General features: G+C 61.4%; 47 protein-coding genes, 2 tRNA genes, 1 pseudogene and 1 riboswitch (2 of these 51 cut by a window edge). Of the genes and pseudogenes, 12 read left to right on the top strand and 38 right to left on the bottom strand.

Going from position 1 to position 57,671, the window contains the following annotated elements:
- From Q8O96_RS20800 to rnr, 9 genes are all read right to left on the bottom strand, one after another.
- Positions 1 to 2,453, bottom strand: the 5' portion of a protein-coding gene (locus Q8O96_RS20800; RefSeq protein WP_305949318.1) for a DUF2126 domain-containing protein. It extends 823 nt beyond the left edge of the window; 2,453 of the gene's 3,276 nt are visible here — the first part of the coding sequence; the start codon lies at positions 2,451 to 2,453; its stop codon lies off the left edge, out of view.
- A gap of 309 nt (positions 2,454 to 2,762) precedes the next feature.
- The gene (locus Q8O96_RS20795) at positions 2,763 to 5,060 is read right to left on the bottom strand and encodes a YgiQ family radical SAM protein (RefSeq protein WP_102862919.1); all 2,298 of its coding nucleotides are present in this window, start codon (positions 5,058 to 5,060) and stop codon (positions 2,763 to 2,765) included.
- Between the two features lie 185 nt (positions 5,061 to 5,245).
- The gene (dnaB, locus tag Q8O96_RS20790; protein WP_007921486.1) at positions 5,246 to 6,643 is read right to left on the bottom strand and encodes a replicative DNA helicase; all 1,398 of its coding nucleotides are present in this window, start codon (positions 6,641 to 6,643) and stop codon (positions 5,246 to 5,248) included.
- A gap of 123 nt (positions 6,644 to 6,766) precedes the next feature.
- Complete coding sequence (gene rplI, locus Q8O96_RS20785) at positions 6,767 to 7,213, bottom strand: 50S ribosomal protein L9 (RefSeq protein ID WP_020299422.1); 447 nt, start codon at positions 7,211 to 7,213, stop codon at positions 6,767 to 6,769.
- A gap of 19 nt (positions 7,214 to 7,232) precedes the next feature.
- Complete coding sequence (locus Q8O96_RS20780; protein WP_102862918.1) at positions 7,233 to 8,126, bottom strand: hypothetical protein; 894 nt, start codon at positions 8,124 to 8,126, stop codon at positions 7,233 to 7,235.
- A 36-nt stretch (positions 8,127 to 8,162) separates the two neighbouring features.
- The gene (gene rpsR, locus Q8O96_RS20775) at positions 8,163 to 8,393 is read right to left on the bottom strand and encodes a 30S ribosomal protein S18 (RefSeq protein ID WP_002551829.1); all 231 of its coding nucleotides are present in this window, start codon (positions 8,391 to 8,393) and stop codon (positions 8,163 to 8,165) included.
- Positions 8,394 to 8,421: 28 nt separating this feature from the next.
- Positions 8,422 to 8,847, bottom strand: coding sequence for a 30S ribosomal protein S6 (rpsF, locus tag Q8O96_RS20770; RefSeq protein ID WP_011058949.1), 426 nt, complete (start codon positions 8,845 to 8,847; stop codon positions 8,422 to 8,424).
- Between the two features lie 249 nt (positions 8,848 to 9,096).
- Entirely contained in the window at positions 9,097 to 9,864 is a 768-nt protein-coding gene (gene rlmB, locus Q8O96_RS20765) for a 23S rRNA (guanosine(2251)-2'-O)-methyltransferase RlmB (protein WP_016964328.1), read from the bottom strand.
- A complete protein-coding gene (gene rnr / locus Q8O96_RS20760) occupies positions 9,861 to 12,488 on the bottom strand; it encodes a ribonuclease R (protein WP_305949317.1) in 2,628 nt (875 codons plus the stop codon). The genes rlmB and rnr overlap by 4 nt, the downstream gene beginning before the upstream one ends.
- Before the next feature lie 225 nt (positions 12,489 to 12,713).
- Between rnr and Q8O96_RS20755 the strand changes: the two genes are divergently transcribed.
- From Q8O96_RS20755 to Q8O96_RS20740, 4 genes are all read left to right on the top strand, one after another.
- Positions 12,714 to 12,800 (top strand) — tRNA-Leu (locus Q8O96_RS20755).
- 165 nt (positions 12,801 to 12,965) lie between these two features.
- Positions 12,966 to 13,052 (top strand) — tRNA-Leu (locus Q8O96_RS20750).
- 185 nt (positions 13,053 to 13,237) lie between these two features.
- Complete coding sequence (locus Q8O96_RS20745; RefSeq protein WP_102862916.1) at positions 13,238 to 14,263, top strand: extracellular solute-binding protein; 1,026 nt, start codon at positions 13,238 to 13,240, stop codon at positions 14,261 to 14,263.
- On the top strand, positions 14,263 to 15,828 hold the full coding sequence (locus Q8O96_RS20740; protein WP_305949316.1) for an iron ABC transporter permease: 1,566 nt from the start codon (positions 14,263 to 14,265) through the stop codon (positions 15,826 to 15,828). The genes Q8O96_RS20745 and Q8O96_RS20740 overlap by 1 nt, the downstream gene beginning before the upstream one ends.
- A gap of 64 nt (positions 15,829 to 15,892) precedes the next feature.
- Here the strand turns inward: Q8O96_RS20740 and Q8O96_RS20735 are convergent, their stop codons facing one another.
- The 12 genes from Q8O96_RS20735 to Q8O96_RS20680 all read right to left on the bottom strand — a co-directional run bounded on the left by Q8O96_RS20735 (position 15,893) and on the right by Q8O96_RS20680 (position 30,232).
- Entirely contained in the window at positions 15,893 to 17,827 is a 1,935-nt protein-coding gene (locus tag Q8O96_RS20735; protein ID WP_102862914.1) for a methyl-accepting chemotaxis protein, read from the bottom strand.
- A gap of 139 nt (positions 17,828 to 17,966) precedes the next feature.
- On the bottom strand, positions 17,967 to 19,259 hold the full coding sequence (locus Q8O96_RS20730) for an adenylosuccinate synthase (RefSeq protein WP_047283686.1): 1,293 nt from the start codon (positions 19,257 to 19,259) through the stop codon (positions 17,967 to 17,969).
- A 54-nt stretch (positions 19,260 to 19,313) separates the two neighbouring features.
- Positions 19,314 to 20,501, bottom strand: coding sequence for an ATP phosphoribosyltransferase regulatory subunit (locus tag Q8O96_RS20725; RefSeq protein ID WP_102862913.1), 1,188 nt, complete (start codon positions 20,499 to 20,501; stop codon positions 19,314 to 19,316).
- Positions 20,502 to 20,793: 292 nt separating this feature from the next.
- A complete protein-coding gene (hflC, locus tag Q8O96_RS20720; RefSeq protein ID WP_102862912.1) occupies positions 20,794 to 21,663 on the bottom strand; it encodes a protease modulator HflC in 870 nt (289 codons plus the stop codon).
- Positions 21,663 to 22,841 (bottom strand): FtsH protease activity modulator HflK, encoded by a 1,179-nt coding sequence (gene hflK, locus Q8O96_RS20715; RefSeq protein ID WP_102862911.1) that lies wholly within the window; start codon positions 22,839 to 22,841, stop codon positions 21,663 to 21,665. The genes hflC and hflK overlap by 1 nt, the downstream gene beginning before the upstream one ends.
- Before the next feature lie 96 nt (positions 22,842 to 22,937).
- A complete protein-coding gene (gene hflX / locus Q8O96_RS20710; RefSeq protein ID WP_102862910.1) occupies positions 22,938 to 24,239 on the bottom strand; it encodes a ribosome rescue GTPase HflX in 1,302 nt (433 codons plus the stop codon).
- 12 nt (positions 24,240 to 24,251) lie between these two features.
- The gene (gene hfq, locus Q8O96_RS20705; protein ID WP_007921378.1) at positions 24,252 to 24,512 is read right to left on the bottom strand and encodes an RNA chaperone Hfq; all 261 of its coding nucleotides are present in this window, start codon (positions 24,510 to 24,512) and stop codon (positions 24,252 to 24,254) included.
- Positions 24,513 to 24,604: 92 nt separating this feature from the next.
- The gene (miaA, locus tag Q8O96_RS20700; protein ID WP_102862909.1) at positions 24,605 to 25,576 is read right to left on the bottom strand and encodes a tRNA (adenosine(37)-N6)-dimethylallyltransferase MiaA; all 972 of its coding nucleotides are present in this window, start codon (positions 25,574 to 25,576) and stop codon (positions 24,605 to 24,607) included.
- The gene (mutL, locus tag Q8O96_RS20695; protein WP_102862908.1) at positions 25,576 to 27,486 is read right to left on the bottom strand and encodes a DNA mismatch repair endonuclease MutL; all 1,911 of its coding nucleotides are present in this window, start codon (positions 27,484 to 27,486) and stop codon (positions 25,576 to 25,578) included. Before mutL ends, miaA begins: the two co-directional genes overlap by 1 nt.
- Positions 27,483 to 28,910, bottom strand: coding sequence for an N-acetylmuramoyl-L-alanine amidase (locus Q8O96_RS20690; protein WP_205413457.1), 1,428 nt, complete (start codon positions 28,908 to 28,910; stop codon positions 27,483 to 27,485). Before Q8O96_RS20690 ends, mutL begins: the two co-directional genes overlap by 4 nt.
- 3 nt (positions 28,911 to 28,913) lie before the next feature.
- On the bottom strand, positions 28,914 to 29,384 hold the full coding sequence (gene tsaE, locus Q8O96_RS20685; protein ID WP_207166986.1) for a tRNA (adenosine(37)-N6)-threonylcarbamoyltransferase complex ATPase subunit type 1 TsaE: 471 nt from the start codon (positions 29,382 to 29,384) through the stop codon (positions 28,914 to 28,916).
- Positions 29,372 to 30,232 carry an NAD(P)H-hydrate dehydratase gene (locus Q8O96_RS20680; protein ID WP_305949315.1) on the bottom strand — a complete coding sequence of 287 codons (861 nt, stop codon included), beginning with the start codon at positions 30,230 to 30,232 and terminating at the stop codon, positions 29,372 to 29,374. The genes tsaE and Q8O96_RS20680 overlap by 13 nt, the downstream gene beginning before the upstream one ends.
- Before the next feature lie 63 nt (positions 30,233 to 30,295).
- Between Q8O96_RS20680 and queG the strand changes: the two genes are divergently transcribed.
- Positions 30,296 to 31,375, top strand: coding sequence for a tRNA epoxyqueuosine(34) reductase QueG (gene queG, locus Q8O96_RS20675; RefSeq protein WP_115581478.1), 1,080 nt, complete (start codon positions 30,296 to 30,298; stop codon positions 31,373 to 31,375).
- Here queG and Q8O96_RS20670 read toward each other — a convergent pair.
- Positions 31,357 to 31,971, bottom strand: coding sequence for a trimeric intracellular cation channel family protein (locus tag Q8O96_RS20670; protein ID WP_169893104.1), 615 nt, complete (start codon positions 31,969 to 31,971; stop codon positions 31,357 to 31,359). The genes queG and Q8O96_RS20670 overlap by 19 nt on opposite strands.
- A gap of 116 nt (positions 31,972 to 32,087) precedes the next feature.
- The gene (orn, locus tag Q8O96_RS20665) at positions 32,088 to 32,630 is read right to left on the bottom strand and encodes an oligoribonuclease (RefSeq protein WP_011058931.1); all 543 of its coding nucleotides are present in this window, start codon (positions 32,628 to 32,630) and stop codon (positions 32,088 to 32,090) included.
- A gap of 107 nt (positions 32,631 to 32,737) precedes the next feature.
- Between orn and rsgA the strand changes: the two genes are divergently transcribed.
- Positions 32,738 to 33,769 (top strand): small ribosomal subunit biogenesis GTPase RsgA, encoded by a 1,032-nt coding sequence (gene rsgA / locus Q8O96_RS20660; RefSeq protein WP_110595440.1) that lies wholly within the window; start codon positions 32,738 to 32,740, stop codon positions 33,767 to 33,769.
- 52 nt (positions 33,770 to 33,821) lie between these two features.
- Here the strand turns inward: rsgA and motB are convergent, their stop codons facing one another.
- Both motB and motA read right to left on the bottom strand, forming a co-directional pair.
- Positions 33,822 to 34,886 carry a flagellar motor protein MotB gene (gene motB / locus Q8O96_RS20655; RefSeq protein ID WP_102862902.1) on the bottom strand — a complete coding sequence of 355 codons (1,065 nt, stop codon included), beginning with the start codon at positions 34,884 to 34,886 and terminating at the stop codon, positions 33,822 to 33,824.
- A gap of 3 nt (positions 34,887 to 34,889) precedes the next feature.
- On the bottom strand, positions 34,890 to 35,741 hold the full coding sequence (gene motA / locus Q8O96_RS20650) for a flagellar motor stator protein MotA (protein WP_102862901.1): 852 nt from the start codon (positions 35,739 to 35,741) through the stop codon (positions 34,890 to 34,892).
- A gap of 166 nt (positions 35,742 to 35,907) precedes the next feature.
- Here motA and Q8O96_RS20645 point away from each other — a divergent pair, with 166 nt between their 5' ends.
- Genes Q8O96_RS20645 through asd form a run of 3 tightly spaced genes read left to right on the top strand, consistent with a single transcriptional unit; the run spans position 35,908 to position 39,184 of the window.
- Positions 35,908 to 37,446 carry an HDOD domain-containing protein gene (locus Q8O96_RS20645; RefSeq protein ID WP_305949314.1) on the top strand — a complete coding sequence of 513 codons (1,539 nt, stop codon included), beginning with the start codon at positions 35,908 to 35,910 and terminating at the stop codon, positions 37,444 to 37,446.
- Positions 37,447 to 37,489: 43 nt separating this feature from the next.
- Entirely contained in the window at positions 37,490 to 38,305 is an 816-nt protein-coding gene (rhdA, locus tag Q8O96_RS20640; protein WP_115581476.1) for a thiosulfate sulfurtransferase, read from the top strand.
- Between the two features lie 18 nt (positions 38,306 to 38,323).
- Complete coding sequence (gene asd, locus Q8O96_RS20635; RefSeq protein ID WP_305949313.1) at positions 38,324 to 39,184, top strand: archaetidylserine decarboxylase; 861 nt, start codon at positions 38,324 to 38,326, stop codon at positions 39,182 to 39,184.
- A 72-nt stretch (positions 39,185 to 39,256) separates the two neighbouring features.
- Here the strand turns inward: asd and serB are convergent, their stop codons facing one another.
- Entirely contained in the window at positions 39,257 to 40,471 is a 1,215-nt protein-coding gene (gene serB / locus Q8O96_RS20630; RefSeq protein ID WP_102862897.1) for a phosphoserine phosphatase SerB, read from the bottom strand.
- A gap of 133 nt (positions 40,472 to 40,604) precedes the next feature.
- On the opposite strand from serB, the gene Q8O96_RS20625 reads away from it, so the two are divergent.
- On the top strand, positions 40,605 to 42,131 hold the full coding sequence (locus Q8O96_RS20625) for an AhpA/YtjB family protein (RefSeq protein ID WP_305949312.1): 1,527 nt from the start codon (positions 40,605 to 40,607) through the stop codon (positions 42,129 to 42,131).
- A gap of 224 nt (positions 42,132 to 42,355) precedes the next feature.
- On the opposite strand, the gene Q8O96_RS20620 is transcribed toward Q8O96_RS20625, so the two are convergent.
- From Q8O96_RS20620 to Q8O96_RS20580, 9 genes are all read right to left on the bottom strand, one after another.
- Entirely contained in the window at positions 42,356 to 43,066 is a 711-nt protein-coding gene (locus Q8O96_RS20620) for a membrane integrity-associated transporter subunit PqiC (RefSeq protein WP_102882020.1), read from the bottom strand.
- Between the two features lie 179 nt (positions 43,067 to 43,245).
- Positions 43,246 to 45,504 carry a DNA topoisomerase IV subunit A gene (parC, locus tag Q8O96_RS20615; RefSeq protein ID WP_102862894.1) on the bottom strand — a complete coding sequence of 753 codons (2,259 nt, stop codon included), beginning with the start codon at positions 45,502 to 45,504 and terminating at the stop codon, positions 43,246 to 43,248.
- Positions 45,505 to 45,511: 7 nt separating this feature from the next.
- Positions 45,512 to 46,033 carry a TIGR02281 family clan AA aspartic protease gene (locus tag Q8O96_RS20610; RefSeq protein ID WP_102862893.1) on the bottom strand — a complete coding sequence of 174 codons (522 nt, stop codon included), beginning with the start codon at positions 46,031 to 46,033 and terminating at the stop codon, positions 45,512 to 45,514.
- Positions 46,030 to 47,013, bottom strand: a complete 984-nt coding sequence (locus Q8O96_RS20605) for an esterase-like activity of phytase family protein (RefSeq protein ID WP_305949311.1) — start codon at positions 47,011 to 47,013, stop codon at positions 46,030 to 46,032. Before Q8O96_RS20605 ends, Q8O96_RS20610 begins: the two co-directional genes overlap by 4 nt.
- Positions 47,013 to 48,917, bottom strand: a complete 1,905-nt coding sequence (parE, locus tag Q8O96_RS20600) for a DNA topoisomerase IV subunit B (protein ID WP_102882023.1) — start codon at positions 48,915 to 48,917, stop codon at positions 47,013 to 47,015. The genes Q8O96_RS20605 and parE overlap by 1 nt, the downstream gene beginning before the upstream one ends.
- Before the next feature lie 43 nt (positions 48,918 to 48,960).
- Positions 48,961 to 49,569: a YqiA/YcfP family alpha/beta fold hydrolase gene (locus Q8O96_RS20595; RefSeq protein ID WP_102862890.1), complete on the bottom strand. Its 609-nt coding sequence runs from the start codon at positions 49,567 to 49,569 to the stop codon at positions 48,961 to 48,963.
- Positions 49,570 to 49,636: 67 nt separating this feature from the next.
- A complete protein-coding gene (gene cpdA / locus Q8O96_RS20590; protein ID WP_115581474.1) occupies positions 49,637 to 50,452 on the bottom strand; it encodes a 3',5'-cyclic-AMP phosphodiesterase in 816 nt (271 codons plus the stop codon).
- 99 nt (positions 50,453 to 50,551) lie between these two features.
- Entirely contained in the window at positions 50,552 to 51,004 is a 453-nt protein-coding gene (locus Q8O96_RS20585) for a DUF1249 domain-containing protein (RefSeq protein WP_011058915.1), read from the bottom strand.
- Positions 50,995 to 51,612, bottom strand: a complete 618-nt coding sequence (locus Q8O96_RS20580) for an NUDIX domain-containing protein (RefSeq protein WP_102862888.1) — start codon at positions 51,610 to 51,612, stop codon at positions 50,995 to 50,997. The genes Q8O96_RS20585 and Q8O96_RS20580 overlap by 10 nt, the downstream gene beginning before the upstream one ends.
- A gap of 225 nt (positions 51,613 to 51,837) precedes the next feature.
- Between Q8O96_RS20580 and Q8O96_RS20575 the strand changes: the two genes are divergently transcribed.
- Entirely contained in the window at positions 51,838 to 52,581 is a 744-nt protein-coding gene (locus tag Q8O96_RS20575) for an RsiV family protein (protein WP_305949310.1), read from the top strand.
- Here Q8O96_RS20575 and Q8O96_RS20570 read toward each other — a convergent pair.
- Positions 52,553 to 52,855, bottom strand: a pseudogene (locus Q8O96_RS20570) (putative hydroxymethylpyrimidine transporter CytX); the annotation flags it as partial. The gene Q8O96_RS20575 and the pseudogene Q8O96_RS20570 sit on opposite strands and share 29 nt — an antisense overlap.
- 152 nt (positions 52,856 to 53,007) lie before the next feature.
- Positions 53,008 to 54,897, bottom strand: a complete 1,890-nt coding sequence (gene thiC, locus Q8O96_RS20565; RefSeq protein WP_305949309.1) for a phosphomethylpyrimidine synthase ThiC — start codon at positions 54,895 to 54,897, stop codon at positions 53,008 to 53,010.
- A gap of 163 nt (positions 54,898 to 55,060) precedes the next feature.
- A riboswitch (TPP riboswitch) is annotated at positions 55,061 to 55,165 on the bottom strand.
- Between the two features lie 196 nt (positions 55,166 to 55,361).
- On the opposite strand from thiC, the gene Q8O96_RS20560 reads away from it, so the two are divergent.
- Positions 55,362 to 56,792: a TolC family outer membrane protein gene (locus Q8O96_RS20560; protein WP_102862885.1), complete on the top strand. Its 1,431-nt coding sequence runs from the start codon at positions 55,362 to 55,364 to the stop codon at positions 56,790 to 56,792.
- 76 nt (positions 56,793 to 56,868) lie between these two features.
- Here Q8O96_RS20560 and waaA read toward each other — a convergent pair whose 3' ends face one another.
- Positions 56,869 to 57,671: the 3' portion of a lipid IV(A) 3-deoxy-D-manno-octulosonic acid transferase gene (gene waaA, locus Q8O96_RS20555; protein ID WP_305949308.1), read on the bottom strand. The gene runs 478 nt beyond the window's last position; the window shows 803 of its 1,281 coding nt (coding positions 479–1,281); the start codon falls outside the window, past its right edge; the stop codon is at positions 56,869 to 56,871.

Raw genomic sequence — 57,671 nt, 5'->3', positions numbered from 1 at the left:
TCCGGCGCATAGAGCTTGTCGATGCAGAACTCGGCGCGATGGGTATTGCCGGTGACATCGATCAGCAGGTTGCGCAGCAGGCGATCCACCCGCCACGGCGGGCACTCCTCGCCCGGCGCGGGCATCTGTGCAAAGGCAATTTCCAGTTCATAAAGCGAGTCGTTGCGCGCCTCATCGATCCTGGGTGCCTGGGAGGTGGGACCGATGAACAACCCGGAAAACAGGTAGGACAACGACGGATGATTGTGCCAATAACTGATCAGGCTACGCAGCAGGTCGGGGCGGCGCAGGAACGGCGAATCCGCCGGCGTCGCGCCACCGAGGACGAAATGGTTGCCGCCGCCAGTACCGGTGTGGCGCCCGTCGATCATGAATTTCTCACTGGTCAGGCGGGTCTGCCGGGCCTGCTCGTACAGGAACTCGGTGCGCTCCACCAGCTCGTCCCAACTGACCGAAGGCTGCACGTTGACCTCGATCACGCCCGGGTCCGGCGTCACCCGGAAGTTGCTCAAGCGCGGGTCGGCGGGCGGCTCGTAGCCTTCCAGCAGCACCGGGCAATGCAGCTCTGCCGCAGTGGCTTCGATCACGCTGACCAGTTGCAGGTAATCCTCGAGTCGCTCCAGGGGCGGCATGAACAGGTACAGCCGCCCTTCTCGCGCCTCGGCGCAGAGCGCGGTACGGGTCAGCCAATCTGCGGACTGATCGATCTGTGGCACGCGTTCACCCGCAACCGCCGACTCAGGGACTTCTGCGAGCTGCGCCCGGTCCGGCAGCTCAGGGAAGTCCTGGTTCGGATCGTTGGGGTGAATGAAGGGGTACTCCGCCGCTGTCACCCAGGGTTGGGACGCCAGGGGCAGGCGATAGCCCAGGGGGGAATCCCCAGGCACCAATCGGCAATGACTGTCTCGCAAATACCAGCGGCCGCTCTGCCATTGATCACCCTTGGCGCTGCGGGCCAGGGGCAGCACCTGGCCAATGACTTTATCCAGGCCCTGGCTGAACACCTTGCGCAACCTCTGGCGCTCCAGGGCATCCTCCAGCCGCGAGTCCTCGGCACTGACATTGAGGGGCAGGCGGCCCTCGCGCCACAGGTAATAGAAGTGGTCTTCGTAGGCGGGAAACACAAAGCGCCCGGGCAGCTTCAGGCGCTCGGCGACACTGGCGAGAAAGCGCCCGGCCAATGATGCGTCAGCGCCATAGTCCTCGTGCTCATCGGCAATCAAGGCGCTGTTGTGCCAGATCGGCACACCGTCAACTCGCCAATAGCAGTTCAGCGACCAGCGCGGCAATTGCTCCCCCGGGTACCACTTGCCCTGGCCGAAGTGCACCAGTCCCTGAGGCCCGTAGCGCTGGCGCAGGCGCTGGAACAGCTCAGCGGCCAAACGCCGCTTGTTCGCGCCCAGGGCGGCGGTGTTCCACTCGGCGCCGTCGGGATCGTCGATGGCCACGAAGGTCGGTTCGCCGCCCATGGTCAGGCGCACATCGTTCTGCAGCAGGTCCACATCGATCTGCCGGCCCAGGGCCTGGATGGCCAGCCACTGCTCGTCGGTGTAAGGCTTGGTGACCCGGGGCGCTTCCCAGATCCGCTCCACACTCATTTCATGGCTGAACTGACACTCGCAAGGCTCCACAAGACCCGTGATGGGCGCCGCTGAAGAGGGATCGGGGCTGCAGGCCAGGGGAATGTGACCTTCTCCGGCAAACAGCCCTGAGGTCGCGTCCAGGCCGATCCAGCCGGCTCCGGGCAAGTAGACCTCGCACCAGGCATGCAGGTCAGTGAAGTCCACCTCGGTGCCCGAAGGACCATCCAGGGATTTGACGTCGGCCGTGAGCTGGATCAGGTAGCCGGAGACGAAACGCGCCGCCAGTCCCAGGTGGCGCAACAGCTGCACCAGCAGCCAGGCCGAATCGCGACAGGAGCCGGAGGCATTGACCAGGGTCTGCTCCGGGCTCTGCACCCCCGGTTCCAGGCGAATCAGGTAGGCGATGTCTGCGCTGAGTCGCTGATTCAACGCCACCAGGAAGTCCACCGCCGGCAACGGCGTACGCGAGATACCGTCCAGGTAGGCCTGGAACTTGGGCGTCAGGGGCAGGGTTTCCAGGTAGGGCGCCAGCTCGCGCTGCTCATCGGCGGCGTAGGCGAAAGGGATCTGCTGCGCGTAGGGCTCAAGGAAGAAGTCAAACGGATTGAACACCGCCATCTCCGCCAGCAGATCCACTTCGATCCGCAGCTCGGTGGTTTTCTCCGCAAAGACCAAGCGCGCCAGATAATTGCCCTGGGGGTCCTGCTGCCAGTTGATGAAATGCTGCTCGGGCTGGACCTTCAGCGCATAGGCGAGGATTCGCGTGCGGCTGTGGGCAGCCGGGCGCAGGCGGACGATCTGCGGGCCAAGTTCGACGGCGCGGTCGTAGCGATAGTGCGTGACATGGTGCAATGCGACATGAATCGACACGGCGTGCCTCCTGCGAGCCTGAGCGGTGGATGAACCCGCGCAAGACTTGTGCCAGGGTCCAAGTCCGGGGGGGTTGTTCAACGACTCGGGGCAGTACAGCACCAAAACCGCGCAACCGGTGCATCCCTGTGCAGCTCACTGCACAGAAATGTGCCAGACGGCATGACCTGAAGCTGCTGCGCTCGCACTGTTAATGCAGCGCCAGCTCAATGCGCCAGCGCTAACAGCGGACCGCCAACAAGACTGGCTTGCGCCGCGATCGGCAGCCAAAACAAAAACGCCAGCTCCGAGGAGCTGGCGTTCTGTTGTCTAGCGCGGTACCACCGGCTTGCGGGTTGGCTTCTTGCCTTTGCCCTTGGCCGCATCGGCACGCTCCTTGGCGGCCTGCTTGTTGCGGGCGAAGGCGGCGGCCTTGGCCTGTTCACGCTTGTCCCAGGCATTGCCACCGTCACTGCCACGCGGCGGCAGGCCGGTGTGCTGGGTCAGGATCTTGGTCTCCTTGGCCACCTTGTGGCTGCCGGCCGGTGTCGAGTTCTTGCGGCGGGCGCTCTGGTAGCTGTCGGTGGCCGGCTGATGGGTCGGAATCAGCTGGTGCTTGCCCGGGCCGATCAGGTCGCCACGCCCCATGCGCAGCAGGGCCTCGCGCAGCATCGGCCAGCCCTTGGGATCGTGGTAGCGCAGGAACGCCTTGTGCAGGCGACGCTGTTCCTCGCTCTTGACGATGGTCACGCCGTCGCTCTTGTAGGTGACCTTGCGCAGCGGGTTCTTGCCCGAGTGGTACATGGCGGTGGCGGTGGCCATCGGCGACGGGTAGAACGCCTGCACCTGGTCGGCGCGGAAGCCGTTGCCCTTGAGCCACAGGGCCAGGTTCATCATGTCTTCGTCGGTGGTCCCCGGGTGGGCGGCGATGAAGTACGGAATCAGGTACTGCTCCTTGCCCGCTTCCTTGGAGTACTTCTCGAACATCCGCTTGAAGCGGTCGTAGGTACCGATGCCCGGCTTCATCATCTGATTGAGCGGACCTTCCTCGGTGTGTTCCGGGGCAATCTTCAGGTAGCCACCCACGTGGTGGGTCACCAGCTCCTTGACGTACTCCGGCGATTCCACCGCCAGGTCATAGCGCAGGCCGGAGGCGATGAGGATCTTCTTCACCCCGGGCAAGGCGCGGGCGCTGCGATACAGCTGGATCAGCGACGAGTGGTCGGTGTTGAGGTTCGGGCAGATGCCGGGGAACACGCAGGACGGCTTGCGGCACGCGGATTCGATCTCCGGGCTCTTGCAGGCGATGCGGTACATGTTCGCAGTCGGACCGCCAAGGTCGGAGATCACTCCGGTAAAACCGGGAACCTTGTCGCGGATTTCTTCGATCTCGCGAATGATCGACTCTTCGGAACGGTTCTGGATGATCCGCCCTTCGTGCTCGGTGATGGAGCAGAAGGTACAGCCGCCGAAGCAGCCACGCATGATGTTCACCGAGAAGCGGATCATGTCGTAGGCCGGAATCTTTTCCTTGCCATAGGCCGGGTGCGGAACGCGCTGGTAAGGCATGCCGAACACGTAGTCCATTTCCTCGGTGGTCATGGGAATGGGCGGCGGGTTGAACCACACGTCCACTTCGCCATGTTTCTGCACCAGGGCGCGGGCGTTGCCCGGGTTGGTTTCCAGGTGCAGCACGCGGTTGGCGTGAGCGTACAGGACCGGGTCGTTGCGCACCTTCTCCATGGACGGCAGGCGGATCACGGTCTTGTCCCGGGTCATCCGCGGGCTGGCAAGGATCTGCACCACCTTGGCTTCGCTCGGATCTTCAACCGGGCCCTTCTCCTGCTCGATGGCGCAGGCCTGGGTGTCCTGGGTATTGACGTAGGGGTTGATGATCTTGTCGATCTTGCCCGGGCGGTCGATACGGGTGGAGTCCACTTCGTACCAGTCTTTGGGCGTATCGCGGCGGATGAAGGCGGTGCCGCGCACGTCGGTGATGTCTTCGATCTTGTGGCCATAGGACAGGCGCTGGGCCACTTCAACGATGGCCCGCTCGGCATTGCCGTACAGCAGGATGTCGGCGCTGGCGTCGATCAGGATCGAGTTGCGCACCCGATCCTGCCAGTAGTCGTAGTGAGCAATACGGCGCAGGGAAGCCTCGATGCCGCCCAGGACGATGGGCACATGCTTGTAGGCTTCCTTGCAGCGCTGGCTGTACACCAGGCTGGCGCGGTCCGGACGCTTGCCCGCCAGGCCGCCCGGGGTGTAGGCGTCGTCGGAGCGGACTTTCTTGTCGGCGGTGTAGCGGTTGATCATCGAGTCCATGTTGCCGGCGGCGACACCGAAGAACAGGTTCGGCTCGCCGAGCTTCATGAAGTCGTCTTTGGACTGCCAGTTGGGCTGGGCGATGATCCCCACGCGAAAGCCCTGGGACTCCAGCAGCCGGCCGATGATCGCCATGCCGAACGAGGGGTGATCGACGTAGGCATCACCGGTGACGATGATGATGTCGCAGGAATCCCAGCCAAGCTGATCCATCTCCTCCCTGCTCATGGGCAGGAATGGTGCTGGCCCGAAACATTCGGCCCAGTACTTTGGATAGTCAAATAACGGCTTGGCTGCTTGCATGTCGATGACCGGTGTTGGCTTGGATAGGGACGCGTTGATTCACAGGGAAATTCGCGGGCGCGGAATATAGCACAAAAAATAACCAATTCCGACCATTATGGTCGGAATTCGGTGCAGCCCGATTCGCCGGCGAGCCGGCACCTACAGCTGGGCGCCGGCAAGCGAATTGCCGGCGAACGGGCGGGTTATTCGTCGTCGTCGAAGTTGTAACTGCCCGGCGCGAGGTTCTCGAAGCGGGTGTACTTGCCGATGAACGCCAGGCGGATAAAGCCGATGGGGCCGTTCCGCTGCTTGCCGATGATGATCTCGGCAATGCCCTTGTGCTCGGTCTCGGGGTGATACACCTCATCCCGGTACACGAACATGATCACGTCGGCGTCCTGCTCGATCGCTCCGGATTCCCGCAAGTCGGAGTTCACCGGGCGCTTGTTGGGGCGTTGTTCCAGAGAGCGGTTGAGCTGGGACAGGGCCACCACCGGGCAGTTGAATTCCTTGGCCAGGGCTTTGAGGGACCGGGAGATCTCGGAAATCTCGTTGGTCCGGTTGTCACCGCTGGAACCGGGGATCTGCATCAACTGCAGGTAGTCGATCATGATCAGCGCGATGTCGCCGTGCTCACGCACCAGGCGACGGGTCCGCGCACGCATCTCCGAAGGGCTGATACCCGCGGTGTCGTCGATGAACAGCTTGCGGTCATTGAGCAGGTTGACGGCCGAGGTCAGGCGCGGCCAGTCGTCGTCTTCCAGCTGGCCGGAACGGACCTTGGTCTGGTCGATGCGGCCCAGGGAGGACAGCATACGCATGATCAGCGATTCGCCTGGCATCTCCAGGGAGTACACCAACACCGCCTTGTCGCTGCGCAGTACCGCATTTTCCACCAGGTTCATGGCGAAGGTGGTCTTACCCATGGACGGACGGCCGGCGACGATGATCAAGTCGGCCGGTTGCAGGCCGCTGGTCTTCTCGTCGAGGTCGGTGTAGCCGGTGGACAGGCCGGTGATGGCGTTGTCGGTATTGAACAGGGTGTCGATGCGGTCGATGGCCTTGGTCAGCAACTCGTTGACGCCCACCGGACCGCCGGTCTTGGGCCGCGCCTCGGCAATCTGGAAGATCTGCCGTTCGGCCTCGTCGAGGATCTCTTCGGCGGTGCGACCTTCAGGGTTGAAGGCGCTGTCAGCGATCTCGGTACTGATGCCGATCAGTTGGCGCAGGGTCGCCCGCTGGCGAACGATCTGCGCATAGGCCTTGATGTTGGCCACCGACGGGGTGTTCTTGGCCAGCTCGCCGAGATAGCCCAGGCCGCCGACCTGGGAGGTCTGGCCTTCCTTGTCCAACTGCTCGGACAGGGTGACCACGTCGATGGGCATGTTCTGATCGGCCAGCTTGGCGATGGCGCGGAAGATCAAACGGTGGTCATGCCGATAGAAATCGCCGTCGGACACTTGATCCAACACGCGTTCCCAGGCGTTGTTGTCCAGCATCAGACCACCGAGCACGGCCTGTTCGGCCTCGATGGAATGCGGCGGCACCTTCAGGGCAGCGGTTTGCAGATCATATTGCTCGGGAGCGGAAATATCGTTCATGGCCACTTGGAATTCGGGGGTGAAAATCAGGATCAGCAGAAAGACAAAGGGCACGACCTGTAAACAGGATCGTGCCCGATGTTAACCGTCAGCCACACAAGGTGCCAGACGATTTGGTACTGCTTAAGCAGCCACCACGACAACGCGTACGGTTGCTTCAACTTCAGCATGCAGGTGCACGGCTACGTCGAATTCACCTACGTTGCGGATGGTGCCGTTCGGCAGACGAACTTCGCTTTTTGCAACTTCAACGCCGGAGGCGGTCAGTGCATCAGCGATGTCGTGGGTGCCGATCGAACCGAACAGCTTGCCTTCGTCACCGGCGGTGGCAGTGATGGTCACTTCCAGCTCGGCCAGTTGGGCAGCGCGGCTTTCAGCCGAAGCTTTACGGTCTGCAGCCAGTTTTTCCAGCTCAGCACGACGCTCTTCGAACGCAGCCAGGTTGGCAGCGGTAGCAGCGGTGGCTTTGCCGTAAGGCAGCAGGTAGTTACGGCCGTAACCAGCCTTAACGTTCACTTTGTCGCCCAGGTTGCCCAGGTTGGCGACTTTTTCCAGAAGGATCAGTTGCATGTGAAAATCCTCTTAACTTTTAACCTTCACCGTTCGCGTTATCGGCGTCTTTCGGCGCCAAACGACCGCGAAAATCAACCAGACTGTCGACAATGGCCAGGACCACTAGCAACGGATAGATCAGCTGCATGAATGGCAACAGCGTGACGTACAACCCCACCAGCCAGAATCTGGCCAGTCGCCCTTGCGCCACCAGCCCGTGAATCAGGGCCAGCCCGGCAAAAGCCAGCGGGACACTGCACATCGGCGTAAGCATGGCCAGTTGAGGTCCGAAGTTCGGCCCCACCAGCATGCACGCCAGCAGCAACATCGCTGGCCCAAGAGGGATTCTGATGGCGCGAAACTCGCGACCAAAACCACCCGGGTTATACAACACAGCCTGCCAGTAACGCCCAAGAATCAGGCTCAGCACGCTGATGGCTTGCAACAAGGCCGCTATCAGGCCGGTCAGGATCGGTGCAATCAGCGTGGCAAGACGAGCTCGCTCTTCAACCGATAACTGCTGGTAGACCTCACCCAAGGCCATCGGCAGGATCTTTATCAATTCCTGCGACAACGCTTCGATCTGAGGGCGGAAAGCCGCACCCAGGACTCCAGCAAACACCAATCCCATCGCTATGCTGACCAGCAGCACGCGGCTCCAGGACTCGCCTGCGCGCAAAACCAACGCAAGACTCGAAGACCCCACCAGCACCAGAAATGCTCGCGGGTCATCGAACGCCAGCCACCAGAACAAAGCCGGCAGCATTCCCAGAGCGAGGACACCAAGGGCATCCTTCAACCCGCGCCGCAGAAGCACCAGGCTCCCCGCGGCAGCACCCAACCAATACAACAACGGCAATGCCGAACAGCCAGCCACTACCAGAGTGGCCTGCATACGACCGCGCATGATGAACTCAGCTAAGGCGCGCATGCATTCAATCCCTTACTACTTGTCGACTGCCCGGTCTCAGCGGCCGTGGCTGTCGGTGTAGGCCAGCAGGGCCAGGAAGCGGGCGCGCTTGATAGCGGTGGCCAGCTGACGCTGATAACGAGCTTTGGTACCGGTGATGCGGCTTGGAACGATTTTGCCGGTCTCGGATACGTAGGCTTTCAGAGTGTTGAGATCTTTGTAATCGATCTCTTTCACGTCTTCAGCGGTGAAGCGGCAGAATTTACGACGACGGAAGAAACGTGCCATGTAATTGGCTCCTCAAAAGGTCCGTGGATTACTCGTCAGCGTTATCGCTGGCGTCGCTGTTGTCGCTGTCATCGCCATCGGCGCTGTCAGCATGCTCAGGACGGTCACGACGCTCACGGCGCTCACTGCGGTTTTCTTCAGCCTTGAGCATCTCGGATTGGCCAGTGATGGCTTCTTCGCGACGGATGACCAGGTTACGGATCACAGCATCGTTGTAACGGAAGTTGTCTTCCAGCTCAGCCAGGGCTTTACCGGTGCACTCAACGTTCAGCATCACGTAGTGAGCCTTGTGAACATTGTTGATTGCGTAGGCCAGTTGACGACGGCCCCAGTCTTCCAGACGGTGGATTTTGCCGCCGTCTTCTTCGATCAGCTTGGTGTAACGCTCAACCATGCCGCCGACTTGCTCGCTTTGATCCGGGTGGACCAAAAAGATGATTTCGTAATGACGCATGAATGCTCCTTACGGGTTGTAGCCTGCCGCCTATAAGCGGTCAGACAAGGAGTGAATGACACTGGTGTGTCTTGCCTGTTAGTAGGCACATATGCGCCTGCCGTCACGGCAAGGGGCGCAATTGTAGAGAAGGGGGAACAGCGGCGCAAGGCAATTGGTGATTATTTGAACAATCACCTGCAGGAGCCAACGAGCCGGCAATGGACGGCAGGGCATGGTTCGCCGGCAAGCCGGCTCCTACGGGATAGATCAGGCTTTTTTGGCGACGGCCTTGGCCTTGGCGCCGCGCTGGCGCATGGCTTCGAACAGGCAGACGCCCGTGGCCACGGAGACGTTGAGGCTGCTGACGCTACCGGCCATTGGCAGGCGCACCAGATAGTCGCAGTGCTCGCGAGTCAGGCGACGCATGCCCTTGCCTTCGGCCCCCATGATGATGATGGTCGGGCCGGTCAGATCCTGATCGTACAACTCCTGCTCGGCCTCGCCGGCGGTACCGACGATCCACAGGCCGCGCTGCTGAAGCTTTTCCAGGGTACGGGCCAGATTGGTCACCGCCACCAGCGGAATCACTTCGGCAGCACCGCAAGCCACCTTGCGTACGGTCGGGGTCAGAGTGGCCGACTTGTCCTTGGGCACCAGCACCGCCAGGGCACCCGCCGCATCGGCGGTACGCAGGCAGGCGCCAAGGTTGTGCGGATCGGTCACACCATCCAACACCAGCAACAGTGGCGCGCCCTCGGTGCGATCCAGCAGCTCGTCGAGCATGGCTTCGCCCCACACCTGGCTTGGGCTGACTTCCGCCACCACCCCCTGATGCACGCCTTCAACCCAGGCGTCCATCTCACGACGCTCGGCCTGGCCGACCGACACACGGTTCTGCGCAGCCAGATCAACCAGCACCTGAACCCGTGGGTCACTGCGCCCTTCAGCCAACCAGATCTGCTTGACCCGCTTGGGATGGTGACGCAGCAACGCTTCTACAGCATGCACGCCGTAGATCTTTTCCAACTGACTCATGACTTGGCCTTAGGTTTGCGCGCGCCGCCGCTTTTCGCGCCGGAAGCGGAGCCCGCCTTGGGCGGCCCCTTACGATGTTTGCTCGGTTTGGCTGGCCGGTCGCTGTCTCTGGCCGGAGCCGATTTGCCGGACTTTCCCCCAGACGCCGCTTTACCACCGCCTTTGGCTCCCGCCAGCAGCGCCTGTTTCATTTCACGACTTTTGCGTACTTCGGCGTTTTTTGCCGCCGCATCGCTCGGACGGTAAGCCTCGACCGCTTTCTCCTTGGCAGAGCTGCGACGCCCCGCCTTCGCTGGAGCTGGCTCTTCGACTGCCTTGCTCGCCGGCACGTCCGCAACACCCCGCTTTTTACGGCCAATAGGTGCAGCAATGGTCTTTTCGGCCATCTCGAAATCGATTTTGCGCTCGTCCAGATCTACGCGCATGACCCGCACTTCCACGGTGTCACCCAAGCGGAAGCTGCGACCGGTGCGCTCGCCCGCCAAGCGGTGATGCACAGGATCGAAGTGGTAGTAGTCACCTGGCAGCGCAGTGACATGCACCAGGCCTTCGACGTAGATATCGGTGAGTTCGACGAACAGACCAAAACCGGTGACCGCGGTGATCACGCCAGGGAAGGATTCGCCGACGCGATCCTTCATGAACTCGCACTTGAGCCAGTTCACCACGTCACGAGTGGCTTCGTCGGCGCGACGCTCACTCATCGAGCACTGCTCACCGAGCTGCTCGAGGATGGCCTCGTCGTACGGATAGATACGCGCTTTCGGAATACTCATCGCTCCGGCTCGACGCACGTGCGGCGTGTCTTGCTTGGAGTGGATGACACTGCGAATGGCCCGATGGGTCAGCAGGTCCGGGTAACGACGGATCGGCGAAGTGAAGTGGGTATAGGCTTCGTAATTCAGGCCGAAGTGGCCCTGATTATCAGCGCTGTACACCGCCTGGCTCAGCGAGCGCAGCATCACGGTCTGGATCAGGTGGTAATCCGGACGATCCTTGATGGTTTCCAGCAGCGCCTGGTAGTCCTTCGGCGTAGGACCATCCTTGCCTTTATGCAGGGACAGGCCCAGCTCGCCAAGGAAGGCACGCAGCTTCTCCAGACGCTCCGGCGGCGGACCGTCGTGCACCCGGTACAGGGCCGGAATCTCGTGCTTCTTGAGGAACTCGGCGGTGGCCACGTTGGCCGCCAGCATGCATTCCTCAATCAGTTTGTGAGCATCGTTGCGCGTGGTTGGACGAATTTCGGCGATCTTGCGCTCGGAACCGAAGATGATCCGGGTTTCCTGGGTTTCAAAGTCGATGGCGCCACGGGTATGACGAGCACCGAGCAGGACCTTGTACAGCGCATACAATTGCTTAAGGTGCGGTACGACATCCGCGTACTCACCGCGCAGTTGCTTGGCTTCGGTGGTTTTCGGCTGCTCGAGCATGGTGCTGACCTTGTTGTAGGTCAGTCGCGCCTTGGAGTGGATCACCGCTTCATAGAACTGGTAATCGGTCATTTCGCCGGACTTGGAGATGGTCATCTCACAAACCATGGCCAGGCGATCAACTTTCGGGTTCAGCGAGCACAGGCCATTGGAAAGCTGCTCAGGCAGCATCGGGATAACCCGCTCTGGGAAATACACCGAGTTGCCACGCACCTGGGCTTCAGCATCCAGAGCCGAACCAATCTTCACGTAGCTGGAGACGTCGGCAATGGCCACGTACAGTTTCCAGCCGCCGCCGAACAGGCGCAGCTTGCCGGGCTTGGCTTCGCAAAACACCGCGTCGTCGAAGTCGCGAGCGTCTTCACCATCGATGGTGACAAAAGGCAGGTCGCGCAGATCAATGCGTTTCTCTTTGTCCTTCTCCTCCACTTCCGGCTTGAGCTTGGCGGCCTCTTTGAGCACGGCCTCGGGCCAGACATGGGGAATATCGTAGGTGCGCAGGGCAACGTCGATTTCCATGCCCGGCGCCATGTAGTTGCCTACCACTTCAACTACGTCGCCTTGTGGCTGGAAGCGCGGCGTCGGCCAGTGAGTAATCTTCACTTCAACGAACTGACCGACCTTGGCATTGGCATTACGCCCCGGTGTCACCAGCACTTCCTGCTGGATCTTCGGGTTATCCGCTACCACAAAGCCGATACCGCCCTCTTCAAAGTAACGCCCCACGATGCTTTCATGGGCACGAGATACCACTTCGACGATCACGCCTTCGCGACGACCACGACGATCCAGGCCGGAAACTCTGGCCAGGGCGCGGTCACCATCGAATACCAGGCGCATTTGCGCCGGGCTCATGAACAGGTCGTCGCTGCCATCATCCGGCACCAGAAAGCCGAAGCCGTCGCGGTGGCCGCTGATACGACCGAGGATCAGGTCGAGCTTGTCCACCGGCGCATAAGTGCCGCGGCGGGTGTAGATCAGTTGAGCGTCGCGCTCCATGGCGCGTAGGCGGCGGCGCAAAGCTTCAAGTTGGTCCTCTGTGGTCAGACCGAACTCTTCTACCAACTGCTCGCGACTAGCAGGCGAACCCCGATCAGCAAGGTGCTGGAGGATGAGTTCGCGGCTAGGAATAGGGTTTTCGTATTTTTCCGCTTCACGAGCGGCCTCGGGATCGAGGGACTGCCAATCGGCCATTAGATAAATTTCACCTTGTCTATATGCGGGTTAGTTTGGCATACGCGTATTGAAACGGGAAATTTCAGGCTCAGACAACGCTGGAAAAATCCTCATCGCCGCCTCAGAAACATCCTCACGCCTGCCACCGGAGACTTTTTTCAAACTTTTTTGAAATCGGGGTTTACAGCTTAAAAGAGCCTCCGTATAGTGCGCGCCATCGACGACGGAGACGTCAGCGATACTGCCCAGATGGTGAAATTGGTAGACACGCCAGCTTCAGGTGCTGGTGACCGCAAGGTCGTGGAAGTTCGAGTCTTCTTCTGGGCACCAATTCAAGAGCTTGAGATTAGATCAATTTCAAGACTCAAACAAAAACCCGCGAAAGCGGGTTTTTGCATTCTAAGTGTTTGATTTAATAAAACCAAAACAGGGGTTTACAGATCAAAACACGGTCCGTATAGTGCGCTCCATCGACACGGCGACGACGTCGATACTGCCCAGATGGTGAAATTGGTAGACACGCCAGCTTCAGGTGCTGGTGACCGCAAGGTCGTGGAAGTTCGAGTCTTCTTCTGGGCACCAATTCAAACTTGAGAGCATCGCTTTCAAGTCTCCCAAAAACCCGCGAAAGCGGGTTTTTGCGTTTATGCCTCCAGGCATTCCCTCGCCTCATCGCCCCGCCGTCGTACCCGTAAAGCGCACATGAGAAACGATATCGTTTATGATTGTTACAAGTTTTTGCGGCACTACAGTGAGGAAACCTGCGAATGATGTTCAGAAATACCCTCCTTCCAACATCCCTTCTGCGTGGCTTGACCATCACTTTGCTGGGATTGACCCTGGCATCTCCACTCACCCAAGCAGCCGATCCAGTTTCCCTGACCCTGTATAACGGCCAGCACAAGGAAGTCGGCGATGCCGTTGCCAAGGCCTTCGAAGCCAAGACCGGCATCCACGTCAACGTGCGCAAGGGCAGCAGCAATCAGTTGGCCAGCCAGGTCGTCGAAGAAGGCGATCGCTCCCCCGCTGATGTGATCTACACCGAAGAGTCGCCGCCCCTGAACAAACTGGGCGAACAAGGCCTGCTTGCCCAGACCGATGCCGCGACCCTGGCCGTCCTGCCCAAGGAATACGTAGCCAGCAACGGCACCTGGATCGGCATCACCGCTCGAGTGCGAGTGGTGGCTTTCAACCCGAAACTGATCAATGAGAAAGACCTGCCCAAGTCGGTGATGGAGTTCTCCCAGCCACAATGGCAAGGCAAGGTCGGTTTCGTACCGACCAGCGGCGCCTTCCAGGAACAAGCCGTGGCCATCATCAAATTGCACGGCATGGATGCAGCAGAAGAGTGGCTGACCGGCCTGCGGGCATTCGGCAAGGTCTATAGCAATAACATGGTAGCCCTCAAGGCCGTGGAAAACGGTGAAGTGGCCACCGTCCTGGTGAACAACTACTACTGGTTCGCACTGCAACGGGAAAAAGGTCAACTGGACTCGAAGCTGCACTATTTCACCGGCGGCGATGTTGGCGGCCTGATCACGGTCTCCAGCGCCGCAGTGCTCAAGTCCAGCAAACACCCGAATGAAGCTCAACAGCTCCTTGCCTATATGGCCAGCGAAGAGGGTCAGCGGGTGATCACCCAGACCACCGCCGAGTACCCACTGCATAAAGGCATGGAGTCGGATCGCGGCCTCAAGCCATTCAGTGAACTGCAGGCTCCGAAAGTAACCCCGGCCGACCTCGGAAATGCCGAGGAAGCACTGGACCTGGAACGCGACGTCGGCCTGAACTGATGAGTCCACCACTCTGCGCCCCCGTCTCGCGCACGCCTTACGTGCCGAGGCGCAAGCGACCATCGATCTGGCTGCTGCTGCCGGTATTGCTACTGGTTTGCCTGAGCCTGCTGCCTCTGCTGTATGTCGGGCTCAAGGCCTGGCAAGCCGGCTGGGCCGAAGCGCTGCACCTGCTGTGGCGCCCTTATGTATTCCGCCTGCTAAGCAACACCTTGCTACTGATGCTGGGAGTCACCATCGCCTGCGCAATGATCGGCCTATCCCTGGCTTGGCTGCTGGAGCGCAGCGATCTGCCAGGACGACGGATCTGGGGCGTAGTGCTGTGCCTGCCCTTCGCCGTACCGGCCTTCATCAGCAGCTTCACCTGGGTGTCCCTGAGCGCCGGATTCGAAGGACTGGGCGGTGCGATCCTGGTGATGACCCTGTCCAAATACCCCCTAGTGTTCCTGCCAGTGGCAGCCACCCTACGCAATCTTGACCCCTCCCTCGAGGAGTACGCACGCACCCTTGGGCAAAATCGCTGGGGCGTGTTCTTCAAGATCACCCTGCCCCTGCTCTGGCCATCGTTACTGGCAGGAGCCCTGTTGATTGCCCTGCACATGCTGGTGGAATTCGGCGCCCTGTCGATCATCGGCCTGCAAACCTTCACCACGGCGATCTATCAGCAATTCGAGCTGGAGTTCAGCAACGCCAACGCAGCCATGCTCTCGGCGGTACTGCTGGTGCTGTGCCTGATACTGCTGGGTCTAGAGCTGCGGGTTCGTGGCAAGGGGCGTCACGTACGCACCGGCCAAGGTGCAGCGCGACATGCAGAACAGGTACGCCTGGGACGCTGGTCCGCAGGCGGACAAATCTACTGCCTGCTACTGGCCTTGATTGGCAGCGGCGTTCCCCTGGGCATGCTTGCCTACTGGCTGGCCGTGGGTTCATCGGCCGCTTTCCCAGTGGCAGCCATCGGCGAAGCACTGCTTTCCTCCCTGGCACTGTCCCTGGGCGGCGCCGCCCTGTGCCTGGCGCTGGCGGTTCCTGTGGGACTGCTAGTGGTGCGTCACAAGGGACGACTGGCCATCTGGGCCGAGCGTCTGCCCTACCTGTTGCATGCCCTGCCCGGCCTGGTGATCGCCCTGACGCTGGTGTACTTCGCCCTGCACTATGTGCCGGTGCTGTATCAAACCTCGGCGCTGTTACTGATCGCCTATGCCCTGCTGTTCCTGCCCCTGGCACAGGCGCCCATCCGCACCGCCCTGAACAAGGCCGCGCCGCAACTGGAAGAAGCGGCAAGAACCCTGGGAGCATCGCCATTCAGTGCTTTTTGCCGGGTAACGTTGCCGATCATCTTTCCAGCACTGGGCGCGGCCTTCGCCCTGGTGTTTCTGGATGCGATGAAAGAGCTGACTGCAACCTTGCTGCTCAGCCCGACCGGGCTGAATACCCTGGCCACAGAGGTCTGGGCCCATACCGCGAATGTGGAGTTTGCGGCCGCGGCACCTTTTGCAGCACTGCTGATTCTGGTGTCTGGGCTGCCGGTGTACCTGCTGACGACGCGGATGTATCTGAGCCGTTGAGAAGTGCTTCGCCGGCACGCCGGCTCCTACAAAGTGACGCAGGAGCCAGCCGGCCAGCGAAAGATCAAGCGCGGAACTGCCCCAGACTGGCCTTGAGCTGCGCCGCCAGGCTGTCCAGTACCTTGCCGCTGGCGGTGGTCTCCACCACAGCCTGAGCCGCTCGCTCGGCCTGGGCATGAATGGTTTCCACCCGCCCCCGCACCGCTTGCGCGCCCTGAGCCTGATGCGCCGCAGCCTGGGTGGCCAAGCCAATCGCGGCATGTACCTGTTCGACCGAAGACTGCACCGTCTGCTGCAGGCGGACACTGTCACGCAGCACCAGCAGACCCTCGCTGGCCTGACGGCCGGCCTGGCCAATAGCCGCCACCGCCTCCCGCGCGCCCTGTTGCAACGCGCCGATATGGGCCTGGATATCGCCCGTGGAACTCTGGGTCTTGCTGGCCAGGGCTCGCACCTCATCCGCCACCACGGCAAACCCGCGCCCGGTTTCACCGGCGCGCGCTGCTTCGATCGCCGCATTCAGCGCCAGCAGGTTGGTCTGTTCGGCAATGCCATGAATCACCGTCAGCACCACCTCGATCTGCTCGCTCTGCTGAGCCAGGCGCTCGATCACCTTGGCCCCGGTATCCACCTGCCCGGCCAGGGCTTCGATCAGACTGCCAACCTGCTCCGAAGTGCGGGTGTTCTCGTCAGTGGCCTGACGGATCTCCACCACCTGCTGCAGCGCCGCCTGCATCGCCTGGCTTTCCGCCTGGGCCTCATCAGCCATCTGCGATAGCGCCCGCAAGCTTTCGGCCACTTCGTCACGCTGCGCCTCAGCCGCTGCATCCGCCCCAGCATTGCGCAGGCTCATAGCCCCAATCTCCACACCGGTACGCTGCGCCACATCGCCCGCTTCGCGCACAATGGGCTGCAACTTATCCACAAAGCGATTCACCGCCGAGGCCATATCACCGATCTCATCATTGCTGTTGAGAGGCACGCGCTTGGTCAGATCCCCTTCGCCTGCTGCCAGATCGTTGAGAGCCGTGATCAACAGATGCAGTTTGTTCACCACTCGCCGCCCCAACACTACCGCCAGCAACAGCAGCAGGGCCAAACCCACCAGCGCCAGGCCAACACCGATCTGCCAGCGCAAGGTGGCCGCAGCCTCCTGCACCGTGCTTGCGGTATTGGCCTGCATCTGCGCGGCAGTGGCCTGAGCCGATTGCAAGCGCGAGCGCATGGCCGCCGAACTGTCGGCGGAGGCTCCCTTGAGACTGTCGCCAACCAACTGGTCACTGCTGGCGATCAATGCCCCGAAGCGCTGATCCAGGGCGGCGATATCTGCCTCTACCGAGGCTGTGGACACCCCCATCAGCACCTTGCCGATTTCCACTCCATTAGGATTGATCGACGCCTCAAGGTAGTAGACAGAAGGATCGTTCTTGGCGGCATCCAGAACCTTGTCCAAGGCCCGATCGCCCTTGCCCTTTTCCAGCAGGGCCTTGTTGATCGGATTCTCACGATTCAGATAGCGAGTCAGATGCTCACCTGCAGCATCGTCATAGACCACGAACAGTACGTTGGGGTTACGCTGGGCACGCCGTGCGAACTCGGACAGAGTCGGCACATCACTGTCCCACATGGCACGAGGCGCCACAGAGGCCAGCAACTGGGCCATATCATTGGCGGAGTCCTTAAGATCCTTCTCCAGCGCTGCGCGCAGTTGGACCTGCTCCTCCTTTAGACGCGAAGACAGCCCCGCCGTCAGACGCTGACGCGTACTGCTGGACAGGCTTTCCAGACTGGAAGTGACTTCCTTGCCCGCCTGCTCGAGTTCGCCAGACAACTTCTGACTATCAACACCCAAACGCGCAGCCAGATCGGCCTCCAGGGCAGTTACCGTGCTCCGAGTCAGTGCAACGGCGAGTACTACCTGCACCAAAAGGGCGATACCGAGAGTAACGAACACAGGCCGCAGTAAACGGCTTTGTAACAGTGAGAGAACGGCCGACACAGGAAATCCCTCTACTTTTGGCGCCATTATTCTGATGGCACTCTAGAAGCGAGTTTCACAGCAAGGGTCGTGCCGCACGACAGGCAGAAACGACAAAGGGCCCGATCAAGGGCCCTTTGGTTTTTACATCAACAACTTATCAAGCGAACGGATGACGCAGAACGATGGTTTCGTTGCGGTCCGGGCCCGTCGAAATAATGTCGATCGGCGCGCCGACCAACTCTTCGATGCGCTTGATGTAGGCCTGAGCAGCGGCAGGCAGCTCTTCCAGGGTCTTGGCTCCCAGGGTCGATTCGCTCCAGCCCGGCATCTGCTCGTACACCGGCTCCAGGCCGATGTAGCTGTCGGCGTCGGTAGGCGCGTCGATGACTGCACCATCCTGGTTCTTGTAGCCAACACAGATATTGATGGTTTCCAGGCCGTCCAGTACGTCCAGCTTGGTCAGGCACAGGCCCGAGATGCTGTTGACGTCGATGGCGCGACGCAGGATCACGGCATCGAACCAGCCGCAACGACGGGCACGACCGGTAGTCGCACCGAACTCGTGGCCACGCTTGGCCAGGAAAGCGCCGACGTCATCGAACAGCTCAGTCGGGAACGGACCCGAACCCACACGAGTGGTGTAGGCCTTGGTGATGCCCAGGATGTAGTCCAGGTACATCGGGCCCACGCCCGAACCGGTGGCGATGCCGCCAGCGGTGGTGTTGGAGCTGGTGACATACGGATAGGTGCCGTGGTCGATGTCCAGCAGCGAACCCTGGGCACCTTCGAACATAATGTCCTTGCCGGCGCGACGCAGCTGGTGCAGCTCGGCGGTGACGTCGAGCATCATCGGCTTGAGCAGCTCGGCGTACTCCATGCACTCGTCCAGCGTCTTCTGGAAGTCGATGGCAGGCTCTTTGTAGTAATTGACCAGCACGAAGTTGTGGTAGTCCAGCAACTCGCCCAGCTTGGCGGCGAAACGCTCGCGGTGGAACAGATCACCGATGCGCAGCCCGCGACGGGCAACCTTGTCTTCGTAAGCCGGGCCGATGCCGCGACCGGTAGTACCGATCTTCTGCTCGCCACGAGCCTTCTCGCGGGCCTGGTCCAGGGCTACGTGATAGGACAGGATCAGCGGGCAGGAAGGGCTGATGCGCAGACGCTCACGCACCGGCACGCCTTTCTCTTCCAGCTTGACGATTTCACGCATCAAGGCATCCGGTGCTACCACCACGCCGTTACCGATCAGGCACTGCACGCCTTCGCGCAGCACGCCGGACGGAATCAGGTGCAGCACGGTCTTCTCACCGTCGATCACCAGGGTGTGGCCAGCGTTGTGGCCACCTTGGTAGCGCACTACGGCGGCGGCATGTTCGGTCAGCAGATCAACGATCTTGCCTTTGCCCTCATCACCCCACTGGGTGCCCAGGACTACGACATTCTTACCCATAACACTTGTCCTCATTCGCGCAAACTTGGTGCCGGCAGCCGCCGGCAGGAAAACTCAAGAAGCCAGCGGCAATACTTGCCAAAGCCCATTCTGCTGAATCAATTGCCGGTCGCAGTCCGCTTCACGGGCGGCGGCCAAAGGTTGCCCAGGCAACGCCTGAACGACACGCTGACCCTCACTGCGCAACTGGCAGACGGTCTGCCAGAGTGCCGCGTCAGTGCTGTCAGGCATCCAGATACCACCAGACGGCAGCTCGACCTCAGCACGCCCCAGGGTCACCAGGGTTTTCAAATCGGTAGAAAAACCGGTGGCTGGACGGGCACGCCCAAAATCCGCGCCGATGTCATCGTAGCGACCGCCCTGAGCGATGGATTGACCCACGCCCGGTACAAACACCGCGAACACCACACCCGTGTGGTAGTGATAGCCCCGCAGCTCGCCCAGATCGAAATACAACGGTAAGTCAGGGAAACGCACCGACAAGCGCTCGGCGATCGTCAGCAATTCATCCAGGGCCAGTAGCACCGAGGTCGGCGCACCCGCCAGGCGACGGCGAGCATCGCCCAATACTTCGCGGCCACCACACAACTCCACCAGGGAGCGCAGCATGTCGGCCAGATCGGCAGGCAGGCCCTGGGTCAGGCTGATGACTTCATCGATCGCCTTGCGCTGCAGGGCATCGAACAATTGTTGCTCCACGGCACCGGACAGGCCGGCAGCCTGGGCCAGGCCGCGGTAGATGCCCACATGCCCCAGATCCATGTGCACATCCGGCACATCGGCCAACTGCAGCATGGCCAACATCAGACTGATGACCTCAACGTCGCTGCTCGGGCTGGCGTCGCCGTACAACTCGGCGCCCAACTGGATCGGACTGCGCGAGGACGACAAGGCCCGCGGCTGAGCATGCAGCACGCTGCCGGCATAGCACAGGCGGCTCGGCCCTTCGCGACGCAGGGTGTGGGCATCGATGCGCGCCACTTGAGGCGTAATGTCGGCACGGAACCCCATCTGCCGACCCGACTGCGGGTCGATGACCTTGAAGGTACGCAGGTCCAGGTCCTGGCCGGCACCTGTCAGCAGGGATTCCAGGTATTCGATATGGGGAGTCACGACAAACTCGTAACCCCAACTCTGAAACAGATCCAACACCTGACGACGCGCCACTTCAATGCGCGCCGCTTCCGGCGGCAATACTTCTTCGATGCCATCTGGCAGCAGCCAGCGGTCTACCGTTGCCATTACGCCATTCCCCTATGGTCCGGGCGGCAAGCCTGGGGCCAGCCTTAGAGTGAAGCAGAAAACAGTCGCATCCGACGCGAGCTCAGCCGGACAGGCAGCCAGAAATCAGCTGTACAGACTATTTTCCTCGAAAAATCTTGCCGAGCTCTTGAACGAGCCACGGCCAATCAAAGATGCAGACGCAAAAAAGCCGGGAATTTCCCGGCTGCCGCATCATACACCCGTTTTCCCAAAGGATCACCCCGCGAGGCATTTTAGCCGCCCGGCGGGGTGCCCAAGGATCAGGGCCTGATCAAGGCTTGGACTTTTCCAGGTAGTGGAAGAAGTCGCTGCTTGGGTCCAGAACCATGACGTCGGATTTGTTTGCAAAGCTTTCACGGTAGGCACGCAGGCTACGGTAGAACGCATAGAACTCCTGGTCCTGGCCGTAGGCCTTGGCGTAGATCGCCGCCGCCTGAGCATCACCATCACCGCGCGCCTCTTCAGACTCGCGATAGGCTTCAGCCAGCAGCACGCGACGCTGACGATCAGCGTCAGCACGAATACCTTCGGCCAACTCGTTACCCTTGGCACGGTGCTCGCGAGCCTCACGCTCACGCTCGGTGCTCATGCGCTCGAACACGCTGCGGTTCACTTCCTTCGGTAGATCGATGGCCTTGACCCGGACATCGACCACTTCGATACCCAGCTCCTTTTCCGCCATCCTGTTCAGCGAAGCCGTGATATCCGCCATCAGCGCATCACGCTCACCGGAAACCACTTCATGCAGGGTGCGCTTACCAAACTGGTCACGCAGGCCCGATTCCAGACGACGGGAAAGACGCTCGTCGGCAATTTGCTTGAGACCGGAAGTCGCGGTGTAGAAGCGCTCAGCATCCTTCACTCGCCACTTGGCGTAGGCATCCACCATGACGGCTTTCTTTTCCAGGGTCAGGAAGCGCTGTGTCGGTGCATCCAGGGTCATCAGGCGCGCATCAAACTTACGCACCTGGTTCACGTAGGGCACTTTCACATGCAGGCCAGGCTGGACATCAGCCTGGACCACACGACCGAACTGCAGCAACACCGCGCGCTCGGTCTGAGCGACGATGTAGAAGCTGTTCCAGGCAACCACCGCCACGACAACGCCCACGATCAGGGCGATCAGCGATTTATTGCTCATCAGCGACTCTCCCTAGAACGCGTCTGCTGCTGTTGCTGCATGTGCTCCGCAGCGGCGCGCGCATTCGCTTCATTGCTGGTCGCAGACGCTGATCCCGTTGCCGGAACACCGCCACTACGACCACTGTCGATCATCTTGTCCAGCGGCAGGTAGAGCAGGTTGTTCTGCCCGCCTTTGCTGCCGGTTACCAGAACTTTGCTGGTATTGCTGAAGACTTCCTGCATGGTGTCCAGGTACAGGCGCTGACGAGTCACTTCAGGAGCCTTGCGGTACTCGGCAACCAGCTTGGTAAAGCGATCAGCCTCACCCTTGGCCCGCGATACCACTTCGTCGCGATAACCATTGGCATCTTCGAGAATGCGCTGAGCCTGACCACGAGCCTCCGGCACAACACCGTTGGCGTAGGTTTCAGCCTGGTTGCGCGAACGCTGTTCGTCTTCACGAGCTCGGATCACGTCATCGAAGGCTTCCTGCACTTCACGCGGTGCAGCTGCGCTCTGTACGTTCACCTGAGTCACGGTGATACCGGTGCGGTAGTTGTCGAGGAAGCGTTGCAACCGCTCCTTGATTTCACTGGCCATCAATTCACGACCTTCAGTCAACACTTGATCCATGGCGGTGGAACCCACCACATGGCGCAGGGCGCTGTCGGTTGCATGCTGCAGACTGATTTCCGGCTGATCAACGTTCAACACGAAGTCCTGCAGATTGCTGATCTTGTACTGCACGGTCAGCGGCACTTCGACGATGTTCTCGTCCTCGGTGAGCATCTGCCCCTGCTTGGTGTAGGCACGCTCACGCGTGACGTTTTCCATGTACTTGCGATCGATCGGCGGGAAGTAGATGTTCAGACCCGGGCCGACGGTTTCGTAGTATTTGCCGAAGCGCAGCACCACGGCCTGCTCCTGCTCATCGACTACATAAACCGCGCTGTACAGCCACACGGCCGCCAGCACGACAAGACCAATACCCAGCAAGCCGAAACCACCGCCCTTGCCGGAGCTACCGCCGTCATCACCACGTTTCTTACCACCACCGAACAACCCATTCAGGCTTTCCTGCAGCTTACGGAAGGCCTCGTCGAGATCTGGTGGCCCCTTGCGATCGCCATTATTGCGGCGCTTACCACCCCAAGGGTCCTGATTATTCGAGTTGCCACCCGGCTCATTCCAAGCCATAGCGCTCTCCATCTGATAAAGCAAAGACGCACCCACGGCGCGCCGACCAATGCTACAGAATGCCTGCTACAGCGGCACAACCGCATGCCCAGGCTTTTATTGCAAAGTGTGTTGCTCGATGAATTCCGACGGTTGCAGACCTTCGCGACTGACCAGCCGGTTCAACTCGGCCCGCGGCAGGCGAACGGCCAGCAAACTGACCCCTTCGTCGTCGTGATCTTCTTTCTGCACAGCGTTCAACTGGAAAAACTGTGCTCGCAGTCGAGCAAAACGCTGAGGCAAGCGCAAGGTGCCTACGAACAAATCTTCACCCAGCAGCTCCGCAATGGCCTGCTTGAGCAGATCAAGTCCCTGGCCATCACGGGCCGACAACCAGACACGCTGCGGCTTGCCATCGGGATCGCGCTGAATCTGCGGCTCCACACCCTCGAGCAAATCGAGTTTGTTATAGACCTCCAGGATCGGCAAGTCTTGAGCCCCGATCTCACCCAGTACCACCATCACCTGCTCGATCTGGGCCATGCGCTCGGGCTCGTGAGCATCGATCACATGAAGCAGCAAGTCGGAGTTGCTGGACTCTTCGAGGGTAGCCCGAAACGCCTCCACCAGCTTGTGCGGCAGGTGGCGAATGAAACCGACGGTATCAGCCAGCACAATCGGCCCCAGATCATCCAGCTCCAAGCGGCGCAAGGTCGGATCGAGGGTAGCGAACAGCTGGTCGGCGGCGAAAACATCGGACGCGGTGACAGCATTGAACAACGTGGACTTGCCAGCGTTGGTGTAGCCCACCAGCGAAACTGAAGGAATGTCGGCACGCTTACGGCCTCGACGAGCCTGCTCGCGCTGGCTGCGAACCTTTTCCAGACGCGCCTTGATCTGCCGCAGACGCACGCGCAGTAGGCGCCGGTCGGTTTCCAACTGAGTCTCACCCGGACCACGCAGACCAATACCGCCTTTCTGCCGTTCAAGGTGAGTCCAGCCACGAACCAATCGCGTGCTCATGTGCTCAAGCTGTGCCAGTTCTACCTGGAGCTTGCCCTCATGAGTGCGTGCGCGCTGAGCGAAGATATCGAGAATCAGACCCGTGCGATCAATCACGCGACACTCGAATACACGTTCGAGGTTACGTTCCTGACTGGGCGTGAGGATGTGATTGAAAATCACCAGGTCTACCTGTTCGGCTTTGACCAGATCGCGCAATTCCTCGACCTTGCCGCTGCCAACCAGGTATTTGGCGGTTGGCCGATGACGCGGCACGCTAACAAACGCGACGGTCTCGGCGCCGGCCGATAATGCCAGCTCCTGAAACTCCTGCGGATCTTCGCGCGCCTCAGGGTCCTGACCATCCAAGTGAACGAGAATGGCCCGTTCACCACCACCGTGGCGCTCAAAGAACAAAGGAGACTCCTATCAGGCGTTACCTGGCTCAGCGTCACCCTGTTCGGATTCGGATGCGCTAGGCAGACGAATTGGGCGAACTGGAACCACTGTAGAGATAGCGTGTTTGTAAACCATTTGGCTGACGGTGTTTTTCAGCAGGATAACGAACTGGTCGAAGGACTCGATCGTGCCTTGCAGTTTGATCCCGTTAACCAGATAGATGGAAACCCCAACTTTCTCTTTACGCAATGTATTCAAGTAAGGGTCTTGTAGCGAATGCCCTTTTGACATGTGCCGCACTCCTTTAAGGATCAATAATAAAAATCGGAAAACAGATAGCTCAAACCGTCACACCCCCAAGGATAGACGGCAATTGCAAGGACTCAGCTCAATATGGAGATCGTCCCTAGGTATTTCAAGGCGCGTGGCAGATTGTCGCAATCCAGGCTGTCCAACCATTGCAGGTCAGCCCAACTGCGTAACCAGGTGAACTGCCGTTTCGCCAATTGGCGCGTGGCAATGATGCCCCGCTCCTGCATTTCGGCTGACGTCAGCTTGCCATCCAGATGATCCCAGACTTGGCGGTAACCCACTGCACGTATAGACGGCAACCCGGCATGCAGGTCACTTCTTGAGCGCAGAGCTACGACCTCGTCAATGAATCCCTGTTCCAACATTTGTGTGAATCTTTGTGCAATACGCTGGTGCAGTACCTGACGATTCGCCGGAGCGATGGCCAGATTGGCGACAGTATAGGGCAATTGACCGCGTCCCGATGCGCCTGCCTCAGCACTTTGCGCCAATTGACGCTGACGATGAGCGGTCATTGTCAGACCGCTGACCCGATAGACTTCCAGCGCTCGGGTCAGGCGTTGAGGATCATTGGGATGAATCCTCGCCGCAGACTCGGGGTCCACAGCCGCCAGTTGATCATGCAGCGCCTGCCAACCAAGGCGTTGAGCCTCGTCTTCGAGTTCGGCGCGGACCTGCGGGTCTGCTGGCGGCATATCCGCCAGGCCTTCAAGCAGCGCCTTGTAATACAGCATGGTGCCCCCCACCAGCAGCGGAATTTTGCCCCGAGCGGTGATATCGGCCATGGCCGCGAGGGCATCGGTGCGAAAATCTGCCGCCGAGTAGCTTTCGGCAGGGTCGAGAATATCGATCAGGCGATGGGGAAACTGCGCCAATAACTCCTTGGAGGGCTTGGCGGTGCCAATATCCATGCCGCGATACACCAGCGCCGAATCGACACTGATCAACTCGCAAGGCAGCACCTTGGTCAGCTCGATGGCCAGGTCGGTCTTGCCCGCAGCGGTCGGGCCCATCAGGAAAATCGCTGGAGGAAGCTGAGTCATCAACGGCCGCGCAAAAAGAGTTTGTCCAGATCGTCCAGACCCAATTGGGTCCAGGTCGGTCGACCGTGGTTGCACTGGCCGCTGCGCTCGGTGTTTTCCATATCCCGCAACAGGCCATTCATTTCCGCCAGGGCCAGGCGCCGGTTGGCACGAATCGCGCCGTGGCAGGCCATGGTGCCGAGCAGTTCATTGAGATGAGCCTGAATTCGGTCGCTGGTGCCGTATTCCATCAAATCAGCAAGCACATCATGCACCAGTCGATTGGCTTCAGCCTGCTTCAACAGCGCCGGAATCTGCCGGATCGCCAGAGACTCAGGTCCCAGGCGTTGCAACTCGAAGCCCAGACGCTGGAACCAGGCGACATGCTCTTCCGCGCAATCGGCTTCACGCTGGCTGACGGCAATCGATTCCGGCACCAGCAACGGCTGGCCACTCAAGCCTTCGCTGGCCATGGCCACCTTCAAACGCTCGTACATGATCCGCTCATGAGCAGCGTGCATATCCACCAGCACCAGGCCCAGAGCGTTTTCCGCAAGGATATAGATGCCCTTGAGCTGTGCCAGGGCATAGCCCAAAGGCGGAATATCCTCCTGCCCCTCCGGCAGGGCTGTGGCCGCAGCCCCAGGCAAGGGCGCAAAGAACTCGCGATAGACTCCCTGGGACTCCGCAGCCGGCAGCACTGGCTGGGGCCGTGGTGTGTACTGATACTGATAGCCACTACCAGCACCGGTGCCCGGCGCATTGAAGCTCGGCTGGGACTGCGGCTGCTCCAGGGCCAGGTTCGCGGCCAGACGCATTTCACCCTGGGGTCCGAACTCACCGGCTTCGATACCGCTTGGCCGCACAATCCCTGCTACCGCCGCCGGCGCCGCCAACTGGTCCTCGGGGCGCACGTCGCCCAAAGCCCTGTGCAAGGTGCCATAAAGGAAGTCATGCACCATACGCCCATCACGGAAGCGCACTTCATGCTTGGTCGGGTGCACATTGACGTCGACCACCGAGGGATCGACCTCGAAAAACAGCACAAAAGTCGGATGCCGGCCATTGAACAGCACATCGCGATAGGCCTGACGCACCGCGTGGGCCACCAGCTTGTCCCGTACCGCACGACCGTTGACATAGAAATACTGCAAGTCCGCCTGGCTGCGGGAGAAGGTTGGCAAGCCCACCCAGCCCCAAAGATGGAGACCGTTGCGCTCGACCTCAATGGGCAGCGCCTGCTCCAAAAAGCCCGAGCCACAGACCGCCGCCACGCGCCGGGCGCGAGCTGCATCATCCTTGGCTTCATGCAGACTGAGGATGCTCTTGCCGTTGTGGCGCAAATGGAAGGCCACGTCGAAACGCGCCAGAGCCAAACGCTTGATCACCTCCTGCAGGTGATCGAACTCGGTTTTCTCCGCCTTGAGAAACTTGCGTCGGGCTGGAGTATTGAAGAACAAGTCACGCACTTCCACCGAGGTGCCTACCGGGTGGGCCGCCGGCTGCACTCGCGGCGCCATGTCGCGACCTTCGGTTTCGACCTGCCAGGCCTGATCGGCATCACGGGTACGGGAGGTCAGGGTCAAGCGCGCCACGGAACTGATGGAGGCCAGGGCTTCACCGCGAAACCCCAGGCTCATCACCCGCTCGAGGTCTTCCAGGTCGCGGATCTTGCTGGTGGCGTGCCGCGCCAGCGCCAGAGGCAGATCGTCGGAGGAAATGCCACTGCCATCATCACGGACCCGCAGCAGCTTGACTCCAGCCTGCTCGACATCCACATCAATGCGCTTGGCGCCAGAGTCCAGGCTGTTTTCCAGCAGCTCCTTGATCACCGAAGCCGGGCGCTCAACCACTTCACCCGCGGCAATCTGGTTAGCCAGGCGCGGACTGAGCAGCTCGATGCGCGCGCCGCTGATTACCGAGTCACTCATTCCTTTGCCGCCAATTCAGTGCCGGGGATGGTCAGAACCTGCCCCACTTTCAATTCATCGCTTTTCAGATTGTTGGCACTGCGCAGGGCAGGCGCCGATACCTGGTAGCGCACCGCGATCATCGCCAGGGTTTCCCCCGGGTTGACCCGGTGATCGCGAGGCCCCTGGGCAATCTTCCCGGAATCTCGCAGCCAGGCGATATAGGTGCCCGGTGGCGGGTTCTGCTGGAAGAACTGCCGCACGCCGCTGCTGATGGAGCGAGCCAAGGCCTGCTGATGGCTGACAGTAGCCAGCTTCGAGGCTTCGTTGGAGTTGGAGATAAAGCCTGTTTCCACCAGGATCGATGGAATATCCGGGGACTTGAGCACCATGAACCCAGCCTGTTCCACACGCTGCTTGTGCAGCGGTGTGACCCGGCCGATGTTGTTCAGGACTTTCTGCCCGACATTGAGGCTGGAGGTCAGGGATGCGGTCATCGACAGATCCAGCAGCACCCCGGCCAGCATCCGGTCCTTGTCATCCAGGCTGACGTTGCCGGCACCACCGATCAGGTCAGAGCGGTTTTCACTGTCCGCCAGCCAGCGGGCAGTTTCCGATGTGGCGCCGCGCTCGGACAGGGCGAATACCGAGGCGCCAAAGGCTGCGGTCGAAGGCGCGGCATCGGCGTGGATCGAAACGAACAGGTCAGCGCCCTTCTTCCGAGCGATCTCGGTACGACCGCGCAACGGAATGAAGTAGTCGCCAGTACGGGTCAACTCGGCACGGAACCCCTTGATGCCATTAATCTGGCGCTGCAGTTCACGGGCGATGGCCAGCACCACATCTTTCTCATGCTGGCCACGGGAGCCGGAGGCACCCGGGTCTTCACCGCCGTGACCGGCGTCGATCACCACGATGATGTCGCGCTTGCCCGCCGGGGCCGGCGGCAGCTTGATCGCGGGCTCCGCAGGCGTGACTGGCACGGCGGGAACGGTGGCCACAGCTGGGGGCGGAGCAGCAGGCGGTGCGGCATCAGCAGGGTTGTCGAACAGGTCGACTACCAGGCGATTGCCGTACTGGGCGTTGGGCGCCAGGGTAAAACTCTTGGGGGTAACGGCCTTTTTCAGGTCGATGACCACTCGCAGGTCACTGGGGGTACGCTGCGCCGAGCGCATGGCGGTGATCGGCGTATTGGCCGTGGCGACATTCAGTGGACCGCCGAGGGTTGCGCCATTGATATCGATCACCAGACGATCCGGGGCCGTCAGGGTAAAGACGCTGTGCTGAACCGGACCGGACAGGTCGAAGACCAGTCGCGTGTTATCCGGTGCCCGCCACAGGCGGACGCTGCGAACCTGTGTAGCGGCCACAGCATCGACGGCCAATGCCGTAAGCAACAGTCCTACGACAGCAACCAACGCGCGAATGCGCATACCTAACCCCATCAATTATTTGAATTCCAACGCCAAAGCGGCACACCAGGACTCGCCTCGCGAGCCTTGAGACAATAGATGCACAGAACGCCCATTGTTATGCGGGGTAATGGTAATGGTCAGGTCGGGCTTTGGCAAAAAGCCTGCACCACGCTGGGGCCACTCCAACAGACACAGTGCATCGCCTTCGAAGTAGTCACGAATCCCCAGAAACTCCAGCTCCTCCGGGTCCACAAGACGATACAAGTCGAAGTGAAAAGCCCGCACCGAACCTATCTCGTAGGGCTCCACCAGGGTAAAGGTCGGACTTTTTACCGCCCCGTCATGCCCGAGGCCACGGATGATCCCCCGGGACAGGGTGGTTTTGCCCGCCCCCAGATCGCCCTCAAGAAAAATCACCCCCACGCCTTGAGTGACGCGAGCAATGCGTGCACCAAATTCCACCATGGCCTGCTCGTCGGCCAGATAAAGGGTTAACTCAGACACGGTGACTGCTCCTCCAACAACTGACGAATGGCTGGAATCAGATCACTGGCCGCCAGCCCTCGGCCCAATTTGCCTTGCTGCTCGCCAGCGCGGGCGTGTACCCAGACCGCCAGGCAAGCCGCATCGAATGTCGACAGTCCCTGCGCCAGCAACGCACCGATCAATCCTGCGAGCACGTCCCCCAGCCCCGCCGTGGCCATCGCCGGATGCCCACCATCACAGCGGGCCACTTGCCCCTCGGGGCTGGCGATCAGGCTGCCAGCCCCCTTGAGCACGGCAACCGCCGAGTATTTTGCGCTCAAGGCCCGGGCCGCCGCCGGACGATCACCCTGAACCTCGGCGATGGAGATCCCCAGCAGACGAGCCGCCTCCCCGGGATGGGGGGTGATCACGCTGGCCACCGGCAGTTGTAGACCGCCCAAGGCCAGGAGATTCAAGGCATCGGCATCCCATACCTGAGGCAAAGGCGCGTTGGCCGCTGCCGACAACAGGCTGCGCCCCCAGGCGCCCTGCCCCAGTCCGGGACCAACCACCAGTACCGTGGCCCGCGCCAACAGCCCCATCAGTTGATTGGCCGAATGGGTGCCCTGGGTCATGACTTCCGGCAGCCGCGCAGCGGCCGCCGCGACGTGCTCATTGCGAGTTGCCAGGGACACCAGCCCCGCACCACTGCGCAAGGCACTTTCCGAACTCAATAACGCGGCGCCAGCAAAGCCGCGGTCGCCACCGATCAGCAACAAATGACCGAATTGCCCCTTATGAGCGTCCAGAGGACGAGCTTCCAATCGCGGCAAATGAGCGTCAGTCAGCAGCTGAACGTCGAGTAAAGGGTGTTTTGTCTGCGGCATGCGTCTTCGGGCTCCGATGTCTGGCAGAATTATACGCACCTCAGCTCCGGTTTCTCTCGCCTCATGCCCGCTATTACCCAGGATCTCCCCGCTCTCGCCCAATCGATCAAGGACTGGGGCCGCGAACTGGGCTTTCAACAAGTCGGTATCAGCGGCCTGGACCTGGCCGAGCATGAGCAGCATCTGGAGCGCTGGCTCGCCGCCGGCTACCACGGCGAAATGGAATACATGGGCGCCCATGGCAGCAAACGCTCCCATCCCGATCAGTTGGTGCCCGGCACGCTACGGGTGGTATCGCTGCGCATGGACTACCTGCCCGGCGACACCCAGATGGCCCAGCGCCTGGCCGAACCGTCCAAGGCTTATGTCTCGCGCTACGCCTTGGGCCGCGACTATCACAAGCTCATCCGCAAACGTGTGCAGCAGTTGGCCGAACGCATCCAGCAAGCCATTGGCCCCTTTGGCTACCGCGCGTTCGTCGACAGCGCACCGGTACTTGAAAAAGCCATCGCCGAGCAGGCCGGGCTCGGCTGGATCGGCAAGAACACCCTGGTGCTCAACCGCAAGGCCGGCAGCTACTTCTTCCTCAGCGAGCTGTTCGTCGACCTGCCGCTGCCCGTGGACGAACCCCACGCCACCGAACATTGCGGACGCTGCACCGCCTGCCTGGACATCTGCCCGACCAATGCCTTCGTCGGCCCCTATGTACTGGATGCCCGGCGCTGCATTTCCTACCTGACCATCGAGCTGAAAAACGCCATTCCCGAAGACCTGCGCCCACTGATCGGCAATCGGGTATTCGGCTGCGATGACTGCCAGATCGTCTGCCCCTGGAACCGCTTCGCCCGCCCCTCGGCAGAAGGCGACTTCAAACCCCGGCACAACCTGGACAATGCCGAACTGGCGGAACTGTTCATGTGGGACGAGGACAAGTTCCTCAGCAGCACCGAAGGCTCGCCCCTGCGCCGTGCCGGCTATGAGCGCTGGCTGCGCAACCTGGCGGTGGGCCTGGGCAACGCGCCCTCAAGCATTCCGGTGCTGGAAGCGCTCAAGGCCCGCCAGGACTATCCCTCGGAACTGGTCCGCGAACACGTGGAATGGGCCCTGGCGCAGCACGCCAACCGTCAATGCTCGTCGTTGTAGACGAACTTGGGCATTTCCCAGTGAAAACGGATCGCCAGCAGGCGCAATAGAAAGCCACCGAACAGGGTGACCAGGATCGACTGCTCGCTGGGCAGCTGCAAATAGATGCACAGCATGTAGCACCAGGCCGCGGCGAAGGACACGCTGGCGTACAGCTCACGGCGGAAGATCAGGGGAATGTCGTTGCAGAAAATATCCCGGAGGATGCCGCCAAAGACCCCGGTGATCACCCCGCTGACCGACGCCACCAGCATGCCGTGGCCCATTTCCAGGGCGGTCATGCAGCCGATCAGGGTAAAGGCCACCAGACCCACGGCGTCGAGCACCAGAAACAGCGAACGCAGGTGACGCATCAGGGGCGCGATAAAGATCGTCACCAACGCCGCCACCGAGGTCAGTACCAGGTATTCCGGGTGCTTGACCCAGGTCAGCGGGTAATGCCCCAACAGCACATCACGCACCGAACCACCGCCGAGCGCAGTGACACAGGCGATCAGCACCACGCCAAACCAGTCCATGCCACGCCGGCCGGCAGACAGGGCGCCGGTCATGGCTTCGGCGGTAATGGCGATCAGATAAAGCATCAACAGCATGATGGCGGTCCTTACAGGAAGGCGCGCAGTCTACTCAGTTGAGGCGAGCACCAAAAGAGGGCGGGTACGGGCGCCGCTTGCAGCGTGCGCCCGTTCGCCGGCAAGCCGGCTCCTGCAGGTCAGAATTTGATGAAGTGCTTGCGGTAGTGCTGCAGCTCGGCGATGGACTCGCGGATGTCGTCCAGGGCCAGATGGGTGCTGCCTTTCTTGAAGCTGTCGCGCACGTCAGGAGCCCAGCGGGCGGCTAGTTCCTTGAGGGTCGAAACGTCCAGGTTGCGGTAATGGAAGTAGCTTTCCAGAGCCTTCATGTGGCGATAGAGGAAGCGCCGATCCTGGCAGATGCTGTTGCCACAGATGGGCGACTTGCCCTTGGGTACCCACTGCTCCAGAAAGGCAATGGTCTGGGCTTCGGCTTCGGCCATGCTGATGCGGCTTTCGCGAACCCGCTGGGTCAGGCCGGAACCACCGTGCTGGCGAGTGTTCCACTCGTCCATGCCGGCAAGGATCTCGTCACTCTGGTGGATAGCGATGACCGGCCCTTCAGCCAAGGTGTTCAGATTGCTGTCAGTGACAATGGTCGCCATCTCGATGATGACGTCGGTGTCGGGGTTCAGACCGGTCATTTCCAGATCGATCCAAATCAGGTTCTGTGGGTTTTGCATGGGGGGCTCCTCGGCGTAGTTGCGCAGTTTAGCCTAGAGGGCCTGCCCGGCGTGCTAAACTCGCCGCCGTTTTACCTATCCGCCGTAATTATCAACACGGAACACCAATGGCCAAACGCCAGCTCAATCGTCGCCAAAACTGGCGCATCGAAAAGATTCAGGGTGAGCGCGCTGCCCGCGCCGCCAAACGCGAGTCCTCCGCCGTAGAGGCGCTGGAGGGTGGCGACCTTGGCCCGGAACAGACCGGCCTGGTCATTGCTCACTTCGGCGTGCAGGTCGAGGTTGAAGCCCGGGAAGGTGAGCTGGCCGGCCAGGTGTTCCGCTGCTACCTGCGAGCCAACCTGCCAGCGCTGGTGACCGGCGATCAGGTGGTCTGGCGCGCCGGCAATCAGGGCATCGGGGTGATCGTCGCGCAATTGCCGCGCAGCACCGAGCTGTGCCGACCGGACAGCCGTGGCCAGCTCAAGCCGGTGGCCGCCAACGTCGACATGATCGTGATCGTGTTTGCCCCCATGCCCGAACCCCACGCCAATCTTATCGACCGCTACCTGGTTGCCGCCGAGCACGCCGGGATTCGGCCGCTGCTGCTGCTGAACAAGGCCGACCTGATCGACGAGCAGAACGCTCCGGCACTCAATGCCTTGCTGGCGGTCTATCGCCAACTGGGCTATCCGCTGCTGGAAGTCTCGGCCCACCACGGCGATGGCATGGAGCAACTGCAAGGCTTGCTGGACGGACGCATCAGCGTATTCGTGGGGCAATCGGGGGTGGGCAAGTCATCCTTGGTGAACAGCCTGCTGCCGGAAGTCGAAACCCGAGTCGGCCCGCTGTCGGAGTACTCCGGACAGGGCACCCACACCACCACGACAGCGCGACTGTTCCACTTCCCGGGCGGCGGTGAACTGATCGACTCCCCCGGCATCCGCGAATTCGGCCTGGGGCATGTCAGCCGCGCCGATGTCGAAGCTGGCTTCATCGAGTTCAACGACTTGCTGGGTACCTGCCGCTTCCGTGACTGCAAGCATGATCGCGAGCCGGGCTGTGCATTGCTCAAGGCTTTGGAAGACGGGCGCATCCAGCAGCAACGGATGAACAGCTACCGCTCGATCCTCGCCAGCCTGCCAGACAGCGGCTACTGAGCCGAGCACCGTAGAAACAACAAGGCCGCGATCTTCGCGGCCTTGTTGTTTGTCACCTGACGGTTCCCGGCTTGGGAGCCGGCGCCTGGCCGGCCGATCCCTGCTCATCCATCTTCAATACGCCATCCTCGAAGATGTTCATGCGCTGGCGCACTTCATGAGCGGGCAACGGCTCGCTACCCGGCGGCAAGGCATTCGGGTCCGCCGCCGCACCCGGCACTTCACCTGGCGCCCCAGTGCCCTGGTTGGGCGCAGGAGCGTTTGGATCGGTCTGCTCGCCTTCGATAGCGCGCTGGGCCTTCTTGGTCAGCACCACAATATCGATCCGCCGGTTGACCGGGTTGAGCGGATTCTTGCGGTCGAACAGCGCAGAGGAGGCAAAGCCCACCACCCGCGCCACTTGCGGATCGGGATAACCGCCAGCCACCAGAGCCCGACGCGCAGCGTTGGCACGGTTGGCGGACAGTTCCCAGTTGCCGAACTCACCACTGCCGGCATATGGCGTGGCATCGGTATGACCGCTGATGCTGATCTTGTTCGGCACCGCCTTGATGGTGTCGGCCATGGCCAGCAGGATGTCTTCGAAATACGGCTTCAGACGTGCGCTGCCAGAGTCGAACATCGGCCGGTTCTCGGCATCCATGATCTGGATCCGCAAGCCGTCCGGAGTGATTTCGAAGAGGATCTGGTCCTTGAACTTCTGCAGTTGGGGATTCTCTTCAACCTTGTTCTGCAACTCTTGTAGCAGCAGTTCGAGACGCTCGCGCTCCACCTGCTCGGCCATGCCCTCCACCTGATCGGCATCCACCGTGACCTTGTCCGGTTGCGGCTGGGACTTGATCTCGGGGTTTAGGGTGTTATCCGGCGCCAGTTCGGGAGAGCCACCCAGATCAATGATGTAGGGTGTGCCGCTTTCCGAGAAGCCGATCGGGTCCTTGAAGTAACCGGCGATGGCGATCTTCTGTTCCGGGGTTGCGGTGGACAAGAGCCACAGCACCAGGAAGAACGCCATCATCGCCGTGGCGAAGTCGGCGAAGGCGATTTTCCAAGCGCCCCCGTGATGCCCGCCAGCGAAGCGCTTGACGCGCTTGATGATAATCGGCTGATTATTTTCCATGACTTAACGACCGCGAACCGCTTGTTCCAGCTCGGCGAAGCTAGGACGGTGCGCTGGGTACAGAACCTTGCGCCCGAACTCCACCGCCAGCGAAGGCGGCATGCCGGAAGCCGAAGCGACCAGGGACGCCTTGATGGCTTCGTAGACGTTCAGCTCTTCCTTCGCATCGTGCGCCAGGGAAGTGGCCAACGGACCAAAGAAACCATAGGCCGCGAGGATACCGAAGAAGGTCCCGACCAACGCCGCACCTACGTGCAAGCCAATGGACGCCTGGTCGCCATCCCCCAGGGACGCCATGGTTACCACGATCCCCAATACCGCCGCCACGATACCGAAACCGGGCATGCCATCGGCGATCCCGGTAACTGCATGGGAGGGATGCTCAAGGTCTTCCTTGAGACTGAACAGTTCCATGTCGAACAACCCTTCCAGCTCGTGAGGAGCCATGTTGCCGGAGGACATGATGCGCAGGTAGTCACAGACAAAAGCGGTCATGCGCTCATCTTTGAGCACTGCAGGATACTTGGCGAAAATCGGACTGGCCGCAGCGTCCTCGATGTCACCCTCGATGGCCATCATGCCTTCGCGACGACTTTTGTTGAGGATCTCGTAGATCAGCCCCAGCACTTCCAGATAGAAGGTGTGAGTGAAGCGCGAACCGAACATACCCAGCGACTTTTTGATGACATGCATCGTCATATAGCCTGGGTTGGCCTGGAGGAATGCGCCAAAGGCAGCACCACCAATGATCAAAACCTCGAAAGGCTGGATCAGTGCCGCGATTTTGCCGTGTGAAAGCACGTATCCGCCGAGCACGCTCGCGAATACGACGATGATGCCGATAATTTTAGCCATAGGTAGGAGAGTACTTACTGAGTCGGGTTCAAGGTCATATTCGGAAGTTCTTAAAACTCTTCTTCTACTTATCGGCAAAACTGCGCCAGACTATAGCCAGTTAAGGCGAAAAGCCAGTTTGGCCCGCTCTGGGCGTGTTCACAGCAGACGATGATTGCGCCCGACCATGTCTAATGAAACCAACGTCCCACATTCCCCGCCCACCTCTCTCGACGCCTGGGTAAAGCTCCTCAATGGCGTGCGCTTGCCCGTGCCGCAAGCCAGCCATGATCGAGTGTGCAAAGCCATCGCCAACAATCGCAGTTCGCTGCGGGACATTGCCGAACTGATGCAAAACAGCCCGGCGCTGGCCCTGAGCGTGATCCGCGAAGCCAACCGGCACTCCCACGGCAGCATGAGCGAACCGGCAGAAAACCTGGAGGTCGCGGTCAACCGCCTGGGACTCAAGCGCACCGAAGAACTGCTCGAACAACTGCCCACCCTGCCAGAGGAACAGATTCCGCAGGCTCTGCGTCAGTTGCAACTGATCAGCCAACACGCCACCCAGCAAGCCAACGGGTTTTTCGCCGGGCGCCTGGCCCGACTGTGGCAGGACATTCACTGGGGCAGCCTGCTGCTCCTCTCGCCACTGTGGGCCATGGCCCTGGTCTACCCCAAGCTCGTGGAAGAATGGGAACTGCGAGTCATCTATAAGCACGAGTCGGCTCGTCAGGTAGAAATGCAACTGTTCGGCGTTCGGCTGATGGAATTGTGCCAGGCCCTGGTCCATGCCTGGCACCTGCCAATCTGGGTTCGGCAGGGTTATCGCCTGCTGACCCAGGAGCAGCGTCAACTGGCCAAGGTCATGCTGATCGCCCGCGACAGCGAACATCCGCTGCGCCAGCAACAGCGCCTGGATGCCGATCCGGACCTGCAGCGCTGGCTGAACCAGCCAGCCAACTGCGTCCTGCTGGCCAACGGCCTGGCCTTGGCGGCGCAGCACTCCTGGAACAACGCTCATGGCCGACGCTGGCAAAACCTTACCGGCCTGTATCTACAAATTCCGGTCGCCCAGGTCCAGCAACAGCTACACCAGCAGGCCGTAACCAGCGCTCGCAATGACAGCCAACCCGATCTCTGGCACCCGGCCCAGGCCCTGATCTGGCCCTGGGATGTCCGGCGCCTGCACAACGGTGAACAGCCGGTACCGGCTCCGACAGCCGAGGAGTTGGCCAAATGGCGCAAGCTCTGCAGCGAACTTCTACTGGAACCCAGCCCCTTCACCAATGCCGTGCACCTCACCAGCTTTGCCCGAGATGCCCTGGTGGCCTGCGGCATGCGTCGAGTGCTGTTACTGATGGTGGACCGCAGCCAGAGCCACCTGCGGGTACAGCAACTCTATGGCCTGCCCAAGGAAACAGCAGGGCTGACACTGCAGGCCAAACAGAGCACGGTCCTGCAACGCCTGCTGGAAAAATCTGCCCAGGTGCGCCTGACGCCGGCCAACAATGGGCAGTTCTCCGCCCACCTGCCAATCTCCTTGCGCCAGTTGTTTCGGGGCGAGCACCTGCTGATGCGTTCCCTGTCGTGCAACGGCCGGGTACTGATGCTGGCCGTGGCCGATCAGGGCGGCGTTCCGTTCTCGGAAATCAGCGTCCAGGCGTTCGGCAAGACCGCTCAGTGCATCGAAAAAGCCTTGCATAGCTTTACCAACCGCAGCCAATGACGCTTGCGCTACAATCCTTCCCTTTGTGCCCTGGGGACCTGACATGTCTGACTTCTCTGGCTTGCCGCTGGTCATCGAACCGAGCGACTTGCTCGCCCGCCTCGACGCCCGCGAACTGATCCTGGTCGACCTGACCAGCGCTGCCCGCTATGCAACCGGGCATATTCCCGGGGCGCGCTTCGTCGACCCCAAGCGCACCCAGCTCGGCCAGCCCCCCGCTCCCGGACTGCTACCGCCACAGAACGCACTTGAAGCGCTCTTCGGCGAGCTCGGGCACAACCCGGACGCGGTCTACGTGGTCTATGACGACGAAGGCGGAGGCTGGGCCGGCCGCTTCATCTGGCTGCTGGACGTGATCGGCCACAGTCGCTACCACTATCTGGACGGCGGCCTCACGGCCTGGCTGGCACAAAGCCTGCCAGTGACCACCGAAGTCCCGGCCCCGGCAGGCGGCCCAGTGCCCCTGATCCTGCATGACGAACCCACCGCCACCCGCGAATACCTGCAAAGCCGTCTCGGTGCAGCTGACCTGGCCATCTGGGACGCTCGCGGCCCGCTGGAATACTCCGGGGAGAAAGTCCTGGCCGCCAAGGGCGGACACATTCCCGGTGCGGTGAACTTCGAGTGGACCGCCGGCATGGACCAGGCGCGCCATCTGCGCATCCGCCGCGACATGCCGCAGATCCTCGCGGACCTGGGCATCAGCAAAGACAAAGAAGTGATCACCCACTGCCAGACCCACCACCGCTCGGGCTTCACCTATCTGGTGGCCAAGGCGCTGGGCTACCCACGGGTCAAGGGCTACGCCGGCTCCTGGGGCGAATGGGGCAATCATCCCGATACGCCCGTAGAGATTTAAGGTTTTTAAGGACACCCAATGAAAAAGCGTTTGTTCATCCTCAGTCAGTACCTGCTGCCTCATCACCTGCTGTCACGCCTGGCCGGCTGCATTGCCGAGTGCCGTGTGCGCTGGTTCAAGAATGCATTCACCAGCTGGTTCGCCAAGCAGTACCAAGTGAACATGTCCGAAGCCCAAGTGGAGGATGTGACGGCCTACGAACATTTCAATGCCTTCTTCACCCGCGCCCTGAAAGAGGGCGCACGTCCGCTGGACTCAACCCCAGGCGCAATCCTCAGCCCCGCCGACGGTGCCATCAGCCAACTGGGGCCGATCGAACACGGCCGGGTATTCCAGGCCAAGGGCCACAGCTACAGCGTGCTGGAACTGCTGGGTGGCGATCCGGCCCTGGCCGCGCCTTTCATGGGCGGCGACTTCGCCACCGTCTACCTGTCGCCCAAGGACTATCACCGAGTGCACATGCCCCTGGCCGGCACCCTACGGGAAATGGTCTACGTGCCCGGGCGGATCTTCTCGGTCAACCAGACCACCGCCGAGAATGTCCCGGAATTGTTCGCCCGCAACGAACGCGTGGTGTGCATTTTCGACACCGAGCGCGGCCCGATGGCGCTGGTACTGGTCGGCGCAATGATCGTCGCTTCGATTGAAACCGTCTGGGCCGGTCTGGTAACGCCACCCAAACGCGAGCTCAAGACCGTGCGCTACGACGAAGCAGCCCGCGCGCCCATCCATCTGGAAAAAGGCGCAGAGATGGGGCGCTTCAAACTGGGCTCCACGGCCATCGTGCTGTTTGGCCCGGATCAGGTGCAGTGGGCTGAAGAACTGGCCGCCGGCTCGCCAGTGCGGATGGGCCAGGGTATGGGTCTGCCCAAGGCTTGAGACCTGAATGCCGGACACAAAAAACGCCGCTGATCAGCGGCGTTTTTTATGGGCGGGGATTTTTCCCGGGACTCAGAGCTGCCCGTCGCGGTCGCGGAAACCCAGCAGATACAGCACGCCGTCCAGACCCAGGGTCGAGATCGCCTGCTTGGCCGATTGCTTGACCAGCGGCTTGGCACGGAACGCCACGCCCAAGCCGGCAATTCCCAGCATCGGCAAATCGTTGGCGCCATCACCCACAGCGATGGTCTGCTCCAGGCGCAGGCCTTCCTTGTGGGCCAGCTCGCGCAGCAGATCGGCCTTGCGCTGAGCGTCGACAATCGGCTCGATGGCGACGCCGGTGACCTTGCCGTCCACCACCTCCAGTTCGTTGGCGAACACGTAATCGATACCCAGCTTGGCCTGCAACTGCTTGGCAAAGTAGGTGAAGCCGCCGGAGAGAATCGCGGTCTTGTAGCCCAGGCGCTTGAGCTCGGCAAACAGGGTTTCGGCGCCCTCGGTCAGGCGCAGGGACGCGCCGATGGAATCCAGCACGCTGACGTCCAGCCCCTTGAGCAACGCCAGGCGCTCCTTGAAACTGGCACGAAAATCCAGCTCGCCGGCCATGGCCCGCTCGGTGATTTCTGCCACCCGCTCACCCACGCCTGCCGCCTTGGCCAGCTCGTCGATGACCTCGGCCTCGATCAGCGTCGAGTCCATGTCAAACACCGCCAGGCGGCGGTTGCGGCGGAACAGCGAATCTTCCTGGAAGGCGATGTCGACGTTCAGCTCCTGGGCCACGCTGAGGAATTCGGCTCGCAGGGCTTGCGGATCGGCGGCTTCGCCACGCACCGAAAACTCGATGCAGCCTTTGCCCTGATCGGCTGGCATATCCAGGGGCATGCGCCCGGACAGGCGATCGATGTGATCGATGTTCAGACCATACTTGGCAGTGATCGAACTCACACGCTGCAACTGCTCGGCGGTGACCTTGCGCGTCAGCAGGGTGACGATGTGGCGTTGCTTGCCCTGCCCGTCGACCCACTGCTGGTAGTCCTCCTCGGACACCGGTGTGAAACGCACCTGCTGATCGAGCTTGTAGGCGGTGAACAGAATGTCCTTGAGCACCGACGAACTCTGCTCGTTGCTGGGAATTTCAACCAGGATGCCGAACGACAAGGTGTCGTGGATCACCGCCTGACCGATGTCGAGAATGTTCACACCACCCTGGGCCAGAACACCCGTAATGGCCGCAGTCAGACCGGGACGATCTTCGCCGGTGATGTTTATCAGGACAATTTCGCGCAAGGCGCACCCCCGAGGTGGAAAAAAAGCGCATTCTACCCACTTTCGGTGACCATCGGGCACAGCCAGCGCTTTGCCGGTCTAGGGCCTGTCGCTATACTGCGCGTCAACTTCACGGACAAAAGAGCCGAGCTCAGTGAACCGGCCCACGCCAGTTAAAACCGATAACTTCTTCCTGCTGATCTTCCGTGCACTGCGCCACCGCCGTGTGCCGATTGCATTGCGCATTGCCAGCCATAACGTGATCCTGGTCGCCCTGGCCCTGGTGATCTATGCCGGTGTGATGGGCCTGCAGTTCAAGCAAGCCATGCACGAACAAGCCGACGCCCTGGGTCAGAGCCTGACCACCCAGACCGCCACTTCGGCCACCGAGCTGCTGGTGTCCAATGACATCCTCAGCCTCAACGTCCTGCTCAACAACCTGACCAAGAACCCGCTGGTCGCCCATGCGGCGATCTACAGCGTCGACAACCGCATCCTCGCCGAAGCCGGGCAACGCCCCAAGAGCAGCCTGCTGGGTGAAACCGAGGGCGTTTACCAGACCAAGATCACCTTCCAGGACGTGACCGCCGGCAACCTGCGGATCAGCCTGGACATGGCGCAGTTCCAGCAGCCGATGACCATCAGCCTGCAGAGCATGGGCATTCTCAGCGCCATCCTGCTGGCCCTGGCTCTGGCCCTGAGCCTGCGCCTGGGTCGCCACATCTCCACCCCGCTGCTGCAACTGCGGGTCTGGCTGCGGGACCTGGATGAGCACACCCCGGCGACCCAGCGCCAGGACGAAATTGGTGATCTGGCGCGCCAACTGCACGCTCGCCTGGTACCGGAAAAGCCCGAGCCAGAGCCGCAGCCAGAGCTCGAAGAGCAGGATGACGAGGAACACGAAGCCACATTCGAAGTGCGTAACCTGCGTGACCCAAGCTTTGATGAAAGCACCCCGCTCGCCGGTCTGAAGCCTGCGCCACGGCATCTGGTCAGCGCCGAGGAGGACGAACTGGACGAAGAAGATCCGTTCGCCGACCTGCGTGATCACTCGTCGACTCCCGCCCCCAAACCTGCGCTGCAACCCCAGGTCCCGGCTCAGCCTCAGCACAGCGCAGTACTCGCAGTGCAGTTGGGAGCCCAGGAGCAACTGCGCCGCCTGCCCCGCGCGCGGCTGATGGAACTGCTGGAGCGCTATCGCGATTGCCTCGACCAGGCGGCCTCGCTGTACCAGAGCGAACTGCACACCCTGAACGATGGCAGCACGCTGATGCTGTTCCATAGCGAAGACAGCGGCGACGACTACCTCACCAACGCCATTTGCTGCGGCGAGCTGTTGCGTGCTCTGGGCCATGCCCTGCAGATCGAAGTGGCGGACAGCGGCATCACCCTGCAACTGCAATTGGGCCTGACGCTGGGCGAAGGACTGTTCGGCCTGAGCCAGATCGACCTGCTGCTGACCGAAACCGCCCAGGACGCCCTGGCGCTATCCCAGCACAGCCGCAATCTGCTGCTGGTGGAGCGCCAGATCAATGACGACGCGCTGATCCGTCAGCGCGCGCGTATCCGCCCTATCGCCAGCCCGGAAGGAGCTTGCTGTGTCGAACGGCTGATGGAGCCCTATCCGTCAATGCTGGAACGGCAATTGGCGCGCATGCATGAGACACGGGCCAAGCTGTAAGGCTCGCACCATGCAAGAAACAGCCCGCCAAGTGCGGGCTTTTTTGTGGCCTTCGTGTAGCCACTGACGCAGCTTGCGACAAGCCCCGAAGGAGCTTCAGCGCGAGGCATGACTGCGGCCTGCTCGCAGACCACAAGGATGGTGCCGGCCATATGAAACACCTGCCACAGCCAGTAACGAAAAGGCCCGCGGATTAGGCGGGCCTTGTCTTGCAGCGGCTCAACTCAGAATCTGAACACTTCCATATCCGTACGGATTGGCGTGGCCATTGGGATCTTCGGCTGCTTCTCATGCTCGGCAGGCTTGGGCGCAGGTGCCGGCGGCGCCTTGCGTGGCACTTCTGCCACCGCTGGCTGATTGGCCAAGGGTTTGAGGGCGACCGACAATTGCTCGGCCAGACGCTGCAACAAAACGCCCTGGGCCTGGACCTGAGACGCCGTGGTACCCGCATGCTGCTCCTGCAGGTGAACAATGCGGTTGTCCCGCACCTGACCACGACGATCGATCAGGCGCCACTGAGCATCCAGTACCGCCGGTTGCGACTTGCCGGAATCCAGGCGAGTGATCGACAGCAGTACCTGGACATCCGGAGTGAAGCCGCTGGTGGCCGGCGCCAGAACCACGCGCTGGCTATCCAGGTGGCCGGCCACCTGGCGCAGCAGCAACTGGTCGATGTCCGAAGACAAGCTACCGGCCCAACGGCCATCGGTGGAGGCTTGCAGGCTGCCATCGTCCTGGCGTTGCAAGAGGGTTTCCCGTTGCAGGTAGTCAGCGATCAACACCGGCCCCAACAATACCGACATGCCGGCACTGGCCGGCTGGGCTGGACTTCCGCTGTCCAGCTGATACAGCGACACCGGCTGGTGTACGCTGCAACCCGCCAGGCCAAAAACGCCCGCGAGCAAGAAAACAAGAGGAAGGCGCAGAGCAGTCATCATCCCATCCAAGTGGCGGCCACAAGGCTGGCCACAGTGTAAATACTCAAAAAAATTGAATAACGCCCGGCCACGCCAGCGTTTGAAACGCGCATATCATCCGTGAATATGCGCCATGACTCCAGTGTTCTAGCGTTGATCTGGCGCTTAAGTCCAAGATCGAACGCTCTAGCCCGCCCTTAACTGAGCGGCTCTACCAACAACGCATCGACCCGCTGGAAACCGCGAGGCAGTTTGTTGCCACGACGCCCGCGCTCGCCCTTGTAGTGTTCAAGGTCATCGGCCTTCAACGACAAGGTGCGCTTGCCCGCCTGCAACACCAGGGTCGCGCCATCGGGCAGTACCGCGATGTCGGTGACGTACTCTTCGCGGCTGGCCACGCGCTCACCGGGAATGCCGATGATCTTGTTGCCCTTGCCTTTGCCCAACTGCGGCAGGTCGCTGATCTTGAACACCAGCAGACGCCCCTCGGTGGTCACCGAGGCCAGCCAGTTCTGCTCGCGGTCGGCCACCGGCCGCGGCGCCAGGACCTTGGCGTTGTTCGGCAGGCTCAACAGCGCCTTGCCCGCCTTGTTCTTGGCCTGCAGATCTTCGCCCTTGACCACGAAGCCATAGCCCGCGTCGGAAGCGATCACATACAAGGCATCGTCATCGGGCAACAGTACGCACTCGAACGTCGCACCCGGTGGCGGCGTCAGACGACCGGTCAACGGCTCGCCCTGACCACGGGCCGATGGCAGCGTGTGGGCCGCCACCGAGTAACTGCGGCCGGTGGAGTCGATGAACACCGCGAACTGGTTGGAACGCCCCGCAGCAGCAGTCTTGTAACCGTCACCGGCCTTGTAGGACAAACCAGTGGCGTCAATATCATGCCCCTTGGCACAGCGAACCCAGCCTTTTTCCGACAGAACGATGGTCACCGGCTCGGTGGGCATCAGCTCGTTTTCCGACAGTGCCTTGGCTTCCGCACGGGCGACGATCGGGGAACGACGGTCGTCGCCGTAGGTTTGTGCGTCTTGCAGCAATTCGGTACGTACCAGCTTCTTCAGCTTGCTCTCGCTGTTGAGCAGGGCTTGCAGCTTGGCCTGCTCCTTGAGCAATTCATCCTGCTCGGCCCGCAGCTTCATCTCTTCCAGACGCGCCAACTGCCGCAGGCGGGTATCGAGGATATAGTCGGCCTGGATTTCGCTGAGGGCAAAACGCTCGATCAGCTTGGCCCGCGGATGCTCCTCGGTACGGATGATGTGAATCACCTCATCCAGGTTGAGGTAAGCGATCAGCAAACCGTCCAACAGATGCAGGCGACGCTCGACCTTGTCCAGGCGGAACTGCAGGCGCCGGCGCACGGTGGCCACCCGGAACTCCAGCCATTCCACCAGCAACGCCCGCAGGTTCTTCAACTGCGGCTTGCCGTCCAGACCGATGATGTTGATGTTGACCCGGTAGGTCGATTCCAGCTCGGTGGTGGCGAACAGGTGCTGCATCAGCTCATCGGGATCGACCCGGTTGGAGCGCGGGATGATCACGATGCGGCAGGGGTTCTCATGGTCCGACTCGTCCCGCAGATCGGCCACCATCGGCAATTTCTTGGCCTGCATCTGCGCGGCAATCTGCTCCAGCACCTTGGCCCCGGAGACCTGGTGCGGCAGCGCGGTGACAATAATGTCGCCATCCTCGATCCGATACACGGCGCGCATGCGCACCGAGCCACGGCCGGTTTCATAGATCTTCAGCAGGTCGGCGCGCGGGGTGATGATTTCCGCTTCGGTGGGGTAATCCGGCCCCTGGATATGCTCGCAGAGCTGCTCCACCGTGGCCTTGGGTTCGTCCAGCAGACGCACGCAGGCCGAAGCCACTTCCCGCAGGTTGTGCGGCGGCACGTCGGTGGCCATGCCCACGGCGATACCGGTGGTGCCGTTGAGCAGGATATTCGGCAGACGCGCCGGCAATACCAGAGGTTCCTGCAAGGTGCCGTCGAAGTTCGGCCCCCAGTCCGCAGTGCCCTGGCCCAGCTCGCTGAGCAGCACTTCGGAATAGCGTGACAGACGCGCCTCGGTGTAACGCATGGCCGCAAAGGACTTGGGATCGTCCGGCGCACCCCAGTTGCCCTGGCCGTCCACCAGCGTGTAGCGATAGCTGAAGGGCTGTGCCATCAGCACCATGGCTTCGTAGCAGGCGGAATCCCCGTGAGGGTGGAACTTACCGAGTACATCACCCACGGTACGCGCGGATTTCTTGTGCTTGGAATCGGCATCCAGCCCCAGCTCACTCATGGCGTAGACGATACGCCGCTGTACCGGTTTCAGGCCGTCGCCGATATGCGGCAAAGCACGGTCCATGATCACGTACATGGAGTAGTTGAGGTAGGCACTTTCGGTGAAGTCAGCCAGTGACCGGCGTTCTACGCCATCCAGGCTGAGATCAAGGGAGTCGCTCATGCGGGCCTCATTGGTTCGTTGTCTGGCGCAGCAGCATAGTGCCGCCGCGCTGAGTAAATTCAAGTTTCTTCAAAGCGCTCATGCCCAGCAAAATCTGGTCGCCGTCGAGCCCCGGGGCCACCAGGGCCCTGACGTCCTGGAGAACGATATCCCCCAGTTGCAAACGCTCTATACGGGTCCGATAACCCTCGCTGCGCCCGTTGGCCGTGCTCAGGGTGACCGGCACCCCGCGCTCCAGGCCCAGGCGCTCGGCCAGCCCGGAAGGAATCGACACCTCAGTGGCGCCGGTATCGAGCATGAATTGCACCGGCTGCCCGTTGATATGGCCGCTGGCGACGAAATGCCCCTGGCCGTTGCCGACCAGTTTCACTTCGATATAACCCTCATGTTGTTGCGAACTGACGACCGTGTTCGGGTTCTCCTGACGGGCCTCCCAATCAGCGAAGAACCGCGTGGCCAGAAACAGCGCAGCAGCCCAGGCCATGATCAGCATCACGCGCCCGGCACTCTTGCCCGGTTGCTGGCTCATGACTTGCTACTCCAGCCACCTTCAGGCGCCGCAAAACGCCAGACGATGGGACGGGCCTCGCCATCGGCGCGGGCTCCATTGTTGTTGTCCACACCGATCCAGGCCCCCTTGGCATCCACCACCAAGGCTTCCGCCAGCCCATAGGGCTGTGGATAACGTCGATGCTCCACCAGCGCCTCGGCGGCATAGGACCAGCACTGCTCGACCTTCGCGGTCTGCGCATCCCGGCGACAGATCTGATAGGCGTTACGCTCCAGGGTGAACAACTTGCCGTCGAACAGCGACACGTCGGCAAAATCCCGGGACACCGCCTTGGCATTGGGCACCTGCTCCGGCTGCATTTCCGAGCCTGCCTCACTGAGCAGCACGCAACCACCATCACAGTCCCAAGTGGTCTGCCCGCGCTTGACCAGCAACAGCCCGCGCCGCTCACGCTCCGCCGCCAACCAGATCCGGTCGCCGGCAGGGTTCACCGCCAGGCCTTCGAACAAGGCGTTGAAATGCAGGAGCATGCCACTGGCCCGCGCTTCACGGACCATGATCGGGGAGATCTTCAACCAGGCCGGCGCGCCTTGCGCCGGCACTTGTAGCACCGCGGCATGAGCCTCGCTGATCACATACTTGTTGCCGGCGGCGTCGCAGGAGATGCCTTCGAAATCCAGGTCGCCACCACGCACGAAGGACGCCGCCCAGGTCCGTGACTTCAAGCCCCAGGGCAAGCCGGTATCGGGTACTGCAGGCACCTCCAGCTTGACGGCATCGGCCTGCCAGGCACTGTCGCGAGTATCGAGCTTGTAGATCTGATCATCATCGCGGTCGGAAACCGTCCACAAATCCTGGCCACAGAGTGCCAGCCCGGACAGATTGCCGCCGCGCATGCCTTTCACAGGATGCTCGGACAACAAGGTCAGTTCGGGCACTGGCGCGGCCACCACCGAGGTTGCCAATAGCGCTAGGGCCAGGGCAAAACCTCTGTGCATCAGGCCAGCACCTCGGCCAGGTTGCCCTTGGACTCCAGCCAGGACTTGCGATCACCGGCGCGCTTCTTCGCCAGCAGCATGTCCATGATTTCTGCGGTGGCCTCGACATCGTCCAGGGTCAACTGCACCAGGCGCCGAGTGTTCGGGTCCATGGTGGTTTCACGCAGTTGCGGCGGGTTCATCTCACCCAGCCCCTTGAATCGGGTTACCTGGGGCTTGCCGCGCTTCTTCTCGGCCACCAGGCGATCGAGAATGCCGTCGCGCTCGGCATCATCGAGGGCGTAGAAGATGTCCTTGCCCAGGTCGATGCGGTACAGCGGCGGCATGGCCACATAGACGTGACCGGCATTCACCAACGGGCGGAAATGCTGGACGAACAAGGCACAGAGCAAGGTGGCGATGTGCAAACCGTCGGAGTCGGCGTCGGCGAGGATGCAGATCTTGCCGTAGCGCAGTTGGCTCATGTCCTCGGCGCCGGGATCGACGCCGATGGCCACGGCAATGTTGTGCACTTCCTGGCTGGCCAGGACTTCGCTGCCGTCCACTTCCCAGGTGTTGAGGATCTTGCCGCGCAACGGCAGGATCGCCTGGAATTCCTTGTCCCGTGCCTGCTTGGCCGAACCACCCGCGGAATCACCCTCCACCAGGAACAGCTCGGAACGCATCGGGTCCTGGCCAGCGCAGTCCGCCAGCTTGCCGGGCAGCGCCGGGCCCTGGGTAATGCGCTTGCGCTCGACCTTCTTGCTGGCCTTCAAGCGGCGACCGGCGTTGCTGATGGCCAACTCCGCCAGTTGCATGCCCAGCTCGGGATTGGCATTGAGCCACAGGCTGAAGGCGTCCTTGACCACACCGGAAACGAAAGCCGCCGCCTCACGGGACGACAAACGCTCTTTGGTCTGGCCGGAGAACTGGGCGTCTTGCATCTTCATCGACAGGACGAAGGCGATCCGTTCCCAGACGTCTTCCGGAGCCAGCTTCAGGCCACGGGGCAGCAGGTTGCGGAATTCACAGAACTCGCGCATGGCATCCAGCAGGCCCTGACGCAGGCCGTTGACGTGGGTACCGCCCTGGGCCGTGGGGATCAGGTTGACGTAGCTTTCCTGAACACTGTCGCCACCTTCCGGTAGCCACAGCAGGGCCCAGTCCACCGCTTCCTTGTTACCGGCCAGGCTGCCGCAGAACGGCTCGCTGGGCAGGCGTTCGAATTCGCTGACCGCATCCACCAGATAGGAGCGCAAGCCGTCTTCGTAATGCCACTCCACCTTCTCACCGCTGGACTTGTCCTCGAAGCTCACCAGCAGCCCCGGGCACAGTACCGCCTTGGCCTTGAGCACATGCTTGAGGCGGCTGACGGAGAATTTCGGCGAATCGAAGTATTTCGGGTCCGGGGCAAAGTACACACTGGTACCAGTGTTGCGCTTGCCCACGGTGCCGACCACTTCCAGCTCGGTGGCCTTGTAGCCGTCGGCGAAGGTCATCTGGTATTCGTTGCCGTCGCGCTTGACCCGCACCCGCACCTGGTTCGACAGGGCGTTGACCACGGAAATACCCACCCCGTGCAGACCGCCGGAGAACTGGTAGTTCTTGTTGGAAAACTTGCCGCCGGCATGGAGCTTGGTGAGGATCAGCTCGATCCCGGACACGCCCTCTTCCGGGTGGATGTCCACGGGCATGCCGCGGCCGTCGTCGCAGACTTCCAGGGAATGGTCGGCGTGCAGGATGACCTGTATCGACTTCGCATGGCCGGCCAGGGCTTCGTCGACACTGTTGTCGATGACTTCCTGGGCCAAATGGTTGGGCCGCGTGGTGTCGGTGTACATGCCCGGGCGTTTGCGCACCGGGTCGAGTCCCGAGAGGACTTCGATGGCGTCTGCGTTATAAGAGCTAGCGCTGGGAGTGGCCATGGGTTCTCGTCGTTAGTCGTTCAATGAATATGGGGCGAGGCCTTCACAGTGCCGTGAAGTCGATCGCCTGGTACTGATCGGCAGTGATGCCGGCAAAATTCAACATCGCCGGCAATTGTCCGGCAAAACCTTGGAAACTATGATCGCCGCCGGCCTGAATGCGCAAGGCGCAGGCACGGTAATAGCGCTCGGCGCTGCGATAGTCCAGCGTCTCGTCCCCGGTCTGCAACCACACCTGATAACGCTGTGGGTCCTGAGGCGGCGCGACTTCCAGCGCTGCCAGGGCCGCCACATGGTCATGGGTCAGCTCCCAGGTTTCATCGGTATACAGGTTTTTCTGCGTGCCCAGATAACCGTCGAACATCCGGTGCGGGCTGACAGCAGGGTTGATCAGCAGGGCTTTGAGCCCGTAGCGCTCGGCAAGGTGAGTCGCATAGTAGCCGCCGAGCGAGCTGCCGACCAGCAATGGTCGACCGAGCTCGGCAATCGCCTGCTCCAGCTGGCCAATGGCCTGTCGCGGATGATGATGCAGGGCCGGTACCCGCAATTGTTCAGCCAGCCCCAGCTGCTCCATGACACGCCGCAACTGAGAGGCCTTGGTCGACGCGGGAGCACTGTTGAAGCCGTGGATATAAAGGATCGAACCGGACATGCGAACTCCCTGTGCACCTGGGCAAAAGCCGCAGTTTACAGGGATGACGACAGGTTACGAAGCCGCTTCAGTAGCCGTTGCTACCGTAGTCGATGGTGAATTCGTAGCCCAGGACCCGTTCCACACCGGTTTCCAACCGTCCATCGGGCCACAACCGCAGCCAGCGATAGCCAGGCACCTGCTCCTCGACCTTGAAGTCGTCGCTGCCGGGCTCGAACTGGATGCAGGTCGAGGGTGAGGCCAATAGCCGCATGGCGCCGCGCTGGCGATCGATTTCCTGATGCACATGCCCCCAGAGCAAGGCACGGACCTGAGGGAAAGCATCGAGCACGGCGAACAGTGCCTCGGCGTTGCGCAGGCCAATGGGCTCCATCCAGGTACAGTCAATGGATACCGGGTGATGGTGCAGGCAGATCAGGTGATGGCGCTCAGGCGCCTCGCTCAGGGAGTGAGCCAGCAATTGCAGTTGGTCGTCCTGCAGGTAACCCGGCACCGAGCCGGGCACCGCCGAGTCCAGCAAGGTGATGCGCCAGTTGCCGATATCCATTACCGGCTCCAGCAAGTCACTGTCCTGCGTCGCCAGTTGCATGACCTGCGGCTCGTCATGGTTGCCCGGCAGCCAGCGGCCCGGTGCCGGAATCTGTCGGGTCAACTGACGAAAGCGCTGATAGGACTCCAGGGAACCGTCCTGGGACAGATCACCGGTGGCCAGCATCAGGTCGATCCGCGGCTGCTGCGCCAGCACCTGCTCGATGACTCGCTGCAGACTGTCGGCGGTGTTCATGCCCAGCAAGGTGCCATCAGCGTCGGCAAACAGGTGGCTGTCAGATAGTTGCACCAGCAGTACGGAATCGTCGGCAGTCAGTGCGGATACGCTTGGCACGGCGTTCTCCCGGAGCAAGGGCACAAAGCATGATGAAGGCGGCAATTATGCTGGGGGAAATGCAAAAGAGGAAACCTGGGAAACGGACCCAGTTCACATCTATCGCACGGCTTCGAACTCGTGGCCGCAGGCCAGGCAATGACTCAGCCACTCCCCAAGAAAGACATTCAACTGAGCCTTTTCATCCGGCTGATGCATGAAGGCATTGGGATAGGGATAGATGCTGCGAAAACGCCGGGCATGCTCGGCACTGATGACCTCCGCCATCCGCGCATCGTGATAGACCTGCACTTCCAGTTGCGGCACGGGCAGCCACGGCAAGCTGTGCTCCTGACGCACCTGCAAGGTGGTGGTGTAGGGACAGGCCAGCACCACTTCCAGGGCCAGTACGCCGAGCATCTGGTCGCCCTGGGTCACGGCAATGCGCCGTGCCACAGGCTGATTGCGCATGTCAGGCAACAGGCGCATCAGCCGAGCGTAGTTGGCCTCGCAGGACGCTTGCAGCCCCGCGAGATCAACCCGATAGCGGTCGCGTACCTTGTTTACGACCATAACCCCCTCACTTCAGCGCGATTGAGCGCCAGCCACTGCAAGGCAATGATGCTGGCGGCATTGCAGATCCGCCCGTCACGCATGGCCTGCAACGCATCCTCATAAGCCATCACCGAAACCCGGATGTCTTCCGCCTCCTCTTCCAGCCCATGCAGCCCGCCGGCAGCGCTGCTGTCGCAACGGCCCAGGAACAGGTGGACGAACTCGGTGCTGCCCCCCGGCGACGGAAAATACTGGGTCATCGGCCACAGCGCAGAGATGTCCAGGCCAGCTTCCTCCTGTGCCTCACGCCGAGCAACCTGTTCCGGTTGCTCGTCCTTGTCGATCAGCCCGGCCACCAGTTCCACCAGCCAGGGCGTAGCGGTCTTGCCCATGGCGCCAACGCGGAACTGTTCGATCAGCACCACTTCATCGCGTTGCGGATCGTACGGCAGTACGCAGACCGCATCGTGACGGACAAAGACTTCACGATTGATTTCCCGCCCCATGCCACCGGCGAACAACTCGTGGCGCAATTGCAAGCGATCGAGCCGGTAGAACCCCTGGAAGCAGTTTTCACGCCGGATGATCTCAACGGCACTTGGCGTGGAGTTGGCAAAGTCAGTCATAACAATCCTCGTGTACAGCGTATTCGACCCGAGGATCCCCCTCGACTTCGCGCCATCCTAACGCGCCCGCGGCTGCCGATGCAGCCCCTTTACCCTCAGCGGGATAGACGGCGAGGGGCTAAACCTACTCTAATTGCTTCTATTGAGCTTAGTGGCGAACCGACTGCCTCGCAGACAGTCGAAGCCGGTAACTTTTGCCTCCCCCCTGGTTTATGAAGGACGCCCATGTCGCTTGTCAAAATCGCCTCCGTGGCCTGTATCGCCCTGACCCTGGGCGCCTGCCAAAGCCTGTTTCAGCCAAGCTACAACACCCCACTGGAAACCAAGCGCGAGAAATCCGAACAACTCAAGCCCGGCTGCAGTGGCGCCGACTGCCCACTGGTCAACCTTGACACCGTGCACTTTCCCGCCGAGCCGCAACTGGACGCCATCGTCGAAAAACGCTTGCTGCAAATGACCCGCACCAGCCCCGACGCCCCACTGCCGGCCAGCCTCAGCGCCTACCGCGAACAGTTCCTGCGCAGCGCAGCAGACCGCCACGGCATGTACCTGCAATCCAAGGTACGCGAGCAGCATGACGGACTGGTGATCATCGAACTGGCCAGCTACCTGGACACCGGCGCCGCCAATGGCACCCCGGGACGGGGCTTCGTCAATTACTCGCGCCAGCAACACAAGGCCCTGAACCTGGCAGACATGCTCCTGCCCGGCCAGGAGGACATGTTCTGGAAGGCTGCGCGGGTTGCCCACAACAACTGGCTGATCAGCACCCACCTGGATCGCGAAGCCGAATTCGTCAAGACCTGGCCGTTCCAGAAAACCCCGAACGTGGCCCTGACCCAGAAAACCGTGACCCTCAAGTACGACGTCACCACCATCGCGCCCTCGGTTCTGGGTCATATCGAATTGCAGATTCCCTACGACCGCCTCAAGGGCGTGCTCAAGCCCGAGCTGTTTCCCGAGAACTGAACGCCCGCCCCAACAGCCACTGCAACAGCCCTGCCAGTACCAGTGACGGCAGGGTTGCACCGACATCCGGATACAAATTGGCCAGCAGGTGACAGGTGCTCACCCCACCCAACCGGGCCGGCAGCGCCGTCCAGCGCAGGGCTGAGTGCGGGATCTGCCCGCTGCGGCGACGCAGGATGAAGTGATCCACCAGCACCACGCCAAACAACAGCGCAAATGCCGAGCCGATCAACAGCAGGAAGTTCTGGTACCGGGCCAATGGCGCCAAACACGCGCTGGTCGGCCGGCTCCGCGAGATCGGGATAGCAGGTACTTGCCCTGCTCAAGGGATCTATCTCAGAAAGAACAGGAGCAAGCTGCAAGCCTCAAGCATCAAGAAAAAGCACTTCGGCCTTTGCTTTCCGCTTGCAGCTTGCAGCTCGTGGCTTAGACCTTCTTGTACAGCTGGCTGCCTTCCTGCTTGAAGCGCGCGGCCTGCTCGGCCAGTCCCTTGACGACATCCACATCCACCGCTTCGATGCGCTGGTTGGCCGCGTATTCGCGCACTTCCTGGGTGATCTTCATCGAGCAGAACTTCGGCCCGCACATGGAACAGAAATGTGCCACCTTGGCCGAATCCTTAGGCAGGGTTTCGTCGTGGTAGGAACGTGCGGTGTCCGGGTCCAGGCCCAGATTGAACTGGTCTTCCCAACGGAACTCGAAACGCGCCTTGGACAGGGCGTTGTCGCGGATCTGCGCGCCAGGGTGACCTTTGGCCAGGTCGGCAGCATGGGCCGCGATCTTGTAGGTGATGATCCCGGTCTTCACGTCATCCTTGTTCGGCAGGCCCAGGTGCTCCTTGGGCGTGACGTAGCAGAGCATGGCGCAGCCGAACCAGCCGATCATCGCCGCGCCGATACCAGAAGTGATGTGGTCGTAGCCCGGAGCGATGTCGGTGGTCAGCGGGCCCAGGGTGTAGAACGGTGCCTCGTCGCAGCACTCCAGCTGCTTGTCCATGTTCTCCTTGATCAACTGCATCGGCACGTGGCCCGGGCCTTCGATCATGCACTGCACGTCGTGCTTCCAGGCGATCTTGGTCAGCTCGCCGAGGGTTTCCAGCTCACCGAACTGGGCTTCGTCGTTGGCGTCGGCAATCGACCCCGGACGCAGACCATCTCCCAGGGAGAAGCTGACGTCGTAGGCCTTCATGATTTCGCAGATTTCGTCGAAATGGGTGTAGAGGAAGTTCTCTTTATGGTGCGCCAGGCACCACTTGGCCATGATCGAACCGCCCCGGGAGACGATGCCGGTGACGCGCTTGGCGGTCAGCGGTACATAGCGCAGCAACACGCCGGCGTGGATGGTGAAGTAGTCCACGCCCTGCTCGGCCTGCTCGATCAGGGTGTCGCGGAACAGCTCCCAGGTCAGGTCCTCGGCCACGCCGTTGACCTTTTCCAGGGCCTGGTAGATCGGCACGGTACCGATCGGCACCGGCGAGTTGCGGATGATCCACTCGCGGGTTTCATGGATGTGCTTGCCGGTGGACAGGTCCATCACCGTGTCCGAACCCCAGCGGATGCCCCAGGTCAGTTTCGCCACTTCTTCCTCGATGGAAGAACCCAGGGCGCTGTTGCCGATATTGCCGTTGATCTTCACCAGGAAGTTGCGGCCGATGATCATCGGCTCCAGCTCAACGTGGTTGATGTTGGCCGGGATGATGGCGCGGCCGCGGGCGATTTCCTCGCGGACGAACTCTGGGGTGATTTCTTTCGGAATGCTGGCGCCGAAGCTGTGGCCGGCGTGTTGCTGCTTCAGCAGGCCGGCGGCGCGGGCCTCCTGCAGCTTCATGTTTTCGCGGATGGCGACGTATTCCATCTCGGCGGTGATGATGCCTTTGCGCGCGTAGTGCATCTGGCTGACGTTGGCCCCGGCCTTGGCTCGGCGCGGGTTGTTGACGTGGGCAAAACGCAGCTTGGTCAATTCCGGGTCCGCCAGACGCTGCTGACCGAAGTTGGAGCTCAGACCCGCCAGGCGCTCGGTGTCGCCACGGTCTTCGATCCACGCCGAACGTACATCGCCCAGGCCCTTGCGCACATCGATCACCACGTTCGGATCGGTGTAAGGACCGGAGGTGTCGTACACAGTGACCGGCGCGTTGATCTCGCCGCCGAAATCGGTGGGGGTCACGTCCAGGGTAATTTCGCGCATGGGCACGCGGATGTCCGGGCGGGAACCCTGGACATAGACTTTTTGCGAGCGGGTAAAGGGCTGCACCGATTGTTGGTCGACTTGGGCCGACTCACTGAGGTTGCTAGCGTTTTTTAGTTTTGTCGTCATCACGGGCTCTCCAGACAGCATCCAGGCAGTGGGATTTTGTCGGAGCGAACCTGTAACGGACGGACGCACCCTGTCTAAGCAACTAGTGAGTGCAGTGCTTGGTACTCGAGGGGTGTTCGATTGTCGAACAACATCCCGGACGAAGCACAAGAGGACTCGCCGGGTGACGAGAAATCTTGTTCCCTACGCAGGCGCTAACCTGATCAGGTTCAACGGGATCCGGATTATCCGATCTCAGCCTCATAGCAAGGCACCCCGACAAGAACCGAGCCAGTCTAGACAAAGCCGGGACAGAACGCCAACCCCCGTGCAATAAGCAGGATGAATGGCGTAATTAGCGGATTGTTGCGACCTGCCAGCGGCTCTACACTCCTTGCCCTGTGTCGAACCTTGACGCTCTATGGGTCGCGCCTTAGCCTTGGCGCCTGGATTATCTCCGTAATATCAACTCTAGGGATCGCCGAATGCTGCGCAAACTCTCACTGGCTGTTGCCGTGTCTTGTGCGTCCAATGGAATGGCCTGGGCAGCAGAAGCGCCTTTGACCACCAAGACCGACCTGGTCAGCGTCTACCAGGAAGCGGTGGACAACAATGCCGATCTGGCCGCTGCACGCGCCCAGTACGGCGCCCAGAAGGAAGTGGTGCCCCAGGCTCGCGCCGGGCTTTTGCCCAACCTCTCTGCCGGCGCGGACATGAGCAATACCCGCACCAGGTTCGATGAGCCTTCCATGACCTCGACCCGCAGCGGCAACGTCTACCAGGCGACCCTGGCCCAGCCGTTATTCCGCGCCGATCGCTGGTTCCAGTTGCAAGCCGCCAAGGACATCAACGAACAGGCCTCGCTGCAACTTTCGGCCACCGAACAGAACCTGATCCTGCAAAGCGCGGAGAACTACTTCGCGGTGCTGCGCGCCCAGGACAACCTGGCCTCGACCAAGGCCGAGGAAGCCGCCTTCAAACGCCAGCTGGATCAGTCCAACGAACGCTTCGATGTGGGCCTGTCGGACAAGACCGACGTACTGCAATCCCAGGCCAGTTACGACACCGCCCGGGCCAACCGCATCCTTGCCCAGCGCCAGGTGGACGACGCCTTCGAGGCCCTGATCACCCTGACCAACCGCGAGTACAACGCGATCCAGGGCATCGTCCATACCCTGCCGGTGCTGGCGCCGACCCCCAACGATGCCAAGGCTTGGGTCGACACCGCCGCCAAGCAGAACCTCAACCTGCTGGCCAGCAACTACGCGGTCAGCGCCGCCGAGGAAACCCTCAAGCAGCGCAAGGCCGGGCACGCCCCGACCCTGGACGCCGTGGCGCAGTACAAGAAAGGCGACAACGACGCCCTGGGCTTCAGCAACCCCAATCCGTTGACGCGCTACGGCAGCGATGTCGAACAGCGCTCCATCGGCCTGCAGTTGAACATCCCGATCTACAGCGGCGGGCTGACCAGCTCCCAGGTTCGCGAGTCCTATTCGCGCCTGAGCCAGACCGAACAGCAGCGTGAATCCCTGCGCCGCCAGGTGGTGGAGAACACCCGCAACCTGCACCGCGCAGTGAATACCGATGTCGAGCAGGTCCAGGCCCGACGCCAGTCGATCATCTCCAACCAGAGCGCGGTGGAAGCCACGGAAATCGGCTATCAGGTGGGGACGCGCAATATCGTCGACGTGCTCGATGCCCAGCGCCAGCTGTACACCTCGGTGCGCAACTACAACAACAGCCGCTACGACTACATCCTCGACAACCTGCGCCTGAAGCAGGCCGCCGGCACCCTCAACCCCGGTGATCTGCAAGACCTGTCGCGCTACCTCAAGGCCGACTACAACCCGGACCGTGACTTCCTGCCGCCGGACCTGGCCAAGGCCGCACAAGAGCAACTCAAGGCTCGCCCCTGAAGGCCGCCGCCATAAAAAAGGCCACCCCAGCGGGTGGCCTTTTTGCATGCCGGCAAAGCGCTTTCGGGGCTACGACTCAGCGCTCCTTGAGCAAACGGTCGAGCCCATCGAGCAAACGCTGCAAAGCGCCCTGATTGGCCTTGAGCACCTTGAGCCCGGCCTCGGCCATCCTCTGTGCATCCCGGGGCAACTCGAACAGGCGCTGCACTGCCACCGCCAGTCCCTCAGCGTCATCCACCTCCTGCAAGGCACCGGCCTCGCGCAGCATCGCGGCGATTTCCAGGAAGTTGAACAGGTGCGGCCCGCTGATCACCGGTTTGGCCAGGGCCGCCGGCTCCAGCAGGTTGTGCCCGCCATTGGCGACCAGACTGCCGCCGACAAAAGCGCTGTCGGCCAGGGCGTAGAGGAACAGCAACTCGCCCATGGTGTCCCCCAGCAACACCGAGGTGGTGGCGCCCACCGGTTCCCCAGCGGAGCGGCGAACCGTCGCGAATCCCTGTTGCTGGCACAACTCGAACACCGAGTTGAAGCGCTCCGGGTGCCGTGGCACCAGGATCAGCAGGGCATTCGGGTAACTGGCCAGCAGTTGCCGATGGGCGTCGAGCACCACGGCATCTTCACCTTCGTGGGTACTGGCGGCGATCCACACCGGGCGCTCCATGGCCTGCCATTGCTGGCGCAGATCCCGGGCACGCTCCAGCAGTTGCGGGTCAATGCTCAGGTCGAACTTGATCGAGCCTGTGACTTCCACCGTCTCGGGACGTGCACCCAATTGACGGAAACGCTCGGCTTCGGCTTCGGTCTGCACCGCGAACAGGCTCATTTGCCCCAGCATGGGCGCGGTCAGGCGGGCAAAACGCCCATAGCCCTTGGCCGAGC

The organism is Pseudomonas sp. LPH60 (assembly GCF_030718165.1).
In the GTDB taxonomy this organism is placed as follows: domain Bacteria; phylum Pseudomonadota; class Gammaproteobacteria; order Pseudomonadales; family Pseudomonadaceae; genus Aquipseudomonas; species Aquipseudomonas danubii.
The sequence above is the reverse complement of the archived record's forward strand: the minus strand, read 5'-3'. Positions and strand labels throughout refer to the sequence as shown.

Excerpts from the sequence above, each read along its gene's own strand:
- Q8O96_RS20795 (WP_102862919.1), bottom strand. The coding sequence starts at position 5,060 with ATGCAAGCAGCCAAGCCGTTATTTGACTATCCAAAGTACTGGGCCGAA.
- dnaB (WP_007921486.1), bottom strand. The coding sequence starts at position 6,643 with ATGAACGATATTTCCGCTCCCGAGCAATATGATCTGCAAACCGCTGCC.
- rplI (WP_020299422.1), bottom strand. The coding sequence starts at position 7,213 with ATGCAACTGATCCTTCTGGAAAAAGTCGCCAACCTGGGCAACCTGGGC.
- Q8O96_RS20780 (WP_102862918.1), bottom strand. The coding sequence starts at position 8,126 with ATGCGCGCCTTAGCTGAGTTCATCATGCGCGGTCGTATGCAGGCCACT.
- rpsR (WP_002551829.1), bottom strand. The coding sequence starts at position 8,393 with ATGGCACGTTTCTTCCGTCGTCGTAAATTCTGCCGCTTCACCGCTGAA.
- rpsF (WP_011058949.1), bottom strand. The coding sequence starts at position 8,847 with ATGCGTCATTACGAAATCATCTTTTTGGTCCACCCGGATCAAAGCGAG.
- rlmB (WP_016964328.1), bottom strand. The coding sequence starts at position 9,864 with ATGAGTCAGTTGGAAAAGATCTACGGCGTGCATGCTGTAGAAGCGTTG.
- rnr (WP_305949317.1), bottom strand. The coding sequence starts at position 12,488 with ATGGCCGATTGGCAGTCCCTCGATCCCGAGGCCGCTCGTGAAGCGGAA.
- Q8O96_RS20745 (WP_102862916.1), top strand. The coding sequence starts at position 13,238 with ATGATGTTCAGAAATACCCTCCTTCCAACATCCCTTCTGCGTGGCTTG.
- Q8O96_RS20740 (WP_305949316.1), top strand. The coding sequence starts at position 14,263 with ATGAGTCCACCACTCTGCGCCCCCGTCTCGCGCACGCCTTACGTGCCG.
- Q8O96_RS20730 (WP_047283686.1), bottom strand. The coding sequence starts at position 19,259 with ATGGGTAAGAATGTCGTAGTCCTGGGCACCCAGTGGGGTGATGAGGGC.
- Q8O96_RS20725 (WP_102862913.1), bottom strand. The coding sequence starts at position 20,501 with ATGGCAACGGTAGACCGCTGGCTGCTGCCAGATGGCATCGAAGAAGTA.
- hflC (WP_102862912.1), bottom strand. The coding sequence starts at position 21,663 with ATGAGCAATAAATCGCTGATCGCCCTGATCGTGGGCGTTGTCGTGGCG.
- hflK (WP_102862911.1), bottom strand. The coding sequence starts at position 22,841 with ATGGCTTGGAATGAGCCGGGTGGCAACTCGAATAATCAGGACCCTTGG.
- hfq (WP_007921378.1), bottom strand. The coding sequence starts at position 24,512 with ATGTCAAAAGGGCATTCGCTACAAGACCCTTACTTGAATACATTGCGT.
- miaA (WP_102862909.1), bottom strand. The coding sequence starts at position 25,576 with ATGACTCAGCTTCCTCCAGCGATTTTCCTGATGGGCCCGACCGCTGCG.
- mutL (WP_102862908.1), bottom strand. The coding sequence starts at position 27,486 with ATGAGTGACTCGGTAATCAGCGGCGCGCGCATCGAGCTGCTCAGTCCG.
- Q8O96_RS20690 (WP_205413457.1), bottom strand. The coding sequence starts at position 28,910 with ATGGGGTTAGGTATGCGCATTCGCGCGTTGGTTGCTGTCGTAGGACTG.
- Q8O96_RS20680 (WP_305949315.1), bottom strand. The coding sequence starts at position 30,232 with ATGCCGCAGACAAAACACCCTTTACTCGACGTTCAGCTGCTGACTGAC.
- queG (WP_115581478.1), top strand. The coding sequence starts at position 30,296 with ATGCCCGCTATTACCCAGGATCTCCCCGCTCTCGCCCAATCGATCAAG.
- orn (WP_011058931.1), bottom strand. The coding sequence starts at position 32,630 with ATGCAAAACCCACAGAACCTGATTTGGATCGATCTGGAAATGACCGGT.
- rsgA (WP_110595440.1), top strand. The coding sequence starts at position 32,738 with ATGGCCAAACGCCAGCTCAATCGTCGCCAAAACTGGCGCATCGAAAAG.
- motB (WP_102862902.1), bottom strand. The coding sequence starts at position 34,886 with ATGGAAAATAATCAGCCGATTATCATCAAGCGCGTCAAGCGCTTCGCT.
- motA (WP_102862901.1), bottom strand. The coding sequence starts at position 35,741 with ATGGCTAAAATTATCGGCATCATCGTCGTATTCGCGAGCGTGCTCGGC.
- Q8O96_RS20645 (WP_305949314.1), top strand. The coding sequence starts at position 35,908 with ATGTCTAATGAAACCAACGTCCCACATTCCCCGCCCACCTCTCTCGAC.
- rhdA (WP_115581476.1), top strand. The coding sequence starts at position 37,490 with ATGTCTGACTTCTCTGGCTTGCCGCTGGTCATCGAACCGAGCGACTTG.
- asd (WP_305949313.1), top strand. The coding sequence starts at position 38,324 with ATGAAAAAGCGTTTGTTCATCCTCAGTCAGTACCTGCTGCCTCATCAC.
- Q8O96_RS20620 (WP_102882020.1), bottom strand. The coding sequence starts at position 43,066 with ATGACTGCTCTGCGCCTTCCTCTTGTTTTCTTGCTCGCGGGCGTTTTT.
- parC (WP_102862894.1), bottom strand. The coding sequence starts at position 45,504 with ATGAGCGACTCCCTTGATCTCAGCCTGGATGGCGTAGAACGCCGGTCA.
- Q8O96_RS20610 (WP_102862893.1), bottom strand. The coding sequence starts at position 46,033 with ATGAGCCAGCAACCGGGCAAGAGTGCCGGGCGCGTGATGCTGATCATG.
- Q8O96_RS20605 (WP_305949311.1), bottom strand. The coding sequence starts at position 47,013 with ATGCACAGAGGTTTTGCCCTGGCCCTAGCGCTATTGGCAACCTCGGTG.
- parE (WP_102882023.1), bottom strand. The coding sequence starts at position 48,917 with ATGGCCACTCCCAGCGCTAGCTCTTATAACGCAGACGCCATCGAAGTC.
- Q8O96_RS20595 (WP_102862890.1), bottom strand. The coding sequence starts at position 49,569 with ATGTCCGGTTCGATCCTTTATATCCACGGCTTCAACAGTGCTCCCGCG.
- Q8O96_RS20585 (WP_011058915.1), bottom strand. The coding sequence starts at position 51,004 with ATGGTCGTAAACAAGGTACGCGACCGCTATCGGGTTGATCTCGCGGGG.
- Q8O96_RS20580 (WP_102862888.1), bottom strand. The coding sequence starts at position 51,612 with ATGACTGACTTTGCCAACTCCACGCCAAGTGCCGTTGAGATCATCCGG.
- Q8O96_RS20575 (WP_305949310.1), top strand. The coding sequence starts at position 51,838 with ATGTCGCTTGTCAAAATCGCCTCCGTGGCCTGTATCGCCCTGACCCTG.
- thiC (WP_305949309.1), bottom strand. The coding sequence starts at position 54,897 with ATGACGACAAAACTAAAAAACGCTAGCAACCTCAGTGAGTCGGCCCAA.
- Q8O96_RS20560 (WP_102862885.1), top strand. The coding sequence starts at position 55,362 with ATGCTGCGCAAACTCTCACTGGCTGTTGCCGTGTCTTGTGCGTCCAAT.